At 60.3% G+C, this 56,559-nt stretch carries 53 protein-coding genes and 2 pseudogenes (1 of these 55 only partly in view); 21 read left to right on the top strand and 34 right to left on the bottom strand.

Annotated elements, in window-relative coordinates:
- The 9 genes from HX812_RS11985 to hmpA all read right to left on the bottom strand — a co-directional run.
- Positions 1-157, bottom strand: the 5' portion of a protein-coding gene (locus tag HX812_RS11985; RefSeq protein ID WP_038846724.1) for a LuxR family transcriptional regulator. 536 nt of this gene lie to the left of the window's left edge; 157 of the gene's 693 nt are visible here — the first part of the coding sequence; the start codon lies at positions 155-157; its stop codon lies off the left edge, out of view.
- Positions 158-299: 142 nt separating this feature from the next.
- Complete coding sequence (locus tag HX812_RS11980) at positions 300-1,391, bottom strand: pyridoxal phosphate-dependent aminotransferase (RefSeq protein ID WP_038846726.1); 1,092 nt, start codon at positions 1,389-1,391, stop codon at positions 300-302.
- 145 nt (positions 1,392-1,536) lie between these two features.
- Positions 1,537-2,424 (bottom strand): heme o synthase, encoded by an 888-nt coding sequence (gene cyoE, locus HX812_RS11975; RefSeq protein WP_003194050.1) that lies wholly within the window; start codon positions 2,422-2,424, stop codon positions 1,537-1,539.
- Between the two features lie 11 nt (positions 2,425-2,435).
- Positions 2,436-2,777: a cytochrome o ubiquinol oxidase subunit IV gene (cyoD, locus tag HX812_RS11970; RefSeq protein WP_010206434.1), complete on the bottom strand. Its 342-nt coding sequence runs from the start codon at positions 2,775-2,777 to the stop codon at positions 2,436-2,438.
- Positions 2,777-3,403, bottom strand: a complete 627-nt coding sequence (locus HX812_RS11965) for a cytochrome o ubiquinol oxidase subunit III (protein ID WP_010206435.1) — start codon at positions 3,401-3,403, stop codon at positions 2,777-2,779. The genes cyoD and HX812_RS11965 overlap by 1 nt, the downstream gene beginning before the upstream one ends.
- Before the next feature lie 3 nt (positions 3,404-3,406).
- Complete coding sequence (gene cyoB, locus HX812_RS11960; RefSeq protein WP_033896216.1) at positions 3,407-5,425, bottom strand: cytochrome o ubiquinol oxidase subunit I; 2,019 nt, start codon at positions 5,423-5,425, stop codon at positions 3,407-3,409.
- 3 nt (positions 5,426-5,428) lie between these two features.
- Positions 5,429-6,370, bottom strand: coding sequence for a ubiquinol oxidase subunit II (gene cyoA, locus HX812_RS11955; protein ID WP_028617882.1), 942 nt, complete (start codon positions 6,368-6,370; stop codon positions 5,429-5,431).
- 791 nt (positions 6,371-7,161) lie between these two features.
- Entirely contained in the window at positions 7,162-7,668 is a 507-nt protein-coding gene (locus tag HX812_RS11950; RefSeq protein WP_010206438.1) for a disulfide bond formation protein B, read from the bottom strand.
- A 211-nt stretch (positions 7,669-7,879) separates the two neighbouring features.
- A complete protein-coding gene (hmpA, locus tag HX812_RS11945) occupies positions 7,880-9,061 on the bottom strand; it encodes an NO-inducible flavohemoprotein (protein WP_038842236.1) in 1,182 nt (393 codons plus the stop codon).
- Positions 9,062-9,208: 147 nt separating this feature from the next.
- On the opposite strand from hmpA, the gene norR reads away from it, so the two are divergent.
- Positions 9,209-10,732: a nitric oxide reductase transcriptional regulator NorR gene (gene norR, locus HX812_RS11940; RefSeq protein WP_038842234.1), complete on the top strand. Its 1,524-nt coding sequence runs from the start codon at positions 9,209-9,211 to the stop codon at positions 10,730-10,732.
- Here norR and HX812_RS11935 read toward each other — a convergent pair.
- On the bottom strand, positions 10,718-11,626 hold the full coding sequence (locus HX812_RS11935) for a DMT family transporter (RefSeq protein ID WP_038842232.1): 909 nt from the start codon (positions 11,624-11,626) through the stop codon (positions 10,718-10,720). The genes norR and HX812_RS11935 overlap by 15 nt on opposite strands.
- A 138-nt stretch (positions 11,627-11,764) precedes the next feature.
- Between HX812_RS11935 and HX812_RS11930 the strand changes: the two genes are divergently transcribed.
- Complete coding sequence (locus tag HX812_RS11930; protein WP_038842230.1) at positions 11,765-12,640, top strand: helix-turn-helix domain-containing protein; 876 nt, start codon at positions 11,765-11,767, stop codon at positions 12,638-12,640.
- Here HX812_RS11930 and HX812_RS11925 read toward each other — a convergent pair.
- The 8 genes from HX812_RS11925 to HX812_RS11890 all read right to left on the bottom strand — a co-directional run bounded on the left by HX812_RS11925 (position 12,637) and on the right by HX812_RS11890 (position 22,856).
- Positions 12,637-15,138 (bottom strand): LuxR C-terminal-related transcriptional regulator, encoded by a 2,502-nt coding sequence (locus HX812_RS11925; RefSeq protein ID WP_038842229.1) that lies wholly within the window; start codon positions 15,136-15,138, stop codon positions 12,637-12,639. The genes HX812_RS11930 and HX812_RS11925 overlap by 4 nt on opposite strands.
- Before the next feature lie 146 nt (positions 15,139-15,284).
- The gene (locus HX812_RS11920) at positions 15,285-16,643 is read right to left on the bottom strand and encodes a DUF1329 domain-containing protein (protein ID WP_038842226.1); all 1,359 of its coding nucleotides are present in this window, start codon (positions 16,641-16,643) and stop codon (positions 15,285-15,287) included.
- A gap of 26 nt (positions 16,644-16,669) precedes the next feature.
- On the bottom strand, positions 16,670-18,460 hold the full coding sequence (locus HX812_RS11915) for a DUF1302 domain-containing protein (protein ID WP_038842224.1): 1,791 nt from the start codon (positions 18,458-18,460) through the stop codon (positions 16,670-16,672).
- Positions 18,461-18,944: 484 nt separating this feature from the next.
- On the bottom strand, positions 18,945-19,856 hold the full coding sequence (locus HX812_RS11910) for an SDR family oxidoreductase (RefSeq protein ID WP_038842221.1): 912 nt from the start codon (positions 19,854-19,856) through the stop codon (positions 18,945-18,947).
- Positions 19,857-19,973: 117 nt separating this feature from the next.
- On the bottom strand, positions 19,974-20,876 hold the full coding sequence (locus HX812_RS11905; RefSeq protein ID WP_038842219.1) for an alpha/beta fold hydrolase: 903 nt from the start codon (positions 20,874-20,876) through the stop codon (positions 19,974-19,976).
- Positions 20,876-21,658 (bottom strand): class II aldolase/adducin family protein, encoded by a 783-nt coding sequence (locus HX812_RS11900; RefSeq protein ID WP_038842216.1) that lies wholly within the window; start codon positions 21,656-21,658, stop codon positions 20,876-20,878. The genes HX812_RS11905 and HX812_RS11900 overlap by 1 nt, the downstream gene beginning before the upstream one ends.
- A gap of 150 nt (positions 21,659-21,808) precedes the next feature.
- A complete protein-coding gene (locus HX812_RS11895; RefSeq protein WP_038842213.1) occupies positions 21,809-22,495 on the bottom strand; it encodes an LrgB family protein in 687 nt (228 codons plus the stop codon).
- Positions 22,485-22,856, bottom strand: coding sequence for a CidA/LrgA family protein (locus HX812_RS11890; RefSeq protein ID WP_038842210.1), 372 nt, complete (start codon positions 22,854-22,856; stop codon positions 22,485-22,487). The genes HX812_RS11895 and HX812_RS11890 overlap by 11 nt, the downstream gene beginning before the upstream one ends.
- Before the next feature lie 98 nt (positions 22,857-22,954).
- Between HX812_RS11890 and HX812_RS11885 the strand changes: the two genes are divergently transcribed.
- Positions 22,955-23,851, top strand: coding sequence for a LysR family transcriptional regulator (locus HX812_RS11885; RefSeq protein ID WP_038842208.1), 897 nt, complete (start codon positions 22,955-22,957; stop codon positions 23,849-23,851).
- Here HX812_RS11885 and HX812_RS11880 read toward each other — a convergent pair.
- Positions 23,832-24,287, bottom strand: coding sequence for a flavodoxin (locus HX812_RS11880; RefSeq protein WP_038842206.1), 456 nt, complete (start codon positions 24,285-24,287; stop codon positions 23,832-23,834). The two genes, HX812_RS11885 and HX812_RS11880, sit on opposite strands and share 20 nt — an antisense overlap.
- A 138-nt stretch (positions 24,288-24,425) precedes the next feature.
- On the opposite strand from HX812_RS11880, the gene HX812_RS11875 reads away from it, so the two are divergent.
- Positions 24,426-24,893 carry a PAS domain-containing protein gene (locus tag HX812_RS11875; protein ID WP_038842203.1) on the top strand — a complete coding sequence of 156 codons (468 nt, stop codon included), beginning with the start codon at positions 24,426-24,428 and terminating at the stop codon, positions 24,891-24,893.
- A 58-nt stretch (positions 24,894-24,951) separates the two neighbouring features.
- Positions 24,952-25,557, top strand: coding sequence for a hypothetical protein (locus tag HX812_RS11870; protein ID WP_038842201.1), 606 nt, complete (start codon positions 24,952-24,954; stop codon positions 25,555-25,557).
- A 2-nt stretch (positions 25,558-25,559) separates the two neighbouring features.
- Here the strand turns inward: HX812_RS11870 and HX812_RS11865 are convergent, their stop codons facing one another.
- A complete protein-coding gene (locus tag HX812_RS11865) occupies positions 25,560-26,504 on the bottom strand; it encodes a MerR family transcriptional regulator (RefSeq protein WP_038842199.1) in 945 nt (314 codons plus the stop codon).
- A gap of 215 nt (positions 26,505-26,719) precedes the next feature.
- Here HX812_RS11865 and HX812_RS11860 point away from each other — a divergent pair, with 215 nt between their 5' ends.
- The 6 genes from HX812_RS11860 to HX812_RS11835 are packed head-to-tail and all read left to right on the top strand — an operon-like array spanning position 26,720 to position 29,648.
- Entirely contained in the window at positions 26,720-27,280 is a 561-nt protein-coding gene (locus tag HX812_RS11860; protein WP_038842197.1) for an antibiotic biosynthesis monooxygenase, read from the top strand.
- Between the two features lie 57 nt (positions 27,281-27,337).
- Positions 27,338-28,048 carry a dihydromonapterin reductase gene (gene folM / locus HX812_RS11855; protein WP_038842195.1) on the top strand — a complete coding sequence of 237 codons (711 nt, stop codon included), beginning with the start codon at positions 27,338-27,340 and terminating at the stop codon, positions 28,046-28,048.
- 20 nt (positions 28,049-28,068) lie between these two features.
- Entirely contained in the window at positions 28,069-28,623 is a 555-nt protein-coding gene (gene folE, locus HX812_RS11850) for a GTP cyclohydrolase I FolE (RefSeq protein WP_033896195.1), read from the top strand.
- Positions 28,624-28,625: 2 nt separating this feature from the next.
- Positions 28,626-28,997, top strand: a complete 372-nt coding sequence (folX, locus tag HX812_RS11845) for a dihydroneopterin triphosphate 2'-epimerase (RefSeq protein WP_026140129.1) — start codon at positions 28,626-28,628, stop codon at positions 28,995-28,997.
- Between the two features lie 23 nt (positions 28,998-29,020).
- Entirely contained in the window at positions 29,021-29,317 is a 297-nt protein-coding gene (locus tag HX812_RS11840) for a DUF1244 domain-containing protein (protein WP_038842191.1), read from the top strand.
- The gene (locus tag HX812_RS11835) at positions 29,310-29,648 is read left to right on the top strand and encodes a HopJ type III effector protein (RefSeq protein ID WP_016971057.1); all 339 of its coding nucleotides are present in this window, start codon (positions 29,310-29,312) and stop codon (positions 29,646-29,648) included. Before HX812_RS11840 ends, HX812_RS11835 begins: the two co-directional genes overlap by 8 nt.
- Positions 29,649-29,703: 55 nt before the next feature.
- Here HX812_RS11835 and trxB read toward each other — a convergent pair whose 3' ends face one another.
- On the bottom strand, positions 29,704-30,666 hold the full coding sequence (gene trxB / locus HX812_RS11830) for a thioredoxin-disulfide reductase (protein WP_010206474.1): 963 nt from the start codon (positions 30,664-30,666) through the stop codon (positions 29,704-29,706).
- Between the two features lie 283 nt (positions 30,667-30,949).
- Between trxB and cysZ the strand changes: the two genes are divergently transcribed.
- Together cysZ and HX812_RS11820 are read left to right on the top strand one after the other, a co-directional pair.
- Positions 30,950-31,717 carry a sulfate transporter CysZ gene (gene cysZ, locus HX812_RS11825; RefSeq protein WP_038842186.1) on the top strand — a complete coding sequence of 256 codons (768 nt, stop codon included), beginning with the start codon at positions 30,950-30,952 and terminating at the stop codon, positions 31,715-31,717.
- Positions 31,718-31,771: 54 nt separating this feature from the next.
- Complete coding sequence (locus tag HX812_RS11820) at positions 31,772-32,974, top strand: glycosyltransferase family 1 protein (protein WP_038842183.1); 1,203 nt, start codon at positions 31,772-31,774, stop codon at positions 32,972-32,974.
- Here the strand turns inward: HX812_RS11820 and HX812_RS11815 are convergent.
- The 7 genes from HX812_RS11815 to rplU form a co-directional block, all read right to left on the bottom strand.
- A complete protein-coding gene (locus HX812_RS11815; protein ID WP_038842181.1) occupies positions 32,943-34,046 on the bottom strand; it encodes an NADH:flavin oxidoreductase in 1,104 nt (367 codons plus the stop codon). The genes HX812_RS11820 and HX812_RS11815 overlap by 32 nt on opposite strands.
- Before the next feature lie 132 nt (positions 34,047-34,178).
- The gene (locus HX812_RS11810) at positions 34,179-34,661 is read right to left on the bottom strand and encodes a glutathione peroxidase (protein WP_017735027.1); all 483 of its coding nucleotides are present in this window, start codon (positions 34,659-34,661) and stop codon (positions 34,179-34,181) included.
- A gap of 101 nt (positions 34,662-34,762) precedes the next feature.
- Positions 34,763-35,227, bottom strand: a complete 465-nt coding sequence (locus tag HX812_RS11805; protein WP_015885841.1) for a CreA family protein — start codon at positions 35,225-35,227, stop codon at positions 34,763-34,765.
- Between the two features lie 15 nt (positions 35,228-35,242).
- Positions 35,243-36,361 (bottom strand): glutamate 5-kinase, encoded by a 1,119-nt coding sequence (gene proB / locus HX812_RS11800; RefSeq protein WP_038842176.1) that lies wholly within the window; start codon positions 36,359-36,361, stop codon positions 35,243-35,245.
- A 111-nt stretch (positions 36,362-36,472) separates the two neighbouring features.
- Complete coding sequence (cgtA, locus tag HX812_RS11795; protein WP_016976186.1) at positions 36,473-37,696, bottom strand: Obg family GTPase CgtA; 1,224 nt, start codon at positions 37,694-37,696, stop codon at positions 36,473-36,475.
- Between the two features lie 193 nt (positions 37,697-37,889).
- Complete coding sequence (gene rpmA / locus HX812_RS11790; RefSeq protein ID WP_003176049.1) at positions 37,890-38,147, bottom strand: 50S ribosomal protein L27; 258 nt, start codon at positions 38,145-38,147, stop codon at positions 37,890-37,892.
- 34 nt (positions 38,148-38,181) lie between these two features.
- Entirely contained in the window at positions 38,182-38,496 is a 315-nt protein-coding gene (rplU, locus tag HX812_RS11785; protein ID WP_007950961.1) for a 50S ribosomal protein L21, read from the bottom strand.
- Positions 38,497-38,735: 239 nt separating this feature from the next.
- On the opposite strand from rplU, the gene HX812_RS11780 reads away from it, so the two are divergent.
- From HX812_RS11780 to HX812_RS11770, 3 genes are all read left to right on the top strand, one after another.
- Positions 38,736-39,704 carry a polyprenyl synthetase family protein gene (locus tag HX812_RS11780; protein WP_005791318.1) on the top strand — a complete coding sequence of 323 codons (969 nt, stop codon included), beginning with the start codon at positions 38,736-38,738 and terminating at the stop codon, positions 39,702-39,704.
- A 116-nt stretch (positions 39,705-39,820) separates the two neighbouring features.
- Positions 39,821-40,162 (top strand): zinc ribbon domain-containing protein YjdM, encoded by a 342-nt coding sequence (locus HX812_RS11775; protein WP_008022504.1) that lies wholly within the window; start codon positions 39,821-39,823, stop codon positions 40,160-40,162.
- Positions 40,163-40,324: 162 nt separating this feature from the next.
- Positions 40,325-40,582 carry a hypothetical protein gene (locus tag HX812_RS11770; protein ID WP_003194088.1) on the top strand — a complete coding sequence of 86 codons (258 nt, stop codon included), beginning with the start codon at positions 40,325-40,327 and terminating at the stop codon, positions 40,580-40,582.
- 60 nt (positions 40,583-40,642) lie between these two features.
- Here HX812_RS11770 and HX812_RS11765 read toward each other — a convergent pair whose 3' ends face one another.
- Complete coding sequence (locus HX812_RS11765) at positions 40,643-41,260, bottom strand: FKBP-type peptidyl-prolyl cis-trans isomerase (protein ID WP_016976188.1); 618 nt, start codon at positions 41,258-41,260, stop codon at positions 40,643-40,645.
- Positions 41,261-41,438: 178 nt separating this feature from the next.
- Here HX812_RS11765 and HX812_RS11760 point away from each other — a divergent pair, with 178 nt between their 5' ends.
- From HX812_RS11760 to HX812_RS32375, 3 genes and pseudogenes are all read left to right on the top strand, one after another.
- Complete coding sequence (locus tag HX812_RS11760; RefSeq protein WP_050572365.1) at positions 41,439-47,162, top strand: membrane-targeted effector domain-containing toxin; 5,724 nt, start codon at positions 41,439-41,441, stop codon at positions 47,160-47,162.
- A gap of 170 nt (positions 47,163-47,332) precedes the next feature.
- Positions 47,333-48,349, top strand: a pseudogene (locus tag HX812_RS32380) (methyl-accepting chemotaxis protein); the annotation flags it as partial.
- Between the two features lie 39 nt (positions 48,350-48,388).
- Positions 48,389-49,252: a methyl-accepting chemotaxis protein gene (locus HX812_RS32375; RefSeq protein WP_370636473.1), complete on the top strand. Its 864-nt coding sequence runs from the start codon at positions 48,389-48,391 to the stop codon at positions 49,250-49,252.
- Between the two features lie 641 nt (positions 49,253-49,893).
- Here the strand turns inward: HX812_RS32375 and HX812_RS11750 are convergent.
- Genes HX812_RS11750 through HX812_RS11735 form a run of 4 tightly spaced genes read right to left on the bottom strand, consistent with a single transcriptional unit; the run spans position 49,894 to position 53,979 of the window.
- On the bottom strand, positions 49,894-50,262 hold the full coding sequence (locus HX812_RS11750) for a glyoxalase superfamily protein (RefSeq protein ID WP_038842165.1): 369 nt from the start codon (positions 50,260-50,262) through the stop codon (positions 49,894-49,896).
- 29 nt (positions 50,263-50,291) lie between these two features.
- Positions 50,292-51,755: an amidohydrolase family protein gene (locus tag HX812_RS11745; protein ID WP_038842163.1), complete on the bottom strand. Its 1,464-nt coding sequence runs from the start codon at positions 51,753-51,755 to the stop codon at positions 50,292-50,294.
- A gap of 1 nt (position 51,756) precedes the next feature.
- The gene (locus tag HX812_RS11740; protein WP_038842160.1) at positions 51,757-52,617 is read right to left on the bottom strand and encodes a MurR/RpiR family transcriptional regulator; all 861 of its coding nucleotides are present in this window, start codon (positions 52,615-52,617) and stop codon (positions 51,757-51,759) included.
- Between the two features lie 12 nt (positions 52,618-52,629).
- Positions 52,630-53,979 carry a gluconate:H+ symporter gene (locus tag HX812_RS11735; protein ID WP_038842258.1) on the bottom strand — a complete coding sequence of 450 codons (1,350 nt, stop codon included), beginning with the start codon at positions 53,977-53,979 and terminating at the stop codon, positions 52,630-52,632.
- A gap of 248 nt (positions 53,980-54,227) precedes the next feature.
- Here HX812_RS11735 and HX812_RS11730 point away from each other — a divergent pair, with 248 nt between their 5' ends.
- Entirely contained in the window at positions 54,228-54,608 is a 381-nt protein-coding gene (locus tag HX812_RS11730) for a lysozyme inhibitor LprI family protein (protein WP_038842158.1), read from the top strand.
- Between the two features lie 4 nt (positions 54,609-54,612).
- Here the strand turns inward: HX812_RS11730 and HX812_RS11725 are convergent, their stop codons facing one another.
- Positions 54,613-56,058, bottom strand: a complete 1,446-nt coding sequence (locus HX812_RS11725) for a SulP family inorganic anion transporter (RefSeq protein ID WP_038842156.1) — start codon at positions 56,056-56,058, stop codon at positions 54,613-54,615.
- 307 nt (positions 56,059-56,365) lie between these two features.
- Here HX812_RS11725 and HX812_RS11720 point away from each other — a divergent pair.
- A pseudogene (locus HX812_RS11720) lies at positions 56,366-56,559 on the top strand (IS110 family transposase); the annotation flags it as partial.

Below are 56,559 nucleotides of genomic sequence, written 5' to 3'. Positions count from 1 at the left end.
CCAAGGCTTCGGGGTAGTTGGAAATGATCTCGGCTTCATCCAGCGTCGGCCCGCACTGGTAGACCTCGAAATGTCCCAGCCCGCGCCGGCTCAGTTCAACGTCGAGTAATTGCCGCACGGATTCGGGCGCATCGTTGGGTTGGGCATCGCGTCGCATAGGTATCGTCCTTGATCGTTGACTACGGAATGAGCCCGGCGACCTGAGCTGAAGGCTTCTATCCCGAAGCGCTTGAGACAACGTCGACTCATCGCGTAAAAAATACGCCGTAAAGGACGAGAATGAAACAGGTCTCAGGGGCTTAAATACTCACGATCTGCTGCGCGAACACCTCGCGAAAACGCTGCATTTCCTGCTTGTTACCCACCGTCACCCGCACCCACTGCGGCCAGCCTTTAAACACTCGTCCGATCAGCACGCCCTGCGCCGCCAGCTTTTCGATCACCTGCTCCGCCGGCTGCTTCACGTCGATCATGAAGCAATTGGCCTGGGAGGCGGTGCAGGTGAATCCGCGTCCCTTCAACCAGGCTACGGTTTCATCACGCAGTTGATTGTTGAGCGCCTTGCGTTGTGGCAACAGCTTCACGTCCTCCAGGCTGGCCAGGCCACCGAGCAGGGTGGTGCCGGCCGGTACGTTGTCGCCACCAAACACGGCCAGTCGCTCCAGCAACGCTGGATGCCCGATGGCCAAGCCCAGGCGGGCGCCGGCCATGCCGTAGATTTTCGAGAAGGTGCGCAGTACCAGCAGGTCGTCGTGGTCCTTGGTCCAACTGACGACACTGGGCACGTCAGCGAAGTCGATGTAAGCCTCGTCCACCACCAACACGCTGCCTTTGGGCTTGTTCGCCAACGCGTGGCGGATGGCCTCGGTCGGTGTAATAGTGCCAGTGGGGTTGTTGGGGTTGCACAGGTAGAGCATGCCGGCCTGCGGATCGGCGGCGAGCATGGCCGGAATGTCGTGGGCATGGTCGGCATCCAGGCTGACTTCCTTCACCGGCGCCTTGTTCGACTCGGCGGCCTGGCGCGGCACTTCATAAGACGGTGTGGCCATCACCAGGCCGCGGGTTTCGGTGGTGAATGCGAGTACGGCATAACGCAACGCGGCCATGGAGCCTGCAAACACTGCCACCTGTTCTTCGGCAATACCCTGCTGCTGGGCAAACAGCCCGGCCAACCTGTACATATGTCCGTAAGGATAGCGTCCGGAGGTGGCGATGCCTCGCTGCATCGCTTCACGCGCAGCACCTGAGGGGCCGTAGGGGCTTTCGTTGTAGTTGAGGCGTACCTTGTCAGACTTTGCCGGCGGCGGCGCTGCCATCGCCCAATCCAGCCGCCCCAGCAATGGCAGGGCAGCACTTACAGCGAGAAGGGACCGACGACTAACGCTGACCATGTGGCAACTCCTTGTTGGCGAGGGATGGATTCGCACAGCTCGTACTCAAGGGTATGACGATAAAAATACCCAGGGATTTAAACCACCGCCCAAGAAAAAGCCCCGCGCTTCTCTCGAAGGCGGGGCTTTTTCACTGCGGGACCACTCAGTGAGCGTAGGTCAGCAACAGCTCTTTCGGCACTTGGAAATCCAGGGACATCATCACGCTGAGCGCGGTGATGGTGAAGATCGAGAACACGAACAGCTTGCGTGCCCAGACGGTGTCATCCACCGCCTTGTAGCCGGTCCAGGCCATGTACAACCAGTACATGCCCATGGCGGCGGCGACGGCAAGGTAGCTCATGCCGGCGTAGCCACTGAAGGTCAACATCAAGGTCGCCACGAGGAAGGCCAGGATGTACAGCAGGATGTGTTTCTTGGCGACCTGGATGCCACGCTTAACCGGAAGAACCGGAATTGACGCGGCCAGGTAGTCATTGAAGCGGAAAATCGCGATGGCGTAGGAATGCGGCATCTGCCACAGGCTGAACATCACCAGTAGCGTCAGCGCGGCCATGTCGAAGCTATTGGTTACAGCCACATAACCAATCACCGGCGGCATCGCCCCCGACAGACTGCCCACCAGCGTGCCGTGAACCGACTTGCGCTTGAGGTACAGGCTGTAGAGGCCGACGTAGATGACAAAACCGATCACGGCAAACAGCGCCGCCAGCGGGTTGGCCACCTTGTACAACAACGCCACACCGGCAACACCCAGGACGGTCGCGTAGATCAGTGCCAGTTTCAGGGAGATAAGGCCCTGCACCAGCACGCGATTCTTGGTGCGCTCCATCTTGATATCGATGTCACGGTCGATGCAGTTGTTGAACACGCATCCGGAAGCTACCACCAGGGAAGTGCCGATCATTGCAGCCAGGAAGATGGCCAGATCGACATGTCCCTTGGAGGCCAGGAAGAAACCGCCCGCCACAGAAAGCACGTTACCGAAAATGATCCCCGGTTTGGTGATTTGGATAAAGTGCTTAAGCGACATCGGGTCTTACCTCACTTCGCCATCATGAACGTATGGATGCTGAACATGATCCATATCGACAGGCCAACCAGCAGCAGGATTACCAACCCTGCGAACACGAACGCAATCACGTTATCGCGTTGCTCTTTGGAGCGGTCCAGGTGCAGGAAGTACACCAGGTGAACCAGAACCTGAATCACCGCGAACGCCAGCACGATCATCAAGGTGATCGACTTAGGCAGGGTCGGGTACATCACCAGACCGAACGGGATGAGCGTCAGGATTACCGACAGGATGAAGCCGATGGCGTACGACTTGACGCTGCCGTGGCTTGCATCATGGCTGTCATGGTCATGGGAGTGTGCATTAGCCATTACAGAGTCCCCATCAGGTAAACAACGGTGAAGACGCAGATCCAGACCACGTCCAGGAAGTGCCAGAACAGGCTCAGGCAGCTCAGGCGAGTCTTGTTGGTGTTGGTCAGGCCGTGTTTATTGACCTGATACATCATCACCGCCATCCACAGCAGGCCAGCCGTTACGTGCAGACCGTGGGTACCTACCAGCGTGAAGAACGCGGACAGGAAGCCGGAACGGTGCGGGCCGTAGCCTTCGGAGATCAGCAGGTGGAACTCGTTGATCTCCATGCCGATGAAGCCCAGGCCGAACAGGAAGGTCAGTGCCAACCAGCTCAGTACGCCTTTCTTGTTGCCCTTGTAGAAGGCCAACATGGCGAAGCCGTAGGTGATCGAACTGAACAACAGCAAGGCGGTTTCGCCGAGCACGTAAGGCAGTTCGAAGATGTCGTGGCCCGACGGGCCACCCGCTACGTTGTTTACCAGTACCGCGTACACCGCGAAGATCGACGCAAACAAGATGCAGTCGGTCATCAGGTAGAGCCAGAAACCGAAAACGGTCATCGGCCCCGAGTCGTGGTGATGGTCATCGTGCCCATGGTCATCGACATGGGCGTGTCCAGCATTGGTCACTAAGTTCGACATGGTTTAAGCCTGTTCCAACGAGGTTTCTACACGGTTGGCCGGGATCTTCTTCTCGGCTACCAGGCGAGCGTGTTGCTCGGCTTCGATGCGTTCGATCGTCTCGACCGGCACCATGTAGCCTTGATCGTCACGCGCGGCGTGAACGATGAAGTAACCGATAGTGCCAACCAGGCCCACGATTGCCAGCCACCAGATGTGCCAGATCATCGCGAAACCGAACACGGTCAACAGCGCACCCATCACCACGCCAGTGGCGGTGTTGTTTGGCATGTGGATCGGCTCGTAGTGCTTAGGACGCTGGTACGCAGTACCGTCTTCCTTGGCTTCGGTGAACGCATCAATGGTGTTCGCAGTAGGGATCACGGCGAAGTTGTAGAACGGCGGTGGCGACGAAGTCGACCATTCCAGGGTGTGGCCATTCCATGGGTCGCCGGAGTCGCAAGCGTTCTGCTTACGGTCACGGATGCTCACGTACAGTTGGATCAACTGGCAGGCGATACCTACAGCGATCATGATTGCACCGAACATGGCAACGTACAGGTACGGCACCCACTCAGGGTTGGTGGTGGCGTTCAGACGACGGGTCATGCCCATGAAGCCCAGTGCATAGAGCGGCATGAACGCGACGAAGAAGCCCGAGATCCAGAACCAGAACGCAGCCTTGCCCCAACCTTCGTGCAGCTTGAAGCCGAACGCTTTCGGGAAGTAGAAGCTGAAACCAGCGATGTAACCGAATACCGCACCACCGATGATCACGTTGTGGAAGTGAGCGATCACGAACAGGCTGTTGTGCAGGACGAAGTCAGCACCCGGGATGGCCAGCAGTACGCCGGTCATGCCGCCGATGGCGAAGGTCACCATGAAGCCCAGGGTCCACAGGACCTGGCTGGTCATGCGCAGACGACCGTGGTAGATGGTGAACAGCCAGTTGAATAGCTTCACCCCCGTCGGGATGGAAATCAGCATCGTCGCCAGGCCGAAGAAGGCGTTGACGCTGGCCCCCGAGCCCATGGTGAAGAAGTGGTGCAGCCATACCATGAAGCCCAGTACAGAGATCGCGCCCGATGCGTAAACCATCGAGTGGTGACCGAACAGGCGCTTGCCGGTAAAGGTCGAGATCACTTCGGAGAAGATACCGAACGCTGGCAGGATCAGGATGTACACCTCAGGGTGACCCCATGCCCAGAACAGGTTCACGTACATCATTGGATTGCCACCAAGTTCATTGGTGAAAATGTGGAAATCCAGGTAACGGTCAAGCGACAGCAGCGCCATGGTAGCGGCCAGGATCGGGAACGAAGCCACGATCAGGACGTTGGCCCAGGTGCAGGTCCAGGTGAAGATCGGCATGTCCATCAGTTTCATGCCAGGGGCGCGCATTTTCAGGACGGTGGCCAGGAAGTTGACCCCCGTCAATGTCGTCCCGAGTCCTGATAACTGTAGCGCCCAGATGTAGTAGTCCACACCTACGCCAGGGCTGTATTGCAGGCCCGACAATGGCGGATACGCAACCCAACCGGTCTTGGCGAATTCGCCGACGCCCAGGGACAGGTTGATCAGCACAACGCCGGAGACCAGCAGCCAGAAGCTCAGGGAGTTCAGGAACGGGTAGGCAACGTCACGGGCACCGATCTGCAGCGGCAAGGCCAGGTTCATCAGGCCGGTGAAGAATGGCATCGCCATGAAGATGATCATGATCACACCGTGGGCGGTGAAGATCTGGTCATAGTGTTCAGGCGGCAGGTAGCCAGGCGACCCCTCGGTGGCCATGGCCAACTGGGTACGCATCATGATGGCGTCGGCAAAACCACGCAGCAGCATGACCATGGCAACGATGACGTACATGACACCGATTTTCTTGTGGTCGACAGACGTCAACCACTCGGTCCACAGGTAGGTCCACTTCTTGTAATACGTAATTGCTGCAAACAGTGCCAGACCACCCAGCGCGATCATGGCGATGGTCACCATTACGATCGGCTCGTGGAACGGGACCGCATCCCAACTTAATTTACCAAACATCGTTTACTCCTCTGCCCCAGCAGTTGAATGCGAGCCCGTGTCAGAACCTTCAACCGCGGCCACTTCTTTCTTCTCGTGCTTGACCGGCTTGCCTGGCTTCATACCTTCGTACTTGTCGACGATTTTCTGAAACAGGTCCGGCTCATACGCGGAGTACAGAGCGACTGGGTTGTTCTGGCTTGGTTTGGTCAGGGCGTCGTATTCAGCTTGATCAAGCTGTTTAGGTGCGGCCTTGACTTCGGCTACCCAGGCGTTGAAACCTTCCTGGCTCGTCGAGATCGCTTTGAATTTCATGCCGGTGAAGCCAGCGCCGCTGTAGTTTGCGGAGATGCCTTCCATTTCAGCTTTTTCGTTGGCGATCAGGTGCAGGCGAGTCTGCATGCCTGCCATCGCGTAGATCTGACCGCCCAGGGCTGGGATGAAGAACGAGTTCATCACGGCGTCGGAGGTGATCCGGAAGTTCAGCGGAGTGTTCTCCGGGAACTGGATTTCGTTGACGGTGGCGATACCCAGGTCCGGGTAGATGAACAGCCACTTCCAGTCCAGCGCGACCACTTCGATGTTGATCGGCTTGACGTCGGATTCCAGCGGACGGTACGGGTCCAGCTCGTGGGTCGACTTATAGGTGATGTAACCCAGGGCGATGATGATGAGGATCGGCACCAGCCACACTGCGATTTCAATCTTGGTGGAGTGCGACCACTTCGGCGCGTAGGTGGCGCTGGTGTTCGACGCGCGGTATTTCCAGGCGAAGGCGAAGGTCATGATGATCACAGGCACCACAACCAACAACATCAGCAGGGTGGCGGTGATGATCAGGTTTCGTTGATCCAGACCGATCTGTCCTTTTGGGTCCATCAAGGTCCACTTGCAGCCTCCCAGCATTAACATCATGCCCAGCAGCGGCAAAAAGCCTAGTAATCGGGGGTACCTGTTTTTACTCATCTCACGACCTCTAAAGCAGCTTGCGCAATGCAGTTGGGTTTTGATCGCCAACACTTCACCCTGCCAAGGGTTGGCATTTCTCTTCGATTGAATAAGAGCCTGCCCATCACGCCATCTGTGGCGTTTCACGGACCTGCGGTGAGTTCTTATTCGATTTCGTGGTTAAAGGCCTTGTTACAGACCAATTCCATTTGGTGCGGATAGTTGAAAGGCTGTCGGAACCTTGGGGTCGCACAGAGCCGTCCATCTGCCCCTCGACCGCTCCAGTGCTCAAATATTGAACAGCACCGGACATTCAGTGCGGGCGATTGTAGTTAGCTAGCGATGTATAAACCATGTCTTATAAAGAAATAATTTTTATCGATTACAGCAATAATCCTTCACCAATATTGCAAAGGTTCGCGATCTTATCGCGTTAGATTCTCAACAAAAACCACAAAAATTGCCGTGTTATAGGGCAATCCGCCACAGTCCTTACGCGCTGTAAGGGCATGCCAAACCGATGCAAGCCCCCATAAAACAAGGCATTCGGACATCACCCAATTGCTGGCGCGGCGCGAGGTCCGTGGCCACGTCAGAACCACGAACTGACAGCACATCTTGGCCGTTTTATGCAAATTTAAGCGGCCGTTCGGCGGGTCAGAAACGTCCTGCGGCAGCTTCCGTGTGACAACATGTCGCACACTGCGCACACCCAAAGTTGTCCGGCGTCACGCTCTGTTCACAAATCCCTACACGCAAAAACGCCCCGGCCTTCGCTCAAGAAGGACCGGGGCGTTTCAGGAATGGGCTCAGGCTTTGCGCTGGCGATTCCGGTAAATGCCCAACGGCACCAGGATCACCGTCAGCACGAACGCGACCAGCGCCCACTGCGCCAGGGACAGGCCCAGCACGGGCGGATACGGGGTGCTGCAGAAGCCGTCGACCTGGAAGCCCAGGGGAAACACCTTGGCCAGTGGCAGGTCATCGACGATCGGTTGCAGCACATCGATGCCGCAGCTGACCTGGGGGAAGAACTGGGTGTACACGTGGTGACCGGCTGCGGCCACACCGCCGAGGGCGCTGAGGATCACCAGCCCTTCGAAAAACGTGAGCGCCCCTTTGGTGCGCATGGCTGCGCCGATGAACGCGAAGATCGCGATCAACAGCAAGGCGTAGCGTTGCAGGATGCACAGCGGGCATGGCGCCTCGCCCAATACCACCTGCATATACAGCGCACCGCCGATCAGCGCCAGGCAGATGATGCCCAGCAACACCAGAAAGCGCCGCTCCCTGCCTAAACGCAATTCGTCACTCATTTCCGGTTCCCTTTGTTTGGTTGTGCCAATGGCCGCAAGTTTACACACAGGGAGTGGTTTAAACAGAGGGGGGTTAACGGGGGATTAATCTTGGGAAATGCAAAACAAAATGTGGGAGCGGGCTTGCCCGCGAAAGCGTTGTGTCAGTCACTCATGCATCGACTGACACACTGCATTCGCGAGCAAGCCCGTCCCCACATTTTTGACCGTGTTATTCCAGCGCCGCAGCCGGGCCGAAGAACTCGTAGCGGCTTTGCTTCTCTGGCACGCCCAAGGCCTTGAGGTGGCGCTTGATCGCGCCCATGAAGCCTTTAGGGCCAAGGAAGTAGGCATCGATGTCGCGCTGTTCAGGCAACCACGCCGCAAGCTGTTCCTGGCTGAGCAAACCCACCTTGTCCGCCGCCGGGCTCACGCCATCATCTTCGGAGTAGCAGTAGAAGCGCTTGAGCTGCGGATGCTGTGCTGCCAACGCATCGACCCAATCACGGAACGCATGCACCCCACCGTTACGCGCGCAGTGGATGAAGTGCACCGGGCGCTGGGTAGCCAGGGCGGCTTCGAGCATCGGCAAGGTTGGCGTAATGCCGACCCCGCCGCTGATCAGCACCAGCGGTTTATCGCTGGCTGCCAGGGTGAACTCACCCGAAGGCGTGAACAGATCGATGGTCGCGCCGACATGCAGTTGGTCGTGCAAGTAGTTGGACACCCGCCCGCCGGCTTCGCGCTTGACACTGATGCGGTACAGGCCCGAATCGGTCAGGGCCGACAGCGAATAGTTGCGGCGCACTTCCTCGCCATCGAGCACCAATTTCATGCCGATGTATTGGCCTGGCGCGGCGGCGAGAATCGGGCCGTTATCTACCGGGGCAAAGTAGAAGGAGATGATTTCGTCACTCTCCACCACGCGCTTGACCACGATGAACGGCCGCGCACCGCGCCAGCCACCGGGCGCCTGGGCCTTCTCTTCATAGATCGCCGCTTCGGCGCCAATCAGGATATCCGCCAATTGGCCGTAGGCCGCGCCCCAGGCACTCATCACTTCAGGGGTCGCAATCTCGCTGCCCAGCACTTCGGAGATCGCACGCAGCAGGCAGGCGCCGACGATCGGGTAATGCTCCGGCAGGATCTGCAGGGCCACGTGCTTGTTAATGATCTTGGCCACCAAGTCGCCCAGTTGGTCCAACTGGTCGATATGCCGCGCATACATCAACACGCCATTGGCCAAGGCGCGGGGTTGGTCGCCGCTGGCCTGGTGGGCCTGGTTGAACAGCGGGCGAACTTGCGGGTACTCGGAAAGCATCATGCGGTAGAAATGGGTGATCAGCGCTTCGCCACCGCTTTCCAGCAGGGGCACGGTGGATTTGACGATGGCACGGTCTTGGGCACTAAGCATGGGAGCCTCCTGGGCTTCTTTACTGATTGCCTTTATCTACTCAGTATTCGTGCCAACTAATAAAACGTTAAATTTCAATGACTTATTTAATATGTAGTCAGTATGACTTCCTACAACGTATAGTCATAAGGACTACAAGGAGTCATTATGACTGCGCAATCGCTGCTCACTACCCTGCTGCCCCTGGTCGCTGACCTGTCCCGCGAACTGCCCGAAGGCGAGCGTTACCGCCGCCTGTTACAAGCCATGCGCGCCCTGCTGCCCTGTGACGCCGCCGCGCTGTTGCGCCTGGACGGCGAATGGCTGGTGCCGCTGGCCGTCGACGGCCTGAGCGCCGACACCCTGGGCCGGCGCTTCAAGGTCAGCGATCACCCACGCTTCGCCGTGCTGCTGAGCAGCCCCGGCCCAACGCGTTTCGACAGTGACAGCGAATTGCCCGACCCTTATGACGGATTGGTGGATGGGTTGCACGGGCATCTGGAAGTGCACGATTGCATGGGCTGCCCGCTGTTCGTCGACGATCAGCCCTGGGGCCTGCTGACCCTGGACGCCCTCGACACCGAGCGCTTCGAGCGCGTGGAACTGGATGCCCTGCAAGCCTTCGCCAGCCTCGCCGCGGCTACCGTCAACGTGGCCGAACGCATTGAACGCCTGACCCTGCGCGCCGAAATCTACCGCGAGGCCAGCGGCCAGCAGCACAAGGAGATGATCGGCCAGAGCAAACCCCACAAGCGCCTGGTAGAAGAGATCAAGCTGGTGGGCGGCAGTGACCTCACTGTGCTGATCACCGGCGAAACCGGAGTTGGCAAAGAACTGGTGGCCCAGGCCATCCATGCCGCTTCGACGCGCGCGGATAAACCGCTGATCAGCCTCAACTGCGCCGCCCTGCCGGAAACCCTGGTGGAGAGCGAGCTGTTCGGTCATGTGCGCGGCGCCTTTACCGGCGCGCTGAACGAGCGTCGCGGCAGGTTCGAACTGGCCAACGGCGGCACGCTGTTCCTCGACGAAGTGGGCGAACTGTCACTGACCGTGCAAGCCAAGCTGCTGCGGGTGCTGCAAAGCGGTCAATTGCAACGCCTGGGCTCGGACAAGGAACACCAAGTGGATGTGCGCCTGATCGCCGCCACCAACCGCGACCTCGCTGACGAAGTACGCAATGGCCGCTACCGCGCCGACTTCTATCACCGCCTCAGCGTCTATCCGCTGCAAGTGCCGGCGCTGCGCGAACGCGGGCGCGATGTGTTGCTGCTGGCCGGTTTCTTCCTGGAACAGAACCGCTCACGCATGGGCCTGGGCAGCCTGCGCCTGACCAGCGACGCCCAGGCGGCGCTGCTGGCCTATAACTGGCCGGGGAATGTACGAGAGCTGGAGCATCTGATCGGACGCAGCGCGCTGAAAGCCTTGGGAAACTGTCGCGAGCGTCCGAAGATTCTCAGCTTGAATGCCCAGGACCTGGACCTGCCCGACGTCAGCGCACCCGTGATCGAAGCACACACCGACGTGATACCCGTCGTGACCGGCGACCTGCGTCAAGCCACCGAGCACTACCAACGCCAGGTCATCAGTGCCTGCCTGGAGCGCCACCAGCACAACTGGGCCAGCGCCGCCCGCGAACTCGGCCTGGACCGCGCCAACCTCGGCCGGATGGCCAAGCGCCTAGGGCTGAAGTAAGGCTTTCTCGGTGGGGACAGGGGCTGGCTTGGGCTTACGAAACACCAACACATTGCCCAGCATCACCAGCACCAACCCCGCCAACGCCGGCGCGGTCCACTGGTAGCCCTCGGCAAACGCCGAGACATTCAGCGCCACCACCGGGAACAACACGGTGCAATACGCCGCGCGCTCCGGCCCCATGCGCCCGACCAGGGTCAGGTACGCGGTAAAGCCGATTACCGAACCTGGGATCACCAGGTACCACAGGGCTCCGACATACCGCGCGCTCCAGTCCATCTCAAACGGAATCCCGCGCACCAAGCAATAGGTCGCCAGCATCAACGAACCATACAACATGCCCCAGGCATTGGTCGTCAGCGGCCTCAGACCGGCCTTCTGTTGCAGACTCGACAGCATATTGCCCGCCGAGAAACACATCGTCCCCAGCAACGCCAACCCCAATCCGAGCAAGGTCTGCGGGCTGGCGGTATGCCCTACCAGTTCCGGCCAGAACAACAGGCCCAAGCCCAGCAAGCCCAAGCCGCCGCCCATCAACACATTGCGCGCCACCCGCTGGCCGAAAAACACCCGGGCATTCAGCGCGTTCCACAGCGTCGCAGTGGAGAACACCACCGCCACCAACCCGCTGGGGATCCATTGGCTGGCCGTCAGGAAGCACATGAAGTTCACGCAAAACAGACACAGCCCCTGGGCCAGGCAGATCAAATGCCCGCGCCGGTTCATCACCTGCAACTTGCGGCTGACCAGCAACAGCGCAAACAACACCAGCGCCGCCAGGCCGAAGCGATAGACGATGGACACGGGAATCGCCACCACGCCCAGTTGCCATTTGAGGGCGATCCAGGTGGTGCCCCAGATCAGCACGGTGAGTAAATACAGGGAAAGGTTCATAGCGGGCTCCATCGATTGAGCCACAGTGTGGCCCGCGATCCATGCCGCGCTCTTGCACAATCTTGCGCTTTTGTCGGGCGGTGGGCGCACAGCACGCGCCGCGCGGAGTAGGATGCAAGGCGTCGGAGAGTACGAACCATGCCTGATCTGGAATCCCTGCAAGTCTTTCAAGCCCTTAACCGCTCGCCCAATGCACGCCTCGAAGCCTGCGCCGAGCTCGGTGACGGCTTGTCTGCAGCCTTGTGGAGCAACCATCACGATGCCCAGGATTACCAGGCGCCCAGCCATCACACCTTGTCCTGCTACATCGGCGGCGGCACCGGCACCTTTCGGCGCGACCAGCCCGGCACCAAGGGCGGGCCCGACAAGCTGTGCATCCTGCCCGCCGAGCATCAGTCGGCCTGGGTGATCAACGGCGAAATCCGCCTGGCCCACGTGTACTTCAGCCCGGAGCAATTCGCCCTCGGCTGCGTCACCCTGCTCGACCGCGAACCGCGCACCCTGCAATTGCGCGAAAGCACTTTTCTGGAAGACGCCAGCCAGGCCCGGCGCTTTCACCAGTTGATCGCGCTGAACTGGCACGAACCCGCCGAGCGCCTGCTGACCAGCAGCCTGGCCCACGAAATGCTCAGCCACACCTTGCTCAGCCAGGTCGGCGCCCGCGAGGGGCTGCGGTTGAAAGGCGGGCTGGCGGCGTATCAGCGACGGCTGTTGGTTGAGTACATCGACCAGCACCTGGAAGACCCGATCAGCCTGGGCCAACTGGCCGGGATGTGCGCGCTGTCGGAATACCACTTCGCGCGGATGTTCCGACAAAGCTTCGGCCTGCCGCCCCATCAGTACGTGTTGGCACGCCGACTGACCCGCGCCCAGGCCCTCTTGCGCAGTGGCGCCCTGCCCTTGAGTGAAATCGCCTTGATGTGCGGTTTTTCCAGCGCCAGCCACTTCACCCATCGCTTCCGCCAAGCCATGGGCGCCACCCCCGGCGAATACCGCCAGGCGTTCTGCGCCTAGGTCATCAACCCCAACGTCTTGGCCTTGGCCACCGCTTGCGTGCGCCGCTCCACGCCGAGCTTGCTGTGGATACGCCGCGCGTGAGTCTTGACCGTATGCAGGGAGATAAACAGCCGGTCGGCGATTTCCAGGTTGGAATTGCCCAGGGCGATCAACTGCAGCACTTCCAGTTCGCGCTGGCTGAGTGGGCTTTCTACTGCACCCGCCCCTGGCGTTTGCGGCTCCATGCCCAGCTCGCTCAATAACCCCGGCGAGCGCAAGCGCAGCTCGCGAATCGCCTGCTGCACCTGGCAACGTGCCGCCAGCGCCAGCCCGGTTTGCAGCGAGCGGCGCGCCAGCGTGGAATCACCGATTTGCCAGGCCACTTCGCCCAGCACCAGGTGCAGCTCGGTTTCCAGGCAAAGCATGCCGCGTTGGCGGGTGGTGTCCAGCAAGGCCGTGAGCCGCGCCACTGGCTGATCGGCGCAACCCAGCTTCACTTCCGCCAGCACCAGCAGGTACTCCAGGCGTGGCACCAGCTCCAAGGTGGCGGGTGGCGCCTGCCTGGCCTGGGGGCCACGGAAGTGGCGAAGGACACGGCGCACCGCTTCCACCGTCAATTCGGCACGCCCCTGCTGCAACCAGAAATGCCCGCTGACCAGCAGCAACACCGCGCGGTACACCGTGTCGGGCACCTGACGCTGCTGCATCAGCCGCTCGGCATCGCGTAGTTGCACAAAGGCCTGGGCGTAATCGCCACGGTTGGCGGCCAGCAGGGCCAGGCCGAGGAATCCGTAGAGCACGCGTTTGTCCTGGCTGTGCAGGCACATCTTCAAGCCCGCCTCGAAACACTCGGCGGCCAGGCTGTCTTGCCCCTGACGCAACGCCAGGTGCCCGCGCCGCAGGGCAATGCGCCCGACCAAGGGCCCGGCCTTGAGGCGCTGCTTGAGCAACATCGCCTGCACATTTTCCAGCAGGCTTTGCGCCCGATAAGGGGCGCCACGCTGCTCCAGCAGTTGCGCGTGGTCCAGCTCCAACAAGGCTTCGAGCAGCAACGAGCCGTGGGCACGGGCCAGGCACAAGGCTTCGCGACTCAGGGCTTGGGCGACATCCAGCTCACCACGCAGCAAGGCTTGCTGGGTCAGGCCCGAAAGGCACATCAACCGCGACGTCCAGGCGCTGTCGGGCAAAGCTTGCAGCGCTTCGAGGAAGTGTTCGCGAGAACGTTCGGCATCGCCGCCCAGATGCAGCAGCCAGCCCCATTGCGCCTGCCAACGCGCCAGCAGGTAGCGCTGCTGCGCCGCCGTTGGTTGCGGCGCAAAGCGTGCCAGTTGATGGATGCATTGCGCGGCCTGCTCGAAGCGCCCGGCGAACAGCAACGCCGCCGTCAGCAACCCGACCAATTGCGCCGAGCCGAGCATCAGCTCATCACCCTGCTGTTCATGCAGGCGCAACAGCAGCATCGCGTTCTGCTGGCGGAACAGGTCTTCAAAACTGAAGTGCTGCAACAGGCTCACCGCCACTTCATATTCTTCGGCGAGCAAGGCTTGTTCAAACGCGGCCTGCCAGTCCTGTTTGGCGGTGAACCATTGGCAGGCGCGGCGGTGCCATGAACGCTTGGCTGGCCAGGGCTCGTCACGCAGCAAATCGGCGAGGGGTGGAAAGACCTGCAGCCACTCGGTGTCTTCCCAAGGCTGGATAAACGCGCCGAGGGCCTGCAAATCATGCAGGTACTGATCACCGTCGCCAAAGCCGAACAGGTGCTCGCACAACCCTGCGTTGAAGCGCGGCAGATGAGCCAACACGCGCCAGGCTTCGGCCAGTTCGAGCGGCAATGTGCTGAACAGCTCGTGTTGCAGGTAATCGAGCAAGGTCTTTTCCGGGTGGCCGTCCCCCAGCAAAGCGATGCGCGTACCGGCACACCAGCCGGCACTGAACTGCAACACGCTGTCGACAGACTGCCCTGGGGCATGAATGAGCAATTGCTGGACCTCGGCAGGGCTGAACGCCAAGTCTGCGCCAAACTCCAGCAGCTCATCGTCCAGCAGCAACCTCGGCCAATTGCACAGCGGGCGACGCCGCGCGCCCAGCCACCAGGTCAGGGCCGGGCTGCTGGCAGTGAGCAGGCGATCCAGCAAGGCGTCGGTGTCCGGCGCGGGCAAGCGGCAGAAGTCATCGAGGAACAGCCAGGCCGGAGCCTGCCAACGCGCAAGGTCCGACAGCAGTGTCACCTCATCGGTGAACGGCAAACCCAGGTTCTGCGCCAAGCGCTGGCAAAGATCGACGGGGCTCAGGGCAACACCATTGAGCGGCAACCAGTACACCGGGCAATCCTTGGGTGCCTGCAACGCGCACTCGGCGAGCAGCGCGCTCTTGCCACTGCCGCCGGGCGCGCACAGCAACTTGACCCTGACCTGCGCCGCCAGCAAGGGCTCGGCCAGGCGTGGGCGCAACAAATGATGGGCGGACAGCCGAGGCATGAATCCAGGACGGTCCAGGCAGCGTGTCATGGCGGTCATTGCTGCATCCTGCTTTTTTATTGTTATGCAACGTGGCGCCTACCCTAGTCCTGTGGTCGGCGGTTGTTGAAGAAGTATTCAGCGGGGTGATTGGCGGGCATAAAAAAGCCGGGAGCCTGAAGGGTCCCGGCCAGATCAAAGGGTGATCAGCGAACCCCTTCGGCCCTCAACGCTGCCGGGGTGTAATCGGCCGCCTTGGCCGCGAAACCGAACACAAAGCTGCTCTTCTCCTCGTTCTTCATGCCCAGCGCGATGTAGCGTCCGGCGATGATGTCGTAGAGGGTTTCCACGGTGTAGGCCGGGGTCTGGTGGTCGTAATAGAACTGCGCATGACCTTCGGCGACACGCCACAGTTGGCCACGGCCGTCGTAGTGATCCACCAGTGCCACCTGCCAGCTGTCCTCGTCGATGTACATGTGGCGCTTGGCGTAGATGTGCCGCTCACTCGGCTTGACCGTGCCGACCACTTCCCACACACGGTGCAGCTCATAGCGGGTCAGGTCCTGGTTAATGTGGCCGGCCTTGATGATGTCGTCGTACTTGAGTGTCGGCTGGTCGAGCTTGTAGCTGTTGTAGGGGATGTACATCTCTTTCTTGCCCACCAGCTTCCAGTCGTAGCGGTCCGGGGCGCCGGAGAACATGTCGAAGTTGTCCGAGGTGCGCAGGCCGTCGGAGGCAGTGCCCGGCCCGTCATACGCTACTTGCGGCGCGCGGCGCACGCGACGCTGGCCGGCGTTGTAGATCCACGCCAGGCGCGGCTCCTTCACTTGGTCGAGGGTTTCATGCACCAGCAGCACGTTGCCCGCCAGGCGCGCCGGTGCCGTCACCGACTGCTTGAAGAAGGTCAGCACGTTGGCCGCCTTGGCCGGGTCCATGTCCGGGATCAATTGCGGCACCGCCACTTCCTCCTCGAAGCGGATCGGCGTGTAGCTGCCGTTGGTCTGCGGCGTGGCCTGGGTGATGATGCGGCGCAAATTGCCACCGTGGTAGCGGGTGATGTGGTTCCACAGCACTTCCACGCCATTCTTCGGAATCGGGAACGCGTAGTAGCGGTTACCGGTGAAACCTTCCAGTCCATTGCCGTCGTTGATCGGCTTGACGTTCAGCGCGCTGCGCTTGATCGACTCGTAGATCTCCGGCGGCAGGTTGACCGTACGGTGGGTTGGGTACACCGGGATCTTGTAGGTCTCGGGGTAACGCTTGAACATCGCCACCTGGCCGTCGGAGAGTTTGTCCTTGTATTTGTCGACGGTGGCCGCGGTGATCACGAACAGTGGTTTCTCACTGGCGAACGGGTCGGCCAGGAAGCCCTTGCTGTCCACGGCGCCGGCATTTTTCGGGATGCCACCGGTCCAGGCTGGGATCGAGCCGTCGGCGTTGCCGGCTTTTTCGGCGCCCACCGGGGTCAGGGTGGTGCCGAGCTTGGCCGCCTCTTCCGGCGATACCGCTGCCATCACGTGGGTGGCCAACAGGCTGAGGGCCAACACTGCAATTGTCTTACGCATGGATGCTTGTCCTTCTTTAAGCCAGGTCAGAAGTTCGCGCCGAAGCTGAGGGCGAGGAAGTCGCGGTCGGTCAGGGTGTTGTAGTCGCCGCCGAAGAAGTCGGTGTAGCTCAGGCTGGCGGTGTAGGTGCTGCGGTAGTCCGCATCCACGCCGATGCTGATGGCCTTGGCGCCTTTGTTGAACAGGCCATTGGGGCCGTAGCCGGCCACGTCATGGGACCAGGACAGGTTGGGCTTGAGGTTCACCCCGAAAATCGCGTTGTTGTAGTCAAGGATCGCCCGCGCGCGGTAGCCCCAGGAATTGGCGGTGACGAAACCATCGGTGTCACCTTGGAAACCATAGGCACCGTAGACCGAATCGCGGCCGTAGCGCAGTTTGGATTTGTCTTCCAGCCCACCGACATGCACGTACGCAGCCTCGCCTACCAGCGTCAGGCGTTCGGCGCCCAGCACCTGATCGAAGAACTGGGTCATGGTGCTTTGAATCTGGGTGATTTCCTTGCGGCGATAGCCTTTGTTGTCGTCACCGAAGTTGCTGCGGATTGGCGAAGCGGTCTGGCCGGCGACGGGGTTGATCAAGGCCAGGGTCAGGTCGGTGGTGTTGAGTTGCACCGGCGCATTCGGCCGGTAGCTGATCTCACCGGTCCACGCCGTGCCCGTGGGCAAGGTGGTGGAGAAGCTGGCACCGAACAGGCGGATATCTTCCGGGTAATCCAAATAATACTGGCCACGGCCGAGCATGAGGCTCTGGACCAACCCCGCACCGGAGCCGGGTGCGATGCCGTTGGCGGTACCGGAGACGGCGCCCAGGGTGGCCAGGCTGGTGTTGTTGGTGATGGTCCCCACCGTTGGCGTACGGCTGTGATAATTCATGAAGTACAGACCGTACTCGGTGTCATCTCCCAGCCAGCGCAACGCCGTACCGAACTGACCACTGTCACGGGCATCACGATCCCGTGCACGCTGCACGATCACACCCTCGCGGGTCACTTGAAAGCCTTGCCCAAACGCGGCGGCCACCGGCTGCAACGGCGCAATCGCCGGGTTACCCACCGTGTAGTTGTCATTACAGCCGTGGGCCGCCACATCCCCACCAAAGAATGTGCCGCAATTATCCAGTACGGTATTTTCCCAGTTCAGTTGGTAAAAACCTTCCACTGTCAGCTGGTTGGTCAAGCTCTGGGAGGCGAACAGCATGTTCACCGGAATCAGCCCTTCCTTGATTTCCGCACCGGGGCGGCGGAAGGCTGAGACGTCGATGGGGTTGATGCTGTTGATGGAGTTACCGATAAAGGTACTTTCACCCCAGCTGACCACTTGCTTGCCGAGGCGCACGTTGCCCGGTTGGTCGCCAATCGAATAGTTGTGATAGACGAAGGCATCGAGCAATTCGTAGCCGGAGGAACGTGCGCCCTCATCGCGGTGGTGATTGCTGATCTGTTTGAATTCGCGATCTTCATCCTGCAACTCGAAGTCATACCAGTACTTGCCACGCACGAATACGCCGCTGTCGCCGTACTTCAACTCAAGATCGTGCAGGCCCTTGAAGATCTTGGAGAAGGTCTCGCCCTTCTTGAAGTTCAAGCGCCCATCATCCCCGGTAGACGCCTGGCCAGTGCCGCCGTTGACCGTGCCCACCAGCTTTTTATCGGCGTCGCGCATGCCCCAGCTCGCGCCCACCGACAGCGAGGAATCGAATTGCCCTTCGATCTCGCCAATGTTGAATGAAACAGCCTGTGCCTGGGCACAGCACCCCAACGCAACCGCAGCGGCCAGCGCCTGTGGCCTGAAGATGGCGCGCATTGTTGTTCTTGTCATGCGTCTTCCCCGGTGAGTGACAGAAGGCCCCACCCTACTGCCGCCCATCAGGAGCGATAAGCGCACCAAGGAGGGATTCGTGTTGTCGCTCGAAAGGATGACAGGGCGCTCTGGCCTGGGCTTCGGGCACAGGCATGCATTGGGTGGATGGTGGGTTATCAGGGGAATGTATGGAGGACCGCGCAACTGTTGCTGATTACGCAACAGTCCTTGTCACGAATCGGCATTACTCATTTTGTTACAAGCGGCTATTCTTGCCGGGCTTTCAGGGCAAACGGCCCGCTTCCACAACCGGAAGAAAAGCCAGATTCAAATGGATTGATGCCTGTTTTCAGTCTTTTACCGGTGTTCACTGACGTTGATTTGTCGCTCCTTGATCCAACGTCTTACTTCGGCCGCTGCCTATGCAGCGGCCTTTTTTATGCCTGGAATAAAACGGGGCGCCCTCAGCGCCCCGTAGCATTCAAGCTTTTTCAAGCAACGATCACAGGCTGAATTTCTGCAAATTGGCCATCATCTCCTTCAACGCCTCGATATTGTCCTTGGGGTGAGCCGCCCCCTCGAAGTCGCAGATCTGCTGCCAATGCGCCGCCACGTCATCGGGCGAGAAGCCTGCTTGCGGATCAAAGCCCACGCCCAGGCTACGCTCCCAGCGGGTCTTGCCGATCCAGCCGCCGCCCACTTCAAACAGCCCCGAGGTTTCCTCGCAGGCCTCGCTGCCCAGGTACACCACCAATGGGCTGACCAACTCCGGCTTGAGGCGCTCGAACACCTGCGGCGGGATCAAGCCTTCGGTCATGCGCGTGCCACCGGTTGGGGCGATGGCGTTGACCAGGATGTTGTTCTTGCGGCCCTCCAGCGCCAGGGTGCGCGTCAATCCATACAGGCCGAGCTTGGCCATGCCATAGTTGGACTGGCCGAAGTTGCCATAGATGCCCGAGGTGGATGCAGTGAAGATCACCCGCCCGTAACCTTGCTCGCGCAGATGGGGCCAGGCGGCGCGGGTGACTTTGTAGGCGCCCTCGACATGCACCCGGTAAACCAGGTCCCAGTCGCTGTCGTCCATTTTGTGGAAGGTCTTGTCGCGCAAGATGCCGGCGTTGTTGACCACCACGTCGATACGGCCAAAGGCGTCGAGGGCGTTCTGCACGATCTTGTCACCGTCGGTGACAGAGTCATGGTTGGCTTCGGCGATGCCACCGGCCTCGCGGATCTGCGCCACCACACGGTCAGCAGCCGAAGCATTGGCGCCTTCGCCCTGGGTGGAACCGCCCAGGTCGTTGACCAGCACCTTGGCGCCATGTTTGGCGAACAGCAGCGCATGGGCCCGGCCCAACCCGCCGCCGGCACCGGTGACGATCACGACCTTATCCTGGAACTGCACTGACTGACTCATACCGAACTCCAAAGGCGACAATGGGAATGGGTCGAGTGTCAGGCACGGGGGCTTTGGTCACAATAAAGCCGGCCAGGGCTGAATGGTGCTCGATAAGGCTGGGGGATAATCGTCAGCTCAGGAATAGGCCAATCGTGGTGCCGGTTGCCCAATCCGATCACGGAACGCCAGGTAGTGCTTGAGCACCTGAACCGGCGCCTCGATCTGCGGGTAGTGGCCGATATTGGCCAGCAGTACCGTGTCGGCGTGGGGCACCAATTCGCGATAACGCTCCACCATATGAGTGCCGGAGATCGGGTCGATCTCGCCATCGATCACCCGCAGCGGCACTTCATCCTGTTGCATCGCCGCCACCCAACGCTCACGCATGCGCCGGCGTTGAGGGATGTAGGCAATGAGTTTGTGCAGGATGCGCGTGCCGTCATGGCAGTCGATCAGGCTCCAGAAATCATCCAGCGCACTTTCGCTGGGGCGGGTGTTGGGGCCAAAGATCTGGCTGAAACTGTTTGCCAGGGCATTGCGCCCAAAAGCACGGCCGATCATCCAGCCCAGCGGGCTGAGCAAGAGTTTTTGCACCAATGCCGGTCGATGGGTTTCGGGAAACAGCCCGCCGTTGAGAAACACGCAGCTGGCCATCTGAAAGCGACCCTCGTAGTGCCGGGCCAGCAGTTCCTGGGCGACACTGTCACCGTAGTCGTGGGCCAGCACATGCACCGGCTGCTCCACGCGCAGATGTTCCAGCAGTGCCTGTTGCAAATCCGCCTGTTCCAGCAGGCAATAACCGTGGTCCACCGGCTTGGCCGAGTCGCCGAAACCGAGCATGTCGCAGGCAATCACCAGGTTGCGCTGGGCCAGGGGCTGCCACAGGTAGTGCCAGTCCCAGCTGGCCGTGGGAAAGCCATGGATCAGCAGCAACGGTTCGCCCTGCCCCGCCACCCAATAACGGATGGCGCGGCCGTGGAAGTCGAACGTCTGGCTGCGTTTGCGCCAGGCTCTCAGCGGGATCTCGGCGAGTGGCATCAGCTTCTATACCCAGGGTCTTGAGTGTCCAGCTTACGCAGCAACGCCGGCCAGGCCAGCGCGCCCCCCATACCTTGTGCGCTCTTTGTGACAGCCGCCACCATCGCCTTGGCGCCAGCGAGAATCTGGGGGCCGATGTTGATCAATTCAGCACCACCGTTTTGCGCCAGCACCTGGATATCGCAGGCGCGCTGGAAGGTGAACATCATCAGGAAGGTGTCGGCGATGGTACTGCCGCAGGTCAGCAGGCCGTGGTTGTGCAGCATCAGGAAATTGTTGTCGCCCAGATCGGCCTGCAGGCGGGCCTTTTCTTCGTGATTCAGCGCCACACCTTCGTAGGCGTGATAGGCCAGGCTCGACAGCACGAATATCGATTGCTGGCTGATCGGCAACACGCCTTGCTTCTGCGCCGCCACCGCAACACCGGCAGCGGTGTGGGTGTGCAGCACGCAGGCTACGTCGTGGCGCACTTCGTGGATGGCGCTGTGGATGGTGTAGCCCGCCGGATTGATCTCGTAGGGGCTGTCCATCAGCTTGTTGCCGGCTTGGTCGACCTTGACCAGGCTCGACGCAGTGATCTCGTGGAACATGAGGCCGTAGGGGTTGATCAGGAAATCATCAGTGCCCGGCACCTTGGCCGAGATGTGGGTGAAGATCAGGTCATCCCAACCGTGCATCGCCACCAGGCGGTAGCAGGCAGCCAGGTCGACACGGGTCTGCCATTCGGCAGCGCTGACCTGATCTTTGACATTCTGTGGCGATGGAACGGGGGCTAGGCTCACGGCAACGACCTCCTTGGCGCATTTTCTTATTGTTTTTTTGAGTGATGGGCCAGTCTAGTCAGACGCCGTCGCCGCCGTAGTTGCCTTGGCAGCCAGCTTGATGACCGTACGAGTCAGTGTTGAGAATAGTTTAAATGCGTACACGCGACGTCAGAGAAGTGCCGCCAATAAAGGCGCGGCGAACAGGTTGAGCAGCCCCGTCAGCACCATCACCAGGCCCGCGACGGAGCCCTCTTCACCGCCCACTTCGTGTGCTCGGCTCACGCCCGCACCATGGGCGCCCACGCCGAACAACGCGCCGCGCGCCAAGGGTGTGCGCAATGGCAACCACTTGAGCAGCACGCCGCCGAGCATGGCGCCGAACACGCCGGTGAACATCACGAACACGGCCGTCAGTTCCGGCACGCCACCCAAGTCGGACGACACGGGCATGGCGAACGGTGTGGTGATGGAGCGTGGCACCAGGGACATCGTCACCGAGGTGTCCAACGCCAGCGCTTTGGCCAAGCCGAATGAGGTGGCGATGGAGGCCACGCTGCCGGCGATCATGCCCAGCAACAAGGCCGACCAGTAACGCGCCAGCAACGTGCGCTGCTGCCAGATCGGCACCGCGAAGGCCACGGTCACCGGGCCCAGCACCAGCATCAACCAATGGGTGTCGGCGGAGTATTCGGCGTAGGCGGTGTTCATCGGCACCGCCACGGCCAGCAAGAGTACCGGCACCAGAATCAGCGGCGACAACAGGTAACGCCCGGTGCGACGGTAGATCCAGCGGCTGAAAATGTACGCACCCAAGGTCAAGGCGAGCCAGAACACCGGCATCAGCTCAAGCTTCATGGCGCAGCCTCCAGCGGCACACCAGTTCGACGGTGAACGCGGTCACCAGCATCACCGCCAAGGTGCTGAAGCCAATCACCAGCAGGATGCGCCAGCCGTCATTGCGCAACAGGCCGCCGTAGTCCAGCAGGCTCATCAACGCAGGAATGAAGAACAGCAACATTTCAGCCATCAACACACCGGCGCCCAATTGCAGGGCCGCCGGTTTCACCAGCCCGCTAGCGAAGCTTGCCAACAACAGGCCCAGGCCCACTACGCCGCCAGGAATCGGCCACGCGAGCCATACGGCTAGTTGGCAACCGAGCAGATAAATAGCCAACAGCACGATCAATTCAATCAACAGACGGGTGAAACGCTTCATGGGCTTTGGTTCCTCGCAGGCCTCCATTTTAGAGACGCGCACCCCATCCCCACAGCGAATTGTTAGACTGCCGACTATTCCAAATGGGAATCCTGATCATGGAATTCAAACAGCTGCGCAGCTTTGTCGAAGTGATTCACCGAGGCGGTTTTACCCAAGCGGGAAAAACCCTGCACATCAGTCAATCTGCCGTCAGTAAACAGGTGGCGCAACTGCAACAAAGCCTGGGCACACCGCTGTTGGAGCGCACCGGCTCACACATCCGCCTGACCGCTGCCGGCGAGGTGGTGCTGCAACGGGCTGAAGCCATGCTGCGCTTGCAGACGGAATTGCTGAGTGAGCTGGATGACATGCAGCAACTGGCCCGCGGCGAGTTGCGCCTGGGCCTGCCGCTATTGGCGGGGGATACCTTGTTTGCGGGACTGTTTGCCGAGTACCGCAGACGCTACCCAAAGGTCACCATTCAACTGCTGGAAGGCGGCAGCCGCACGATCGAACAGGCAATTCTCAATGGTGAGCTGGATGTGGGCGGCTGCCTGAATTCCAGTGATCCGGCCTTTGCCCGGCAAGCCTTCTGCGATGAGCCGCTCGACGCCCTGCTGCCGATGGATCACCCGCTGGCGCAGAACGCCCAGGTACGCCTGGAGGAACTGGCGGACACGCCGTTCCTGATGTACCAGCGCAGCTTTGTGCTCAATGATCGGCTGATCCAGGCCTGCCAGCAGGTGGGTTTCACTCCGAGGGAAATCGGCCGTAGCGGCCAGGCAGACTTCCTCGCCGCCCTGGTCGCGGCCGGCCAGGGCGTGGTGCTGTTGCCCAGCGTGGTTGCCCGTGGGTTGGTGCGACCGGGCGTGGTGCGCCTGACGCTCAAGGCGCCCGACGACCTGCGCTGGGACATTGCGTTTACCTGGCGTGCGGGCGCCTATCTGTCGAAAGCCGCCCAGGCCTGGCTGGCGTTGCTGCGGGAATTTCCGGTCAGCCGCGCAGTGCAGTGACCAACTCGGCCAGCCAGGGTTCGGCGTCAGCTTCGGGGGTCACGCTTTCGCTGGCGTCCAGGCGCAGCATCGGCAGCACTTCACGCACACCCAACTCTCCAAACAGCTCGCGCATTTGCTCGCCACCGCCGCAGAAGGTATCGCCATAGCTGGCGTCGCCCAGGCCGATCACCGCACCGGGCAGGCCACGCCAGGCGGCGGGCAGTTGGTCACGGATCATCGAATACAGGGGCTGCAGGTTATCGGGCAACTCGCCCATGCCGGTTGTGGACGTTACCGCCAAAAATGCCTCGGGGCCGAACGCCTGCACATCCGCTAGCGTCGCGCGAGGGTTGTGCCAGGCCTCGAAGCCGGCAGCCTTGAGGATACCGGCAGCGTGACGGGCGACTTCTTCAGCGGTGCCGTAGACCGAGCCGGAAAGGATGGCGACTTTCATCAATCTGATCCTGTAGTTGAGCGAAAGCGTGGGATATTAGCAGCTCAACCCGCCCCTTCAAAAAAACGTCGCGACCCACTGGAAAGATGGCTGCGCTGCCTTAGACTTGCGACACCTCAAATGGATGGATTCCCCTGCATGATTAATGCTCAATTGATGCAAATGGTCATCGACGCTTCGAATGACGGCATCGTAATCGCTGAACGGGAAGGCAAGGACCTGCCGCTGATCTACGTCAACCCGGCTTTCGAGCGGATGACCGGCTACACCCGCGACGAGATCCTTTATCAGGATTGCCGTTTCCTGCAATCCGGTGACCGTGACCAATCGGGCCTGATCGCCATTCGTGAAGCGCTCAGGGCCGGCGTCAACTGCCGAGAGACCCTGCGTAACTACCGCAAGGACGGCACGCCTTTCTGGAATGAATTGTCGTTATCCACCACTTACAACCCCGCGGACAAACAGACGTATTTCGTCGGCGTGCAAAAGGACGTGACGGTTCAGGTCAAGACCCAACAGCGCGTGGCTCAATTGGAAGCCCAGGTGGCCGAACTCAAGGCCGAACTGGCCACACTCAAAACGACGAGTGGAGCTAACAATAATTAGAAAAAACGGTCATTAAGAGGATAATGGCAATTTAACACCTACCCACCGAGCAAGCCTCATGCAACGCGACGCACTCCTGACACAGGACGAGCTGGACTTTATCCAGACCATGCAACACAACCCGCAGTTGAATCTGCGGGATGCGTCGTCGAGCTTGACGGTCAACGGCGGTGCGCAAATTCGCGATTTGCTCACGCGACTGGCCGCTCACGACCACGTCACCATCCAGGCGCAGTTCGACAACCAGCAACTGACCTTCCCACTGCACCTGGTGGAAGATGAGTTTCACGCCGTTCATCTGCGTCTGGGCGTACCGAGTATTTTCGAAGACGGTCCGATGATCCGGCCGTGGCGCCTGGCACTTGAAACGCCGGTGGCGCTGGAGAATGTCAGGGGCACCCCAGGTGCCCTGTGGGTGCATGAGGTGTCATTCAAGGGGGTGCTGGTCGAAATTAGGGGACGGATCAAGCCGCCGAAGACCTTTTCCCTGTGGTTCAGCCCTTCGGGTTACGAACGCATTGCGTTGCGCGGAGCGTTCGAACGGGAAACCGCACGCGGGCTGTTCGCCTACCGTCTGAGCCAGAGCGACGCCGATGAAACCGAGCGCCTGCGCCAGTTCATCCTGCAACAGCACCGACTGGCCCATCCTGAAGTTCACGCCTGAAATCAGGTATCCAGGCCACCGCCCAGAAATTGCTGCAAGCGGCGCTGCATCAACCGGCCTTCATTACCCAGGCAGCCGATGGATGAACCGGCGAGGCTTTCCTGCGCCAAGTCCGCTGCATCGCCGGCCAACAGCAGCGGGCAATTGAGGGTCAGCGCCAGACGCCTGAGCCGCAACGCCAACTCACTGCCGGGGGCGCGATTGGAAAACAGCACCAAGGCTTGGGGCTGGGTCTTTTCACAGATCAGGGTCAACTCATCGAATGGCTGGCCCACGCCCAAGACCTTGACCGCCTGTTTCTCCCCCGACATCAGCAAGCCCGCGACCAGCAACTCCAGCTCGCGGCATTCCCCCGCAACGGCCGCGAGCAACACTCGAGGCAGCGGTGCGGCGGCGGCCATCTGCAAACGTTGTGCGGTACGCGAGCGCAGGAAATTATCGAAGAATAGCCACTCGCTGGCCTGGCCGAAGCGTCCCTGGTGCCGTAACAACACCTGCCAGAGCGGCATGAGGATGTCCTGGAACACCACGGCGAGGGGGTAGGCGGCAAAGATCTGCCCGTACAGTCGGTCCAACTGGCGGTCATCGAATGCGCTGATGGCGTGGCGCAGTTGCCTTTGCCACTGCTCCCACTCCACGCCAGGGCCGGCGCCAGGTTCGCTGAGCAGCTCGTCGCGCGCGAGAATCCTGCCCACCTTGCTCACGGCGACGCCACGTTCGATCCAATCGAGAATCTGGTGCACGGTGTCAATATCGTCACGCGAGTACAACCGATGCCCACTTTCGGTGCGAGTGGGCTGGATAAGACCATAGCGTCGTTCCCAGGCACGTAAGGTGACTGGGTTGACGCCGGTCAGCCGAGCGACTTCGCGGATAGGGAAAAGATCGCCGCAAACGCTGCCGTTGTCGGAAGTCGTTTCGCGTTGAGGAGCAATAGTTTCGGGCATCAGAGGTCAAAAACATCCGTGTCGATTTGGATCCCATTTAACGCTTTTTCAGCGGATCGACACAAGCTGAACGACGAACCGACCAAAGTATCTGGTGTATTTGGCTAAAACAGGAATAATCCTTGCCTGTTTTTTCTACGTCGCTGCAACACCCCGCAGCCTCGTTTGTGTGCCGCCTACCCGGCCCAGCGCACTCGCTTATTTGGAGATACACAATGTCTACCTCTCCCGTCACCCTGATGGTTGCGCGCCGCGTGGCCAAGGGTCGCTACGAAGAACTGATGGCCTGGCTGCGCGAAGGCGAGCAATTGGCCACGGACTTTCCCGGCTACCTGGGTTCAGGTGTCCTCGCGCCGCCGCCCAACGATGATGAATTCCAGATCATTTTCCGCTTCGCCGATGAAAAGACCCTGCATGCCTGGGAATTTTCGGCCTCGCGCAGTACCTGGTTGAGCCGTGGCAGCGAGCTGTTTGCCAACCCGTCCGAGCACCGCGTACGCGGTATCGATGGCTGGTTCGGTGCGGTCGGCGCGCGCCCTCCGCGTTGGAAGCAGGCGGTGGCGATCTGGCTGGCGTTTTTCCCGGTGTCGCTGCTGTTCAATTTTGTCCTGGGGCCCCTGCTCAGCGATCTCGACCTGGCGCCGCGAGTACTGGTCAGCACCATGGCCCTTACACCTCTGATGGTGTATTGGTTCATCCCGCTGTCGACCCATCTGTTGGCCAATTGGCTGCATCCTGTTCCGACCCCACGCAAGGCCAGCGAAGCCGCTGCTTGAGTACAGGGGCGCTCGGTCGCTGGTATAGTTTCAATCTGCCAGCGACTCGAGCCTCCCATGACTGCGACAAACGCCCCGATCCTGATCACCGGCGCCGGCCAGAGGGTCGGCCTGCATTGCGCCCAGCGCCTGCTGGACGACGGCCACCCGGTGATTTTCAGCTACCGCAGCGAACGGCCCGGCGTGCAGGCCCTGCGCGAACGCGGGGCGATCGGGGTGTTTGCCGACTTCTCCAGCGAGGCCGGCATCCTGGCGTTTATCGCTGAACTGAACAACCATACCCAACGCCTGCGCGCGATCATCCACAACGCCTCGGCCTGGATCGTGGAAACGCCCGACGACGAAAGCCGCGCCTTTACCGACATGTTCAGCGTGCACATGCTTGCGCCGTACCTGATCAACCTGCATTGTTCACCCTTGCTGCAACGCTCGACGCCGGCCGACATCGTGCACATCAGCGATGACGTGGTGCGCAAGGGCAGCCGCCAGCACATCGCCTATTGCGCCACCAAGGCCGGCCTCGACAGCCTCACGTTGTCGTTTGCCGCGCAGTTCGCGCCGCAGATCAAGGTCAATGGCATTGCTCCGGCGATGGTGATGTTCAATGACGGCGACGACGCCGCCTACCGCGCCAAGGTACTGGCCAAGTCGGCACTGGGCATCGAGCCTGGGCCCGAGGTGATCTACCAGAGCGTGCGTTACCTGCTGGATAACCCCTATGTCACCGGTACCACCCTGACCGTCAACGGCGGGCGGCATATCAAGTAAGCCGTTTGTGAGGATGTTGTATGACCCTGCCCCATCACTACCGCGAGATCCTCAAAGGCCTGGGCGAAGACCCGGAGCGCGAAGGCTTGCTCGACACCCCAAAGCGCGCCGCCAAGGCCATGCAGTACCTGTGTCACGGCTACGAGCAGAGCCTGGAAACGATCGTCAACGGTGCGCTGTTCACCTCCGACAATGACGAGATGGTGATCCTCAAGGACATCGAGTTGTACTCGTTGTGCGAGCACCACCTGCTGCCCTTCATCGGCAAGGCCCATGTGGCCTATATCCCCACCGGCAAGGTGCTGGGCCTGTCCAAGCTGGCGCGCATCGTCGACATGTTCGCCCGGCGCCTGCAGATCCAGGAAAACCTCACGCGGCAGATCGCCGACGCGATCCAGGACGTGACCCAGGCTGCCGGCGTGGCCGTGGTGATCGAAGCCCAGCACATGTGCATGATGATGCGCGGCGTGGAAAAACAGAATTCAACCATGAACACCTCGGTGATGCTCGGCGCGTTCCGCGAGTCGAACACCACGCGCATGGAGTTCCTGCAACTGATCGGACGGAGCAAGTAGCAATGCCACAACTTCAACCAGGCATGGCGCGCATCCGGGTCAAGGACCTGTGCCTGCGCACCTACATCGGCATCAACGAGGACGAAATCCTCAACAAGCAGGATGTGCTGATCAACCTGACCATCCTGTATGCCGCCCAGGACGCCGTGCGCGACAATGACATTGACCATGCGCTGAACTACCGCACCATCACCAAGGCGATCATCGCCCACGTCGAGGGCAACCGCTTTGCCCTGCTGGAGCGCCTGACCCAGGAGCTGCTGGACCTGGTGATGAGCAATGAATCGGTGCTGTACGCCGAAGTCGAAGTGGACAAGCCCCACGCGCTGCGCTTTGCCGAGTCGGTTTCGATTACCCTGGCGGCCAGCCGTTAACCCCTGAATTGTCAGTGAGCCCTATGAACGATCAACAACGCCTCGAACTCGAAGCCGCCGCCTTCCGTCGGCTGGTGGCGCACCTGGACAGCCGCAAGGATGTGCAGAACATCGACCTGATGAACCTCTCGGGCTTTTGCCGCAACTGCTTGTCCAAGTGGTACAAGGCCGAGGCCGACGAGCGCCAGATCGAGCTGAGCCTCGATGACGCCCGTGAAGTGGTGTACGGCATGCCGTACGCGGAGTGGAAAGCCCAATACCAGAAAGAAGCCAACGCCGACCAACAGGCCGCGTTCGCCAAAGGAAAAACCCATGACTGATCTGAACACTCTGCGCGCCAGCCTCAACAGTGGCGAACATGTTTTTGCCGACACCCTGGCATTTGTCGCTGCCGGTTATGACTACCAGCCGCAAGCCTTTACCAATGGCGACGTGGAAAATGCCGCTGGGCAGAACGAAGGATCGTGCAAGACCCTGGGCCTGGCGCTGCTGGAAGGTCTGAGCGATCAGGAAGCACTGCTGGCGTTTGGCGAGCATTACCGCTCGGTAGTGGCGACGCCTGAGGGCAGCGATCACGGCAACATTCGTGCGCTGATTGCCCATGGTTTGGCCGGGGTGAAGTTCAGCGCACAGCCACTGACCCGTCGCTGATCAAATCCTGCTCATAAAAAAACCGGCCTCTCAGCCGGTTTTTTGTTTCAACGATTTAGAACGAAGCGTCCTTCAAACCATCGAGGTAACGCTCGGCATCCAGTGCCGCCATGCAACCAGCGCCGGCCGAGGTAATGGCCTGGCGGTAGACGTGGTCTGCCACGTCACCGGCAGCGAAGATACCTTCGATGTTGGTAGCAGTTGCGTTGCCTTCACGGCCGCCCTGCACCACCAGGTAACCGTCTTTGGCTTCCAGCACGCCTTCGAACAACGAAGTGTTCGGGGTGTGGCCGATAGCGATGAACACACCGTCGACTTTCAGCTCGTCGAAGCTGCCGTCGTTGTTCTTCAGGCGGGCACCGGTCACGCCCATGTTGTCGCCCAGCACTTCGTCCAGGGTGGCGTTGAGCTTGAGGATGATCTTGCCTTCAGCGACACGGGCATGCAGTTTGTCGATCAGGATCTTCTCGGCGCGGAAGGTCTCGCGGCGGTGAACCAGAGTCACGGTGCTGGCGATGTTGGCCAGGTACAGTGCTTCTTCCACGGCGGTGTTGCCGCCACCGACTACGGCGACTGGCTTGTTGCGGTAGAAGAAACCATCGCAGGTCGCGCAGGCGGAAACGCCCTTGCCCATGAACGCTTCTTCCGACGGCAGGCCCAGGTAGCGGGCGCTGGCGCCGGTAGCGATGATCAGCGCGTCACAGGTGTACACGCCGCTGTCGCCGGTCAGGCTGTAAGGCTTTTTGGAGAAGTCGACCTGATTGATGTGGTCAAACACGATTTCGGTTTCGAAACGTTCAGCGTGTTCTTTCATGCGTTCCATCAGCACCGGGCCGGTCAGGCCGTGGACGTCGCCCGGCCAGTTGTCGACTTCGGTGGTGGTGGTCAGTTGACCACCCGCCTGCATGCCAGTGATCAGCAGCGGCTTGAGGTTGGCCCGGGCAGCGTAGACCGCAGCGCTGTAACCGGCAGGGCCGGAACCCAGGATAATCACTCGCGAATGACGGGTATCAGACATGACTCACTCCTATCGACCACCCGGACTACAGGGCGGCTGGAATAAAAAAGGGACCACGAAGCACTTGGGGAAGGCTTCAACTCGCAGACCCTGAAAAATAATGGGTGCAGCGTATCGAGGGGGGCAAGATTAAGGAAATACGGAATAACAATCCAGCTCATAGGTGGTCTCTATGCAGTCACCGCTGTTGATCAACACCTTTGTTACCACTGATGTCGCCGCTTTCGCCTGTTAAACAAAGCCGGTAAGGTCGGCGCGTTCGTCACTTTGTTCGGAGTTCTCCATGCCCGCCCCTGCTCTTTCCGGCCCGCAATACCTGCGTGAAGGCCTCAAACTGGTGTTGAGCCCCGGCCTGCGCCTGTTTGTGCTGCTGCCGCTGGTGATCAACATTGTGCTGTTCGTAGGCTTGATCTATTTCGCCGGTCATCAGTTCAGCCTGTGGGTCGATCATTTGATGCCGACGCTCCCGAGCTGGCTGAGCTTCCTGAACTACCTGCTCTGGCCCCTGTTTGTCGTGCTGGTGGTGTTGATGGTGTTTTTCACTTTCACCATGCTCGCCAACATCATCGCCGCGCCCTTCAACGGCTTCCTCTCGGAGAAAGTGGAAGTGGTGGTACGCGGCACCGATGATTTCCCGGCCTTCAGCTGGGGCGAGTTGATCGCTATGGTCCCGCGCACCCTGGCCCGCGAGATGCGCAAGCTGGGCTACTTCCTGCCACGGGCCATCGGCCTGTTTATCCTGTCGTTCATACCCGTGGTCAACCTGATCGCTGCCCCGCTGTGGCTGCTGTTCGGCGTGTGGATGATGGCGATCCAGTACATCGACTACCCGGCGGATAACCACAAGCTGGGCTGGAACGAGATGCTCGCCTGGCTGCGCCAGAAACGCTGGCAGAGCATGAGCTTCGGTGGGATTGTCTACCTGGTGCTGCTGGTGCCGGTGGTCAACCTGTTGATGATGCCGGCAGCGGTGGCCGGCGCCACGTTGTTCTGGGTGCGTGAACAAGGTGCCGAGGCAATGGCACAGCAGCAAAAAGTGACCCAGTCATAAATCCATCATCTCGATGACACAATGACGACATGGCCCACGGCGACACTGTGGGTCATGACGACAGCCTCGCTTCACATCACCCTCATTACCGAAACCTTCCCGCCAGAGATCAACGGGGTGGCCAATACCCTTGGTCGCCTGTGCGAGGGTTTGCGTGCCCGTGGCCATCAAGTCGAGCTGGTGCGTCCGCGCCAAGGTGTCGACCAGAGCCGCCCCAGCGACGACGCCTTGCTGCTGTGCCGTGGCTGGCCGCTGCCGGGTTATCCGGGCCTGCAATGGGGACAGTCGTCGATGCACAAATTGCTGCGGCGATGGACCCGTCAGCGCCCGGACGTGCTGTACATCGCCACGGAAGGGCCGCTAGGTTTGTCCGCGCTGCGCGCCGCACGTCGCCTGGGGATCAGCGTGGTCAGCGGCTTTCACACCAACTTCCAGCAGTACTCGAACCAATACGGCTTGAGCCTGCTGAGCCGGATGGTCACTCACTACCTGCGCTGGTTCCATAACCGCTCGACCCTAACCCTGGTGCCCAGCGCCAGCCAGCGCCTGGAGCTGGAGCGCAAGCATTTCGAGCGTCTGGGGATGTTGGCGCGCGGAGTGGACAGCCAGTTGTTCCACCCAGCCAAACGCGACAATGCATTGCGGGAAAATTGGGCGCTGAACAGTGAGCAAACCGCCGTGCTCTATGTGGGACGGCTGGCCCATGAGAAAAACCTGGGGTTGCTCAAGCGCTGCTTCGAGACCTTGCAGGACACCTATCCTCTGCGTCAGATGAAACTGATCATCGTCGGTGACGGTCCGCAACGCGCGACGATGGAGAAAGAGCTGCCGGAGGCGATCTTCTGCGGCACCTTGCGCGGTGAGGAACTGGCGCGGCACTACGCGTCAGGCGATGTGTTCCTGTTCCCCAGCCTGACCGAAACCTTCGGCAATGTGGTGCTGGAGGCGATGGCGTCGGGGTTGGGTGTGGTGGCCTACGATCAGGCAGCGGCGAGCCAGCATATTCGCCATGGCTACAACGGCGTATCAGCGATGCCGGGGGATGAGAACGCGTTTTGCGAGGCGGCCAACTGGCTGCTGGAGGATGCCGAAAGCCTGCGTCGCATGCGCCTGAATGCACGCCAGCATGCGAGTCGCCAGGGTTGGCCGGCGATCATCGAGCAATTCGAACGCCAGTTGCGCGGGGTCTGCAAGGACGGGCACCCGGTGCCCGCCCTGTCGCCGCTTACACCAGGGTCGTCAACGCCTCACGACTGAAGGGCAGGATGTCGCCCTCGCGGCCTTCGCGCACCTTCAACGCCCAATCCGGGTCGACCAGCAGCGCACGACCTACCGCCACCAAGTCGAACTCGTCATTATTCAGGCGCTCCAGCAGCTTCTCCAGGCTGGCCGGTTGCGCGACCTTGTCGGTGTTGACCATGAACTGCAGGAACTCGCCATCCAGGCCGACGCTGCCCACGGTGATGGTCGGCTTGCCGGTGAGCTGACGGGTCCAGCCGGCCAAGTTGAGGTCGGACCCTTCGAATTCGGGCTCCCAGAAACGGCGCGTGGAGCAGTGGAAAATATCCACACCCGCGTCAGATAACGGCTTGAGGAATTCGCCCAGCGCCTCGGGGGTCTGCACCAGACGCGCGGTGTAATCCTGCTGCTTCCATTGGGAGAACCGGAAAATGATCGGAAAGTCCGGGCCGACTGCGGCGCGGGTGGCCTGGATCAACTCGATGGCAAAACGCGAGCGGTTGGCCAGGCTGCCGCCGTATTCGTCAGTGCGCTGGTTACTGCCTTCCCAGAAGAACTGGTCGACCAGATAGCCGTGGGCGCCGTGGATTTCAACGCCGTCCATGCCGATGCGCTGGGCATCCTTGGCCGCTTGGGCGAAGGCGTTGATTACCTCCTTGATGTCTTGATGGGTCATGCCGTGCACGACCACGTTGCCATCCTTGAGTTTTTCCATCGGACCGTAGGCTGGCACGCTGGCATCCGGCTCGGTGCCGATGCGACGCACGCTACCCACATGCCACAGCTGCGGGACGATCTTGCCGCCCTCGGCGTGTACCGCGTCGACGACTTTCTTCCAGCCAGCCAAAGCGGCCTCACCGTAAAAGTGCGGGACGTTGGGGTAGCCATTGGAGGCTTGGTGGCCGACCACGGTGCCTTCGGTGATGATCAGGCCCACACCGGCAGCGGCGCGGCGGCGGTAGTACTCGATGACTTTCGAATTGGGTACGCCACCCGGGGAGAACGAGCGCGTCATCGGTGCCATGACGACGCGGGTCGACAGCTGCAACGCACCGAGCTGGAAGGGTTTGAACAAGGCTTGGACGGGCATGGGGCACTCCACGGAAGACGGGGTTTATGATGTGGATAATATGGGGAGCGCAGCGTGCTGGGTAGCACTATTGATCTGGGTGATTAAGGGGTAAAAGTGCAGGAGCCCGCCGGGCTCCTGCAGAAGGGTTGCTCAGCTCAAGGCTTTTTCGATGGCCTGGACGATCGTCGGATCATCCGGCGCCGTGCGAGGAGAGAAACGTGCAAGCACTCGCCCATCCTTGCCCAGCAGGAACTTCTCGAAATTCCAGGTGATGTCCCCAGGAAACTCCGCACCCTCCCCCGCCAGCAAGCGGTAGAGCTGATGACGATCCGGGCCGTTCACGTCAAGCTTGCTGCCCAAAGGAAAGGTCACGCCGTAGTTAAGGCTGCAGAACTCGCGGATCTCTTCTTCAGAGCCCGGCTCCTGCCCGGCAAACTGGTTGCACGGCAGGCCAAGCACGGTAAATCCCTGGTCCTTGTACTGCTGGTAGAGGTTCTCCAGCGCGGCATACTGCGGGGTCAAGCCACATTTGGAGGCCACGTTGACCACCAGCACCACTTGCCCCTTGAAGGGCGCCAGCGGCAGCTCTTGTCCGTCCAAAGCTTTGAGTTTCAGGTCGTGGAAAGCACTCATGACGAACTCCAGATATCCCATGTTCTTCGCATTGCGGCCGTTCGAGATTACAGCCCACAAGCCTGCAATCATAGACGCCGATTACAAAACCCGCCTGCAGGTTACTGAGCGGTAGGCCAGGGCAAAATCGGAATGGCGGTCACGGCGTTTTGCGGGCTGCCTTCGATCAGGCGGTCGCTGTACACCAGGTAAACCAGGGTGTTGCGCTTCTTGTCGAGGAAGCGCACCACCTGCATGGTCTTGAACACCAGGGAGGTGCGTTCCTTGAACACTTCATCGCCGTCCTTGAGCTCGCCCTTGAAGCGGATCGGGCCGACCTGACGGCAGGCAATCGAGGCTTCGGCGCGGTCTTCGGCCAGGCCCAGGCCGCCTTTGACGCCGCCAGTCTTGGCACGGGACAGGTAGCAGGTCACGCCGTCGACCTTGGGGTCATCGAAGGCTTCAACCACGATCCGGTCGTTGGGGCCGACAAACTTGAACACCGTCGACACCTGGCCGATTTCTTCAGCAGAGGCCAACAGTGGCATGGCCAACAGCAGGCCGAGCAATCCCTTCATGACACGCATGGTGTATTCCTTTGGTTAGACCAGGATCAGGTTATCGCGGTGAACCAGTTCCGGTTCGGCCATGTAACCCAATAGTCCGACAATCGCATCGGAGGATTGTCCAATGATTTTCTGCGCTTCGAGCGCGCTGTAGTTGGCCAGGCCACGAGCGATCTCACGACCGTCTGGCGCCACGCACACCACCATCTCGCCCCGGCGGAAACTGCCCTGCACCAACTTGACGCCCACCGGCAGCAAGCTCTTGTTGCCTTGGGACAGCGCCGACACCGCGCCATCGTCCAGCACCAGGGTGCCACGGGTTTGCAGATGACCGGCCAGCCATTGTTTGCGCGCTGCCAGCATGCCGCGTTCCGGCGACAACAGCGTACCGATGCGCTCGCCGGCCTTGAGACGGTCCAACACGCGCTCGATGCGCCCGCCGACGATGATGGTATGGGCACCGGAACGCGCCGCCAGACGCGCCGCACGCAATTTGGTCTGCATGCCACCACGGCCCAGGGCGCCGCCGACACTGCCGGCCACGGCGTCCAACGCCGGGTCATCGGCGCGGGCTTCGTAGATCAGCTGGGCTTCGGGGTTGTTGCGCGGGTCGGCGTCGAACATGCCGTCGCGGTCAGTGAGGATCACCAGCAGATCGGCTTCCACCAGGTTGGCCACCAGGGCGGCCAAGGTGTCGTTGTCGCCAAAGCGGATTTCGTCGGTGACCACGGTGTCGTTTTCGTTGATCACCGGGATGACTTTCAGCTCCACCAGCGCGCGCAGAGTGCTGCGGGCGTTGAGGTAGCGCTTGCGGTCGGACAGGTCGTCGTGGGTCAGCAGGATCTGCGCAGTGTGCCGGCCGTGCTCGGCGAAGCTGGATTCCCAGGCTTGCACCAGGCCCATCTGGCCGATGGCGGCGGCGGCTTGCAGTTCGTGCATCGCGCTGGGTCGCGCGGTCCAGCCGAGGCGGCTCATCCCGGCGGCAACCGCCCCGGACGACACCAGCACCAACTCCACACCGGCCTCATGCAAGGCCACCATCTGCTCGACCCAGACGCTCATGGCTGCGCGATCGAGCCCCTTGCCATCCGCCGTCAGCAACGCACTGCCGATCTTCACGACCCAGCGCTGCGCACCTGTCACTTTGCTCCGCATCATCTTCAACCTTAGATTGAGGGCTGCGCGACCCAGCGCGGCCCATAACGTTAAACCCGGATACTAAAACGCCGCTCCAACAGGAGCGGCGTTCAAGTTTATCGCAACGAATCAGTCGCGCACGTAAATGATTTCAGGACCGTCTTCATCATCCACATCTTCTTCGTCCCAATCATCGTCACCGATGTCATGGACCGACTTCACGCCGCTGCGGCGCAGGGCACGCTGGTCGTCCAGCGCTTGCAGCTGGGCGCGGGCTTCGTCTTCGATCTGTTGATCGAGTTCAGCCAGTTCGGCCTTGAACACCGGGTCGGCCGCCAGGCGGTCGGCGCGGTCTTCGAGGTAGCGCATGATGTCGCGGGTCAGGCGCTCGGTGCCTTCTTTGGCGATGGCCGAGATCACGTAGACCGGACCTTCCCACTCCAGGCGGTCAACGATTTCCTTGACGCGCTCTTCGTGCTCTTCTTCCAGGATCTGGTCGCACTTGTTCAGCACCAACCAGCGATCACGCTCGGCCAGGGCAGGGCTGAACTTGGTCAGTTCGCTGACGATCACTTCGGCGGCGTCCGGTGCGCTGGTGTCATCCAGCGGCGCCATGTCGACGAGGTGCAGCAGCAAACGGGTACGCGACAGGTGCTTGAGGAAGCGAATCCCCAGGCCTGCGCCATCGGAAGCCCCTTCGATCAGGCCGGGAATGTCGGCGATCACGAAGCTTTTCCAACGGTCGACGCTGACCACACCGAGGTTTGGTACCAGGGTGGTGAACGGGTAGTCGGCGACTTTCGGCTTGGCGGCCGAAACCGAGCGGATGAAGGTACTTTTGCCAGCGTTTGGCAGACCCAGCAGGCCCACGTCAGCCAGTACTTTCATTTCCAGCTTGAGGTCACGCTGCTCGCCCGGCTTGCCAGGCGTGGTCTGGCGTGGCGCACGGTTGGTACTGGACTTGAATCGGGTGTTACCCAGACCGTGCCAGCCGCCCTGCACAACCATCAGCTTCTGGCCGGCCTTGGTCAGGTCGCCGATCACTTCCTGGGTCGCAGAATCGATAATCGTGGTGCCAACCGGTACGCGCAGTACCAGGTCTTCACCTTTTTTACCGGTGCAGTCGGTGCTGCCGCCGTTGGAGCCACGCTCGGCATCGAAGTGCCGGGTGTAACGGTAGTCGACCAGGGTGTTGAGGTTTTCGTCGGCCATCATGTAGATGGAACCGCCGTCACCGCCGTCACCGCCGTTGGGGCCACCGTTTTCGATGAATTTTTCGCGACGGAAACTCATGCAACCGTTACCGCCGTCGCCTGCTTTTACTCGGATGGAAACTTCATCAACGAACTTCATAACAAAACGCCTCTCGCCGCACGGACGAGCTTAAGAAACCAAGACATAAGACTCTTGCAAAAATGAGCGCAGCGACCTCAATCAGCGACCGCAAAACCAGCGCCTGAGCCCATTACAAACAGCTTTGCAAGAGACTCACCCCACAAACGAAAAAGCCCCGTCGCAAGACAGGGCTTTTCCAGCGATCTCGCAATTAAGCTGCGACAACGCTCACGTAACGGCGGTTGAACGCGCCTTTTACTTCAAACTTGATCACGCCTTCGATTTTCGCGAAGAGGGTGTGATCTTTACCCATGCCTACACCGTAACCGGCGTGGAATTGGGTGCCGCGCTGACGCACGATGATGTTGCCCGGAATGATTTTCTGGCCGCCATACATCTTCACGCCAAGGCGTTTGGCTTCTGAGTCGCGACCGTTACGGGTACTACCACCAGCTTTTTTGTGTGCCATGAGTCAATTCTCCTAGTGAGGAATTAGGCTGAAATTAAGCCTGAATACCGGTGATTTTGATCTCGGTGTACCACTGGCGGTGGCCCATACGCTTCATGTGGTGCTTACGACGACGGAACTTGATGATGCGGACTTTATCGTGACGACCTTGGGAGATCACTTCAGCCACAACGGTAGCGCCAGCAACAACTGGAGCGCCGATGTTCACGTCATCGCCATTGGCGACCAACAGAACGCGATCAAAAGTAACGGATTCGCCGGTAGCGACTTCCAGTTTTTCGATCTTCAGGTATTCACCTGGGGCGACTTTGTATTGCTTGCCACCAGTAACAATTACTGCGTACGACATGGTATTTCTCCGATAATCCTGCTCACCCAGCGCTTTATAAGAAGAGGTATTGGCTGGCATGGCTGCATGGGATGGACGTCCCTAATGCAATTGCGTAAGGCAGGTGCTGCCCAGGAAGTTCAGGGTGCGCGATTGTACGCAAGGTAAATGGGTGTTGCAAGGGGCCGTCTATCGCGCCTTGACACTGGGGGGCCTGGGTCCTAGCATGCCGCGCAACCCTTCTGGAGCGACTGTCGCTGATGCAACCCCAAGCTTTCTACCGCGCGGTCGCGGACGATTTTAGCGCCGTCGACGGCATCATCAAGCAGCAGCTGACGTCTAAAGTGCCGCTGGTCTCCAAAATTGGCGACTATATTACGTCGGCGGGCGGTAAGCGCCTGCGTCCTTTATTGGTGCTGCTGTGCGGCAAGGCCCTGGGTCGCGAAGGCGATGACCTGCGCCTGCTGGCAGCCACGATCGAATTCCTGCACACCGCGACCCTGCTGCATGACGACGTGGTCGACATGTCCGGCATGCGCCGTGGCCGCGAGACCGCCAACGCCATGTGGGGCAATGCCCCAAGCGTGCTGGTGGGCGACTTCCTGTACTCGCGCTCGTTCGAAATGATGGTTGAACTCGGCTCGATGCCGGTGATGAAGATTCTTTCACAGGCCACCCGCATCATCGCCGAAGGCGAAGTGTTGCAGCTGTCGAAGGTCCGTGACGCCAGCACCACCGAAGAAACCTACATGGAAGTGATCCGCGGCAAAACCGCGATGCTCTTCGAAGCCTCCACCCACAGCGCCGCTGCGCTGTGCGGTGCAACGGCCGAGCAGGCCGAGGCCTTGCGCACCTTTGGTGATCACCTGGGCGTAGCGTTCCAACTGGTCGACGACCTGCTCGACTACAAGGGCGACGCTGAAACCCTGGGCAAGAACGTCGGTGATGACCTGGCTGAAGGCAAGCCAACCCTGCCGCTGATCTACACCATGCGCGAAGGCACGCCGGAACAGGCCGCCCTGGTGCGCAAGGCGATCCAGAAAGGCGGGATCGAAGACCTGGAGGCCATCCGCGCCGCCGTGGAAGCCTCGGGTTCCCTGGAGTACACCGCACAATTGGCGCGTGACTATGTGGCCCGAGCCATCCAGTGCCTGGAAGCCCTTCCCGCCAGCGAATACCGGGATGCCCTGGTTGAGCTGAGTGAGTTTGCAGTCGCGCGCACTCACTAAAGCGCGGAGCTATGTGGGAGGGCCCCCTCCCACATTTAGATTTCATACAACCTGTAAGACCGCAAAACCCTATATAATGTGCGCCCTTTAGCCATCCTGACTCTCAAGGAGCCTTAGTGAGCACGTTGCCACCCTGCCCGAAATGCAATTCCGAATACACCTACGAAGACGGCGCCCAGCTGATCTGCCCGGAATGCGCCCATGAGTGGTCCGCCAATGGCGAGGCCGAAGCGGCCAGCGATGACGCCGTGAAAAAAGACTCCGTCGGCAATGTGCTGCAGGACGGCGACACCATCACCGTGATCAAGGATCTCAAGGTCAAGGGCACCTCCCTGGTGGTCAAGGTCGGCACCAAGGTCAAGAACATCCGGTTGTGCGACGGCGACCACGATATCGACTGCAAGATCGACGGTATCGGCCCGATGAAGCTCAAGTCCGAGTTCGTGCGCAAAGTCTGAATGTGCTGCCCTCCATCCCGCGCCCGCCGCGGGATGGCGTTTCGCCCTCTTGTTTGATCCCGCGCAATATCCACACAGAAAAAACCAGAAACCGCCAATAGGCACTTGCTATTCTACGAATAAGAATTATTCTCATTGAAATCCATCAAGGAGATGAGACCCATGACTTATTTGATAGACGCCTGGCTGGACCGCCCACACCCTTACCTGCGGATCCTGCATCGGGAAACCGGTGAAGTCTGTGCGGTGTTGGAGGAAGAAGCGCTGAATGAACTGCAGGACCAGGGCGACCTCGACGTCAACGGGCTGAGTTCGAGCGAACCCGGCGTGTTGAAGGAAGTGGTGCGCAATCTGTTTCTGTTCTGCTATGCCCGAGCGTTGCGCCCGGCGACTGAGCTGAATGGCAAGTTCCATCCATGAAAAAACCAGTAAAACACTGTGGGAGCGAGCAGGCTCGTTCCCACAGGTAATCAGCAGGTCTTACAGAACGTCGAGCAGCTCGACGTCGAACACCAGAACGCTGTGCGGCGGGATGCTGCCAACACCTTGAGCGCCGTAAGCCAGTTCGCTCGGCACATACAGGCGCCATTTGCTGCCGGCATTCATCAGTTGCAGGGCTTCGGTCCAGCCGGCGATCACGCCGCCTACCGGGAATTCTGCAGGCTGGCCGCGCTCGTAGGAGCTGTCGAACACAGTGCCGTCGATCAGGGTGCCGTGGTAGTGAGTGCGTACCTGGTCTTCACGGGTCGGCTTGGCGCCGTCACCTGCGGTCAGCACTTCGAATTGCAGGCCGGAAGCCAGAGTGGTGATGCCATCGCGCTTGGCGTTTTCAGCCAGGAAGGCCAGGCCAGCGCCAGCAGCCGCTTCAGCCTTGGCAGCCGCTTCGGCTTGCATGACTTCGCGGATCACTTTGAAGCTGGCGGCCATTTGCTCTTGGTCCACACGGCTTGGCTGGCCGGCGAACGCGTCGGTCAGGCCAGCCAGGATCGCGTCCAGGCTCACGCCCGGTGGTGGGTTGTCGCGCAGTTGGTCGCCCAGTTGACGGCCAATGCCGTAGCTGACGCGGGTTTCGTCGGTGGACAGATTAACTTCGGACATGAAGGTGCTCCGCTGTAGGACGGCACGATTCCCCGTGCCCTCCAGATCTAAAAGGGCCCGCAGACTAGCACACAACACAGGGCCTTGATGAGCGTGCCGGCGCATACGTATCTACAGCCGGGCACGCTGCGCCGCTCGCCATGCTGATGATTCCATTCATCACTCTGGGGCCGTGCCAATGAGTACGCCGAATCACCCTCACGCCATACCCACCCTGCAACAGATTCAAAGCCATCTGCTGGAGATTGACCCTACGTTGCGCACACGCAGCAAACGCCCTTTCGTATTGCCCGCCGAGCTCATTACCCTGGAAGCCACCAGTGCGGTTCTCAAACGCGTCAACGCGGCCTACGAACAACAGGCTCATGCGTTGTACGCAGGGCTGGAACAGGCTGATCTCGCACAATCTGCCGGCCAGCAGCTGTTGGTTCGTTTAAAGGCCCAGTTGGCCTCGCAACTTCAGGACCTTGATGAAACCAGCATCATCGAGAACCAAAGTCGCAAAACCTACGTGACCGTCACCGCCGGCATCAGCGCCTTGGAACAGGAGGCCCGCCTCAACGTCAACGACTACCTGCTTTCTCCCACCGACTTGAGCATGCTTGAAGACTGTTCACGCGGGCCAACCTTACGCCCGGGGATGTATGCACTGACCTTCAGCTATCAGGAGCAGACCGTGACGTTCGCCGGTGCGTTCGTACTGACACGCAAGGCCAGCCCCGTGGTCGACAGCTTCAACACCTCTGATTCCGTTGGCCCGGTCTTGTTGTTCACGCCATCACGCGGCCTGGAAGCCTTCGACTCCCTGTCCGATCTTGGCCAGCGCTTGCAGTCAGCGATCACCACGCGCGCCGGACAGGCAGAGCTCAACCGCCACCTGCCGGTGCAGTACCAACACTTTGATGCCGTCGATATGTTTTCGCTGAGCTTGCAGCCCATCGAAGGCAAGCCGCTGTTTGAACACACCTATCAAGCCGTGCTCGACAAACGCAAACAGGACATCCATTTCGCGCTGAGCCTTGCAGAAGGCGGGCAGCTCAACGCAGCAGGGCTCAAAGTACACCTGGACAACGCCATCAAGGCCGCTCTGCCGGACCTGACAATGCGCCTGGACTTCAGGGCCCAGCTATTGCTGGAACGCAATCTGTTCAACACCCTTCCCGACTGGTATCGCAGCGCGACCGACGACCAACGCAAAACCCTCGACCAGCACCTGCTCAGTTACAACCAAGCACGCCAGCAGTTCCTGGATTTGTTCGGCCCGGCATCGACGCCACACGCCCTGGCCCGCTATCAGTGGGCGGCGTATCTGGGCAACCGCTGGGATATGCACGATCTGGACCCTGACCAACTGCAGATCACCACCCGACGTAAAGTGGCCCAGGTTGGAACCTACGATCAGCAGCGCTCACTGGTTGAACTGGCCCTGCGCGGCCTGCATCCCGATGACAACAAGCCCGGCTCGGACTTCCTCAAACACAGCACCCTGAGCTACGTCGGTACACCGCTTGGCGAAGAGCATGCCTACCTGACCCCGCAACACCTGATCACCCCGCTACAGAGCCTGCAACCACGTCTGGATTTCGCCAACGTGCAGAAATCCGTGCTAGGCACTCCGGCAATCAAAAAGGCCGCGCGCAGTTTTTTTGACCAGCGCCTGGTGGTTATGGCGCATCTGGCCACGCGACAAGGCCATCTCAACCAGGCTGATTTTCAGCTGTTTGAAGACCTGCGGGAAAAACCACGCCCGCAGCTCTGCGCACAAACCGTGATGTTCCACGGCGCTCAGCTCAAGGACCTGTGGCTGCTGCGCGAAGAAGATGCCAGTGGCCAACTCCAACGTTTACTGCTGTGTACGCCCGATGCACCTCGTACACAGCAATTCTTCGGGTTCAGTACCTTACGCGAATGCCAGACCCACATCCTTGCCTGGCTGGACAACACATCCAAGGTCAAAGGCCGAGGAATGACCGACTACCTGCTGGAGCAAGTGCCCTTGCGCTTTCGCCCCACAATGAGCACGGTTATCCAGCGGATCGGCTTCAAACCTGACGGGCAGGAACACCTGAAAGTGACGTTTGGCATACCGTGCAGCCACTCCGACTGCCTGGACGCGATGGCCGAGCACCGCCTGACCCAATTGCTGGACGACTATGAGTTGGCGACCCCTGCCTGGTATCGCGCAGCTTCAGCAGCAGACCGCCAACGGTTGACCCAGCTGGGAGATGACGCGGCGGGAGCGTTGCGTACCTACAACGCGCGCGCAGACTCGGAAGCCAACTTCCAGGACTTCAACAGCTACCTGCATGAAAAGGCCAGACTCAGCCTGAACCAACTGCTGGGTCGCCGCCAGAACGACATCGATCCGGACACGATATTCGCCTACGCCTCCAAACCGTTGATCGGTGCTGGGTCGCCGCCCATGTCCTACACCCAACTGTTCCGCGATGGATATGACGACGGTATCGGTTTTCTCAACGAGAAATTCTCAAGGTCGGCCACCTTCCGTGGCCCACCGGAGGTCAATCTCAGCGTGCTGACCGCGCAAAATGTTGCACGTTCGGTGACCGGCGTGTGGATCGGCGAACGCTACATCGATGAAGTACGCCAACGCTTCCAGAGCAGCCAAAGCGCAGGCTACACCGAGCGGCGCAATGCCGTGCTGGCGATTCAACAACTGCAAATGAAAAGCGCCGCGCTGGAGTCGCGGTTGAAAGGCCATATTGCCAGCGTCGACCTTGAATGGCTGGAGAAGGCAATCGACAGCCTGGCGGATACCGCTACCACTACTCGCGACACCTATAAGATCCACCGGCTGTATATCGAGGGTGAGTGGATCATCGGCAACTACCTGTTCAGCCACGCCAATGACCCGGTCTTGCTGTATACCCCCGACGCCCCGGACGGCATCGCGTTTCGCGAGGCCAGGCTGTTCAATTACCTGCTCAAACAGGTCGACGGCATGCTCACCTATTGGTTCAAGCGGGCGTCGCAGCCCTCTATGGCACGGGTCAAACTGTTTTTGGAAACCGCCAGAAAAGGCCTGCCAGAAGATATCAATCGCACCACACCAAGCCCGGCCCGGTACGACGCAATCGCGCGTCTATCGCCGCTTACCGATTTGCGCCATGAGTTCTACAACATGAACCTGCAGCGCAAGATCGACGACGTACACGGCACCACCGCCAACCGCACCCAGATGATCCTTGGCACTCTGTGGACCTGCATCGAATGGGTGACAGCGGTGGCCACCATGCCATTTCCGGTACTCAGCCTGACCCTCGGCGGGTTGCTGGCGGTCAAGGACGCCATGCTCGCCCTGAACGCCTATTACCAGAATGACAAAACCACGGCCCTGGATCACTACATCGGTTACATGGGTAACTTTTTCGGTGCCGTATTGTTCGACGTCCGCCCTGCTCTGACTGGCGCATTGAAGCCGCTGCGCGTCTTGCGCCCGGTCCTAAAGCCCGGGCAACAAGCAACGCAAAGCGCGTTGATCGGAAAACTCGACACCCTAGCCCCCGAAAACATGCAGCCTGTGCTGTTTGAGGGGCGAGCGCTGTGGGCATCAAATACCCCAACCTCCGAGGGCCTCTACGTGCTTTACCGCCTCGACCCGCAAACCCGCGAGCTCCATTCGACCGCGCGCCTGGCCAAACGCGATCCCGACGGGCAATGGACGCGCCCAACGGTGCGCGGCGGCGGTAACGAATATGAAGCGTTGCAACCGGGGTATAGCAGCCCGCTGGAGGTTTTCGACATGACGGGCGAACAGGCCACGACCTTTCGCCACATGCTCGACGCGAACTTCAAGCAAAGGCTTCCGGGCATCGGCGATGACCTGGACGAGGCCGTCCTGCAAAGGTTTCACGAGCAAACATCTCCGCTGCGCGAGGCCTATGCCCTCAAAGTGACAAATTTGGCACAGCGCGCCGATACCTTCTTTCAAGCGCCGCGCCCTACCGTAACAAAAAGAACCGTGCCGACGCTGGCCGGCGATGCGACTCACACCGATATCGTCAAGACCCTGTTCGTTCGCGATAGCCGTTTAATCATAGGCTGCGCCAAAAGCCCGGCCACCAGCCTGCAACTGCTGATAGAACAGCTGCCCACACTGGTCGAACAAGGGCTCAAACGCGTCTACATCGAGTACCTGCCCCGCGACCTGTTCTATCACAAGCTGAAAATCCTCAGTAACAAGCTCCCTGGAGACAAGGCCAAAGCCCTGGGCCAGATCAAGCAGCAACTGGCCGCCGTTGACGATGTCCTGGGCCTCTCGGGCGCAGACTTCAACTACAGCAAATTGTTGGATGAAACCCGTCGGCTCAACGTCGAGATCGATGGCCTGGACGGCTCAGCGTCGTACCATCTTGACCAAGTCCTGGCCTTGGGCGACGAATCACGCTTTACCCCACGCAGCAGTAAACTGCGCAACTTCTATTCCCACACCGCGATTGAAAACAACCTGAGCGACAACCCGGGCGAAGGCTGGGTTGCCCTGGTGGCGTCGGATCGCCTGGGCACCTATGAACGCGTGGCCGGGCTGGCGGAGCTGGAAAACACGCTGGCGCTGCGCATCGAGGATGTAGCCTCCGGACAGCCCACGGGCGTAACTCCCGACACCACTGCGCTCGCCCAGTCCCGCGGGGATTACACCTTGTCGATGACAATGACCGCTGCGGCACCCAGCACCTCGGGAACCGTTTCGCCGCCTTCTACTGCGGCGACTCATTTCGCTGAGTTCGACCTGCCGCGCGACATTCACCCGCGCATTTGGGAGATGCAAACGAGCCGTCATGGGCTGGACACGCAATACGTATATGTCGAGCCCACCAAAGCCGAAGCCTTGCGCATATTTCGCACTACGCGCAGCCGCTTGGCCCGCGCCGCTGAAAGCGCTTTCGCCAACTACACGCCCACCCCGCGCGCGCCTCTGACGCAGATTTCTACGGCAAGCGAGAAGATGTTTATCGAACAGGTATACCAACACAAACTCGGCTTGGTGATCGGCGAAAGCCACATCCAGAGGTCCGCCAAAAAACTATTGAACGAGCACATGCAGTTGCTGAAAAAGCAGGGCGTCAAAACCCTGTACATAGAACACTTGCTCAGCGACTTGCACCAGGAGGCACTGGATACCTACCACCGCACCTCGAAAATGCCGGCGGTCTTGAAAAACTACCTGAAGTACCTCGATAGCGGCCATATGCCTAGGTACAGCGGCCCTGACAACTTCACGAATATCGTCAAAACGGCAAATAAGTACGGGCTGCGCGTGCGTGCGCTGGATTGCACCGTCAGCTATAACGTCAAAGGCCTCTCAGGCAATGCCGGCCGGGGCGAATTGTTCAGTTATTTCGCCAACGAGGTGATCAAGGCCGATCAACTCGCCCAGGGCGCCCATAAGTGGGTGGGTTTTGTAGGCGCCACCCATACCAATATGCACCAGGGTGTTCCGGGCCTCGTCGAGTTGCAGGAAGCAATCAGTGTACATGTGTTCGATACCTATCCAAGCCGTGCAAAATCGCTACGCAGCGGCGGCTGGCACACCGTATCGGAACAGAACCCGATCGTAGCCGTGCGCAGTGACTTCCGGCTTGATGTGAGCAACATTAAAGACCCCGAGCCTCGGCACCCAACGCTGCCCGACCGCACCAGGCTCAAGCAGGTTGGGCAGTTCTTCATCGAATACCCAAGCGATTTTGAAGTTAACCTGGTTCACCGCTCACGCAGTGGGCAAATCGTCACGACGCCGTTTCAGATCGATGATAGAGGCCGGTACTTCATCGAGTATTGGGAAGACATCAGGGATCGTCGTTTTTATAGTCTTTCGCTCTTGATCGACCTGCTCAAGACCCCCGGTAGGGCAGGTGGTATAGGGCTAACCCAAATAACCTGACAGGTACAGCGTTCAGCCTCGCCAGGTCATCGGGCGGGGCTCGCCTTTCATCGCCCCACTGAAAAAACATTTCAGATTCGCACCCTGCCGCCGATAGACACCTACACACTTTGGCTGGCTCAAACAACAACACCGTCCAGCAGACAGACATCAACTTTGCGGAGCATTCGATGAATAGCTGGTTCGGCAACATCAGCGTCAATCTCAAACTGGGCCTGGGCTTCGGCCTGGTGCTGGTCCTTACCTCGATCCTGGCACTGACCGGCTGGACCAGCCTGGGCGGCCTGATTGACCGCAGCAACTGGATGAGCGACATCACTCAGCTCAACGCCTCGCTGACCAAACTACGTATCGTGCGCCTGCAGTACATGCTGGCCAACGGCGACGAAGCCGTAGCCCAGAACGTACAGACCAACCTGGATGCCTTCGCTGCCCAGCAACAGAAACTGCTCGACAGCTTCAAGAGCCCGGAAAACCTCAAGCTGCTCAACGAGCAGAAATCCATCATCACCGCTTACCAGCAGTCACTGAATAAAATGCGCGAGGCCTACCGCAACGGCAACGCCTCTCGCCAGGTGATGGGCGACAAGGCGGATATCGCCAATGCGCAGATCAACGCATTGGAAACCAGCGTGAAGCAAATGCCCGACAGTTCGGAGCACCTGGCTCAGTTCCAGGCGGTGGCCGACGCCAAGATGCAATTCCAGTTGGCTCGCTACGAAGTGCGTGGCTACACCGGCAACGTCAGCCCGGAAACCGAAGCCCGCGCTGCCGCTCAGATTGAAAAAGCCATCGCCGGTTTGAAAGACCTCAGCGCAGCCTTTGGCGCCAGCCAGCAAAGCGCGCTGACTGCATTGGAAACCGCCTTGGGTGCCTACCGCAGCGCCGTGCAGAACTACAAGGCCGCCAACGCAAACATCGTCACCGCCCGCGCGGAAATGACCACCCAAGGCGCTGATATCGTCACGATCAGCGACAAACTGTACGACATCCAGCTGACCCGCCGTGACGCAGAGAGCGCCCAAGCCCGCAGCCTGCAATTGATCAGCACCTTGCTGGCACTGCTGGTTGGCGTGATCGCCGCATGGGTCATCACCCGCCAGATCACCCGCCCGATCCAGGAAACCCTGGCCGTGGTGGAGCGCATTGCCTCCGGCGACTTGAGCCACAACATCCAGGTCACCCGCCGCGATGAACTGGGCGTGCTGCAACAAGGCATTCAGCGCATGGGCACGACCTTGCGCGAATTGATCAGCGGTATTCGCGACGGCGTGACTCAGATCGCCAGCGCCGCCGAAGAACTGTCGGCCGTGACCGAGCAGACCAGCGCCGGTGTGAACAGCCAGAAGATCGAGACCGACCAGGTCGCCACGGCGATGCACGAAATGACTGCCACCGTGCAGGAAGTGGCGCGCAACGCCGAGCAGGCTTCCCTGGCCGCCGCCGATGCGGATGGCCAAGCCCGCGCAGGCGACAAGGTGGTGGCCGAGGCCATCGCCCAGATCGAACGCCTGGCTGCTGAAGTGGCGCGCTCCACCGACGCAATGACCCACCTGCAACAAGAGAGCAACAAGATCGGCAGCGTGATGGACGTGATCAAGGCTGTCGCGGAACAGACCAACCTGCTGGCCCTCAACGCGGCGATCGAAGCCGCACGGGCGGGTGAAGCCGGCCGAGGGTTTGCCGTAGTGGCTGACGAAGTGCGCGGCCTGGCCCAGCGCACGCAAAAATCCACCGAGGAAATCGAAGGCCTGGTCGCCGGGTTGCAGAACGGCACCCAGCAAGTCGCCAACGTGATGAACAACAGCCGCAGCCTCACTGACAGCAGTGTCGAGCTGACGCGCAAGGCCGGTGTGTCACTGGAGAACATCACCCGTACGGTGTCGAATATCCAGTCGATGAACCAGCAGATTGCCGCCGCCGCCGAGCAGCAGAGCGCCGTGGCTGAAGAGATCAGCCGCAGCATTGTGAATGTGCGGGATGTGTCGGAGCAGACCGCTACGGCAAGTGACGAGACCGCCAAGTCGAGTGTTGAACTGGCACGGTTGGGTAGCCAGTTGCAGCAGATGGTCAGCCATTTCCGGGTGTAAGAAACACAATCACTGTGGCGAGGGAGCTTGCTCCCGTTGGGCCGCGAAGCGGCCCTAATCAACTTGATGCCGATTTGAAGTTGAGAACACGGTGAATGCTTCGGGGCTGCTACGCAGCCCAACGGGAGCAAGCTCCCTCGCCACAGGCAAACTTAGACATACTCGGCCCTCCTTAAGTTGGGCCTTACCTCCAGCACACTTACCGGAACACGTGAGCCTTCGGACGCGGGTCAATGCGTCCTTTGAGGTGGCCGGGCTTATGGTCCTTCCGCATCAATCCGGCACGGATTACTAGCCCGTGGCAGTCGGTCCAAAATTTGCGCGCGAACCCAGCCAACCTACCTCACGATGAACGTAGAACGAGGGCGATACTAGCTCAGTACCCCACGCCAAGGTGTGACAGACACAGTCTGCTCGGCCTTAATAGTTGTTGCTGTTCTTTGCAGACTTCAACCAAAAGAAACCGAGCATTAGCGTGGTGAAAAACCATTTACCGTGAGGTCTTGCTTAAAGCGCCAACGCAGCAGTAGTATCTCCAACACGTCAGTGCTTCCTGTGAAATCGCAACCCCAGCCACTAACTGGGTTTGCAAAAAAAAACCGCCCTACTAAGGCGGTTTTTTATTGCCTGCGATTTACCCCTCAACCCTCGCCTTCGTCAACAAACACCACACGGTTCCCAAACGGATCCTTGATGCTCATCTCCCGCGAGCCCCATGGCGTTTCCTCTACCTCTGGCTTGGCATATCGGTAATCCTTGCCCAGCAACTGCTGCTGGTAAGCGTCCACACCCTGAGCCTGAATCCGCACCGCTGCGCCTGGCGATGCGTCACCATGATGCTCGGTCAGGTGCAACACACACTCGCCCAGCGAAACCTGCAAATACAGCGGGAAATTCGCCTCGAAACGATGCTGCCAATCCACCTTGAACCCCAAAAAATCGACGTAGAATTCCAACGCTTTAGCCTCGTCGAAAATCCGCAGAATGGGGATGACTTTTCCTAAGTGCATGGCAACCGCTCCGTTTAATTGAGCGACCACTATAGAGACGAAAAACCCCGACGCAAATCCCCACTGCGCGCCAGGAACCGACCCGGCCGCTGACCGTTCGCCTGCCCGTCGCTGTAGCTCAACACGCCGTTGACCCACACCCCGTCAATGCCTTCCGCCGCGCGCTGCGGCTCCTTGAAGTCCGCCACATCGCGTACGCGCAACGGGTCGAACAGCACCAGGTCTGCCCAGTGCCCTTCACGGATTTCACCCCGTTCAGCCAAACCAAACCGCGCCGCCGACAACCCGGTCATCTTGTGCACGGCGGTGTGCAGTGGGAACAACCCCACATCCCGGCTGAAGTGCCCCAACACCCTTGGAAATGCCCCCCACAAGCGCGGATGCGGGAACGGATCCTCCGGCAACCCGTCCGACCCGACCATCGACAACGGATGCGCCAGGATCCGTCGCACATCCGCCTCATCCATCCCGTAATACACCGCCCCTGCCGGTTGTAGCCGACGGGCTGCGTCCATCAACGCAACATCCCACTCAGCGGCGATGTCCTGCAAATCACGCCCGCCCACTTCGGGATGCGGCGTCGACCAGGTAATGGTGATCCGAAACGCGTCGGTCACCTGCTTGAGGTCCAGGGTCGAAGAACTCGCCGCATAGGGATAGCAATCACAGCCCACCGGGTGGGTTTTCGCCGCCAGCTCCAGCGACGCCAGCAGCTGCGGACTACGCCCCCAGTTACCGGCGCCAGCACATTTGAGGTGGGAAATGATCACCGGCGCCTTGGCATGCCGGCCGATCAGGAACGCCTCGTCCATCGCCTCCAGCACCGGTTCGAACTCACTGCGCAAATGGGTGGTGTACACCGCACCGAACGCGGTGAGTTCTTCAGTGAGTTGTAGCACCTCGTCGGTCGAGGCATTGAACGCACTGGCGTAGGCCAGGCCTGTGGATAAACCGAGGGCACCGGCTTCGAGGCTCTCTTGCAGCTGCACGCGCATGGCGGTGATTTCATCCACTGAAGCGGTTCGATGCAGGTCGTCCATATGGTTGCTGCGCAGCGCCGTATGGCCGATCAACGCGGCGACGTTGACCGCCGGATGAGCCTCTTCGACCGCTACTCGGTAGTCGCTGAAACGCGGATAAACAAACGCCGAAGCGCTGCCCAACAGGTTCATCGGGTCCGGTGGATCACCGCGCAACGTCACCGGCGACGCGCTGATGCCACAGTTGCCGACAATCACCGTGGTCACGCCCTGGCTGAGCTTGGGCAGCATCTGCGGCTGGCGGATCACCACGGTGTCATCGTGGGTGTGCACGTCGATAAAACCCGGCGCCAACACGCGTCCGTTCGCATCGATTTCATGCTCGGCCGTCGCGGCAGACAGGTCACCGATCGTCTCGATGCGCCCGTCGCGCAGTCCCACATCGGCGACGTAGCCGGGGGTGTTGCTGCCATCAATGATCAGCGCCTGGCGGATCAGCGTGTCGTACTTCATATCAGTCTCCAAGCGGCAGGCTGTCGGGGCCGCCGCGATAATCGTCCAGGGCCAGCTTGATCCGGCGCAGGCGTTCCTGGTTGTCGTCCGGCAGGGCCAAGGCCAACTCGGTGGCGAGCAAGTCGATGGCCAGCAGCATTCCGTAGCGCGCCGCGGTGGGCTTGTAGATAAAACTGGTTTCGGCCGGTTGCAGTGGTAGCAGTACATCGGCCAACTGCGCCAAGGGCGAATCCGCCAGGGTGATGGCGACGATGCGCGCGTCGTAGTTGCGCGCCAGGGTCACTACGTCGAGCAACTCGGGGGTGAGGCCGGTCAGGGAGCACACAATCAGCGCATGCTCGGGTCCCAGCGTCGCCGCCGTGACGCGCATCATCACCGGGTCGTGGCAAGCGGCAATCGGATAACCCAAGCGCACCAGGCGCACCTGCAACTCATCGCTGCACAGGCTCGACGGGCCGCCCATGCCGAACGCATGGATCATCCGCGCCTTGCCCAGCAGGCTCACTGCATCAACGAAACCCGCCTGGTTGAACCCCGACAAGTGCTGACGCAAGGTCCCTTCGATATCCCCCAGGATCTGCCGATGAAACGCCGACTGCTCCGGCAACCCCGCAGGGTCGAGGAAGCGGCTGCCGACGCCACTGGCCTGGGCTAATTGCAGGCGCAAGTCACGCAGATCTCGGCAACCTACGCTGCGTGCAAAGCGTGACAAGGTGGCCGTGCTGACCTCGGCCCGTTGGGACAACGCTTCCAGACTGGCCGACGCGGCAAAGCCCACGTCATCGAGCATCAGCTTGGCGATACGCCCTTCGCCGGCGCTAAAAGAGTCCTGGCGGGCGCGGATCTGGTAGAGGATGTCCATGGGGGCTCCGGGTTACAGAATGCAGGACAGACCATACGTAAGACCGAAGGCGACCACAGAAATCAGAGTCTCCAGTACGGTCCAGGTCTTGAAGGTCTGGATCACCGTCATATTGAAGTATTCCTTGATCAGCCAGAAGCCGCCGTCGTTCACGTGGGAAAAGATCACCGAACCCGCGCCGGTGGCCAACACCAGCAATTCAGGGTGTGGATAACCCAGGCCCATCGCAACCGGCGCCACCACGCCGGACGCGGTGGTCATGGCGACGGTGGCCGAGCCCGTGGCAATACGCATCAGCGCAGCAAACAGCCAGCCCATCACCAACGGCGACAGATGGAAAGCATGGGCCAGGCCGAGAATTTCGTTGGTCACCCCCGCATCCACCAGAATGCGATTCAAACCGCCGCCCGCGCCCACCAGCAAGGTGATGCTCGCGGTCGGCGCCAGGCATTCGTTGGTGAACTTGAGGATCGACTCGCGGTTGAAGCCCTGGGCGATACCCAAGGTCCAGAAGCTCACCAAGGTCGCCACCAGCAGCGCGATCACCGAGTTACCGATAAACAACAGGAACTGATTGAAACCGGTGCCCGGCGTGGAAATCACATTGGCCCAACCGCCGATCATCATCAACACCACCGGCAACAGGATGGTGCCCATGGTCAGCGCAAAGCTCGGCAAGCGGGTACGCGGTTCGCGGTCGATGAACTGGCGTTCCAGCGGATTCTCCGCCGGCAGATGAATACGCGGCACGATGAATTTGGCGTAGACGGGACCTGCGATGATTGCCGTGGGGATACCGATCAGAATCGCGTAGAGCACGGTCTGCCCCACCGACGCGTTGTACGCCAGCACGGCCATCATCGCCGCCGGGTGCGGCGGCACCAGCGCATGCACCACCGACAGGCCGGCGACCATCGGCAAACCGACCATCAGGATCGACACGCCCACACGCCGCGCCACGGTAAAGGCAATCGGCACCAGCAACACAAAACCGACCTCGAAAAACAGCGGCAGCCCCACCAGGAAGGCGATGCACACCATGGCCCAGTGCGCGTTACGCTCGCCAAAACGGTTGATCAACGTGCGCGCCACCTGCTCGGCACCGCCGGACTCAGCCATCATCTTGCCGAGCATGGTGCCCAGCGCCACCACCAGGGCGATATGCCCCAAGGTCTTGCCGACGCCGGCTTCATACGAGCCCATAATGGTGTCCGCCGGCATCCCGGCCATCAGCGCCAGGCCAATGGACACCAGGGTGATGACGATAAACGGGTTGAGCCGGTAACGTGCAATTAGCACGATCAATGCAATGATGGCGATGGCAGCGTATGCCAATAGCCCGAAGCCCGGTGATGCGGCCATGCGGTACTCCTCGGAAAGGGTCACGTCGAATTGGTTGTGAAACTCATAAATCATTACCGAAGAGTATTTTCAATTTTTATGAAAGTAATTTTCGCCCACAGATAAGCGCTGTCGCGTTGGGATATGCCCAACGGTCGCCCATGAAAATTCGGGGGGTGTTCTTACATGAAGATCAGAAGATGCTGGAAACTCAAACGCCGCCATCGAGTCATAGAATGCGCCTCCCCTCATGCCCAGGAAAATCGACCATGATTCGCACCTCCCTCGCCGCCAGCGCTTTGTTACTCGCCCTGTGCGGCACTGCGTCGGCCGCCGATAACGCGGCGTTGAAAAAATGCATGGACAGCGCCAACACGACCGCAGACATGGTCAATTGCAACGCCAAGGAAGCCAAGGTGCAGGACACGCGCCTGAACAAAGCCTACAAGACCGCCCTCGCCGCCCAGGAAGGTGCGCGCAAGCAGCAACTGCAAGACGTGCAGCGCCTGTGGATAAAATACCGTGATGCCAATTGCGGCTTCGCCGGCTCCGCGACCGGCGGCACCATCGACCAGGTCAACGGCTCCGCCTGCCTGCTGGAAATGACCCAGACCCGCGCCCAGGAGTTGGAAGACCTAGTCGGGCCGTGATCACTTACTCATGATGGACCCGGGCGCGCTTGAGCAGCTTCTTGCAGCGCTCCGACAAATGCAGCACCCGCAGGTGCTTGCCGGCCTTGGTGTAACGCTCACGCAGGGTCATCAACGCAGCAATGGCTGAATAGTCGACAAAGCTCAGGTGACGGCAATCCAGCGTCACCTGGGCCGGGTCGTTGGCCGGGTCGAACTGGTTGAGGAACGGCGTGGTCGAGGCAAAGAACAAGGTGCCATGCAGACGATAGAGCTTGCTGCCATCGGCCTCCAGGTGTTCATCGGCATACAGCTCGCGCGCCTGTTGCCAGGCGAAGTTCAGCGCCGCAATCACAATCCCGCACAGCACGGCCGTGGCCAGGTCGGTGAACACAGTGATCACCGTCACCGCGATAATCACCAGCACGTCATTGAGCGGCACCTTGTTGATCACCCGCAAGGACGCCCAGGCGAAGGTCTGCTGGGACACCACGAACATCACACCCACCAGCGCCGCCAGCGGGATCCGCTCGATAAACGGCGACAGGAACAGGATGAACAACAGGATCATCACCCCGGCCAACACGCCGGAGAAGCGCCCGCGCCCGCCGGAGCTGAGGTTGATCACGGTTTGCCCGATCATCGCGCAGCCGCCCATGCCGCCAAACAGTCCCGAGACCATATTCGCCGCGCCCAGGGCCACGCTTTCGCGGTCCGGGTAGCCACGGGTTTCGGTGATTTCATCGGTGAGGTTGAGGGTCAGCAAGGTTTCCAGCAGGCCGACCATGGCCATCAGGAACGCATAGGGCGCGATGATGCCCAGGGTTTCCAAGGTCCAGGGGATCTGCGGCAGGGCGAACGTCGGCAGGCCGCCGGCGATGTGGGCCATGTCGCCCAAGGTGCGGGTCGGCAGGCCTAGCAGGTACACCGCCAAGCCCACGCCGAGGATCGCCACCAATGCAGGCGGCACCGCGCGGGTGATGCGCGGCAGCAGGTAGACGATGGCCATGGTCACCAGCACCAGGCCGATCATCACGTACAGCGGCGTGCCGCTGAGCCAGTGTTCACCGCTCTTGAAATGCTCCAACTGCGCCAGGGCAATGATGATCGCCAGGCCATTCACGAACCCCAGCATTACCGGGTGCGGCACCATGCGTACTAGCTTGCCCAGGCGCAGCAGGCCGAAGGCGACCATGATCAACCCGCCTAGCAACACCGTCGCCAGCAGGTATTCCACGCCGTGTTGCACCACCAACGCCACGATCACCACCGCCATCGAGCCCGCCGCACCGGACACCATGCCGGGGCGGCCGCCGAACAATGCGGTCAATGTGCAGATGATAAAGGCGCCATAGAGCCCCATCAGCGGGTTGAGGTGGGCCACCAGGGCAAAGGCGATGCATTCGGGCAGCAACGCAAAAGACGTGGTGAGGCCGGCCAGAGCATCGGCGCGCAGACGGGTGAGGTTCATGAAGTACCAGGGTAATGCGGGGGATAAGGCGGGGAATGGTACGGAATTGAAGGGAATGGGGCTAGTCTCGAAGACCGTATCGTCCCCTTCGCGAGCAAGCCCGCTTGTATGTTTAGACTTGAAGGGGTGGGCGGGACTAAAAGCCCGATTCCGACTCTAGCCAGTACGGACCGTGGGAGACTTCTCGTCCCGCCCCTTCTACCCAAAGCGCCGATAAGGAATGCATCGGTAAAAACCGACGATAGAGGCAAGCCAGCGCTCCGGTAGACCCCAACAAGCATATAAACCCTAGCTTCGAGGATTCGTTATGACAATCCTTAACTCGCCAACGGTCGTAGGTATCGATGTGGCTAAGGCCGAAATCGTCGCTTACCGTGAAGACTTGGAAACCATTCAAATCGTCGCTAACGACCGAGAAACTCTTGGCCGCTGGCTCAAAACGCTGCCTGCGCAAAGCTCAATTGCCCTGGAAGCCACCAGTATTTATCACTTGGACACCGT

Origin of the sequence: Pseudomonas sp. IPO3749 (assembly GCF_013386605.1) — a bacterium.
Lineage (GTDB): Bacteria > Pseudomonadota > Gammaproteobacteria > Pseudomonadales > Pseudomonadaceae > Aquipseudomonas > Aquipseudomonas azotoformans_A.
The sequence above is the reverse complement of the archived record's forward strand: the minus strand, read 5'-3'. Positions and strand labels throughout refer to the sequence as shown.

What these genes read in the sequence shown, in the direction of transcription:
- HX812_RS11925 (WP_038842229.1), bottom strand. Translation starts at nt 15,138, where the DNA reads ATGACCGCCATGACACGCTGCCTGGACCGTCCTGGATTCATGCCTCGG.
- HX812_RS11875 (WP_038842203.1), top strand. Translation starts at nt 24,426, where the DNA reads ATGATTAATGCTCAATTGATGCAAATGGTCATCGACGCTTCGAATGAC.
- HX812_RS11820 (WP_038842183.1), top strand. Translation starts at nt 31,772, where the DNA reads ATGACGACAGCCTCGCTTCACATCACCCTCATTACCGAAACCTTCCCG.
- rplU (WP_007950961.1), bottom strand. Translation starts at nt 38,496, where the DNA reads ATGTCGTACGCAGTAATTGTTACTGGTGGCAAGCAATACAAAGTCGCC.
- HX812_RS11765 (WP_016976188.1), bottom strand. Translation starts at nt 41,260, where the DNA reads ATGTCCGAAGTTAATCTGTCCACCGACGAAACCCGCGTCAGCTACGGC.
- HX812_RS11840 (WP_038842191.1), top strand. Translation starts at nt 29,021, where the DNA reads ATGAACGATCAACAACGCCTCGAACTCGAAGCCGCCGCCTTCCGTCGG.
- hmpA (WP_038842236.1), bottom strand. Translation starts at nt 9,061, where the DNA reads ATGCTTAGTGCCCAAGACCGTGCCATCGTCAAATCCACCGTGCCCCTG.
- cgtA (WP_016976186.1), bottom strand. Translation starts at nt 37,696, where the DNA reads ATGAAGTTCGTTGATGAAGTTTCCATCCGAGTAAAAGCAGGCGACGGC.
- HX812_RS11920 (WP_038842226.1), bottom strand. Translation starts at nt 16,643, where the DNA reads ATGCGTAAGACAATTGCAGTGTTGGCCCTCAGCCTGTTGGCCACCCAC.
- folE (WP_033896195.1), top strand. Translation starts at nt 28,069, where the DNA reads ATGACCCTGCCCCATCACTACCGCGAGATCCTCAAAGGCCTGGGCGAA.
- HX812_RS11890 (WP_038842210.1), bottom strand. Translation starts at nt 22,856, where the DNA reads ATGAAGCGTTTCACCCGTCTGTTGATTGAATTGATCGTGCTGTTGGCT.
- cyoD (WP_010206434.1), bottom strand. Translation starts at nt 2,777, where the DNA reads ATGGCTAATGCACACTCCCATGACCATGACAGCCATGATGCAAGCCAC.
- HX812_RS11750 (WP_038842165.1), bottom strand. Translation starts at nt 50,262, where the DNA reads ATGCACTTAGGAAAAGTCATCCCCATTCTGCGGATTTTCGACGAGGCT.
- cyoB (WP_033896216.1), bottom strand. Translation starts at nt 5,425, where the DNA reads ATGTTTGGTAAATTAAGTTGGGATGCGGTCCCGTTCCACGAGCCGATC.
- HX812_RS11805 (WP_015885841.1), bottom strand. Translation starts at nt 35,227, where the DNA reads ATGCGTGTCATGAAGGGATTGCTCGGCCTGCTGTTGGCCATGCCACTG.
- HX812_RS11865 (WP_038842199.1), bottom strand. Translation starts at nt 26,504, where the DNA reads ATGCCCGAAACTATTGCTCCTCAACGCGAAACGACTTCCGACAACGGC.
- cyoE (WP_003194050.1), bottom strand. Translation starts at nt 2,424, where the DNA reads ATGTCGCTTAAGCACTTTATCCAAATCACCAAACCGGGGATCATTTTC.
- HX812_RS11965 (WP_010206435.1), bottom strand. Translation starts at nt 3,403, where the DNA reads ATGTCGAACTTAGTGACCAATGCTGGACACGCCCATGTCGATGACCAT.
- norR (WP_038842234.1), top strand. Translation starts at nt 9,209, where the DNA reads ATGACTGCGCAATCGCTGCTCACTACCCTGCTGCCCCTGGTCGCTGAC.
- HX812_RS11910 (WP_038842221.1), bottom strand. Translation starts at nt 19,856, where the DNA reads ATGAGTCAGTCAGTGCAGTTCCAGGATAAGGTCGTGATCGTCACCGGT.
- proB (WP_038842176.1), bottom strand. Translation starts at nt 36,361, where the DNA reads ATGCGGAGCAAAGTGACAGGTGCGCAGCGCTGGGTCGTGAAGATCGGC.
- HX812_RS11735 (WP_038842258.1), bottom strand. Translation starts at nt 53,979, where the DNA reads ATGGCCGCATCACCGGGCTTCGGGCTATTGGCATACGCTGCCATCGCC.
- HX812_RS11860 (WP_038842197.1), top strand. Translation starts at nt 26,720, where the DNA reads ATGTCTACCTCTCCCGTCACCCTGATGGTTGCGCGCCGCGTGGCCAAG.
- HX812_RS11835 (WP_016971057.1), top strand. Translation starts at nt 29,310, where the DNA reads ATGACTGATCTGAACACTCTGCGCGCCAGCCTCAACAGTGGCGAACAT.
- HX812_RS11745 (WP_038842163.1), bottom strand. Translation starts at nt 51,755, where the DNA reads ATGAAGTACGACACGCTGATCCGCCAGGCGCTGATCATTGATGGCAGC.
- HX812_RS11760 (WP_050572365.1), top strand. Translation starts at nt 41,439, where the DNA reads ATGAGTACGCCGAATCACCCTCACGCCATACCCACCCTGCAACAGATT.
- HX812_RS11895 (WP_038842213.1), bottom strand. Translation starts at nt 22,495, where the DNA reads ATGAAGCTTGAGCTGATGCCGGTGTTCTGGCTCGCCTTGACCTTGGGT.
- HX812_RS11930 (WP_038842230.1), top strand. Translation starts at nt 11,765, where the DNA reads ATGCCTGATCTGGAATCCCTGCAAGTCTTTCAAGCCCTTAACCGCTCG.
- HX812_RS11730 (WP_038842158.1), top strand. Translation starts at nt 54,228, where the DNA reads ATGATTCGCACCTCCCTCGCCGCCAGCGCTTTGTTACTCGCCCTGTGC.
- HX812_RS11810 (WP_017735027.1), bottom strand. Translation starts at nt 34,661, where the DNA reads ATGAGTGCTTTCCACGACCTGAAACTCAAAGCTTTGGACGGACAAGAG.
- HX812_RS11935 (WP_038842232.1), bottom strand. Translation starts at nt 11,626, where the DNA reads ATGAACCTTTCCCTGTATTTACTCACCGTGCTGATCTGGGGCACCACC.
- rpmA (WP_003176049.1), bottom strand. Translation starts at nt 38,147, where the DNA reads ATGGCACACAAAAAAGCTGGTGGTAGTACCCGTAACGGTCGCGACTCA.
- HX812_RS11725 (WP_038842156.1), bottom strand. Translation starts at nt 56,058, where the DNA reads ATGAACCTCACCCGTCTGCGCGCCGATGCTCTGGCCGGCCTCACCACG.
- folM (WP_038842195.1), top strand. Translation starts at nt 27,338, where the DNA reads ATGACTGCGACAAACGCCCCGATCCTGATCACCGGCGCCGGCCAGAGG.
- HX812_RS11870 (WP_038842201.1), top strand. Translation starts at nt 24,952, where the DNA reads ATGCAACGCGACGCACTCCTGACACAGGACGAGCTGGACTTTATCCAG.
- HX812_RS11905 (WP_038842219.1), bottom strand. Translation starts at nt 20,876, where the DNA reads ATGCCACTCGCCGAGATCCCGCTGAGAGCCTGGCGCAAACGCAGCCAG.
- HX812_RS11740 (WP_038842160.1), bottom strand. Translation starts at nt 52,617, where the DNA reads ATGGACATCCTCTACCAGATCCGCGCCCGCCAGGACTCTTTTAGCGCC.
- cyoA (WP_028617882.1), bottom strand. Translation starts at nt 6,370, where the DNA reads ATGAGTAAAAACAGGTACCCCCGATTACTAGGCTTTTTGCCGCTGCTG.
- HX812_RS11780 (WP_005791318.1), top strand. Translation starts at nt 38,736, where the DNA reads ATGCAACCCCAAGCTTTCTACCGCGCGGTCGCGGACGATTTTAGCGCC.
- HX812_RS11880 (WP_038842206.1), bottom strand. Translation starts at nt 24,287, where the DNA reads ATGAAAGTCGCCATCCTTTCCGGCTCGGTCTACGGCACCGCTGAAGAA.
- HX812_RS11980 (WP_038846726.1), bottom strand. Translation starts at nt 1,391, where the DNA reads ATGGTCAGCGTTAGTCGTCGGTCCCTTCTCGCTGTAAGTGCTGCCCTG.
- HX812_RS11950 (WP_010206438.1), bottom strand. Translation starts at nt 7,668, where the DNA reads ATGAGTGACGAATTGCGTTTAGGCAGGGAGCGGCGCTTTCTGGTGTTG.
- folX (WP_026140129.1), top strand. Translation starts at nt 28,626, where the DNA reads ATGCCACAACTTCAACCAGGCATGGCGCGCATCCGGGTCAAGGACCTG.
- HX812_RS11915 (WP_038842224.1), bottom strand. Translation starts at nt 18,460, where the DNA reads ATGACAAGAACAACAATGCGCGCCATCTTCAGGCCACAGGCGCTGGCC.
- trxB (WP_010206474.1), bottom strand. Translation starts at nt 30,666, where the DNA reads ATGTCTGATACCCGTCATTCGCGAGTGATTATCCTGGGTTCCGGCCCT.
- HX812_RS11815 (WP_038842181.1), bottom strand. Translation starts at nt 34,046, where the DNA reads ATGCCCGTCCAAGCCTTGTTCAAACCCTTCCAGCTCGGTGCGTTGCAG.
- cysZ (WP_038842186.1), top strand. Translation starts at nt 30,950, where the DNA reads ATGCCCGCCCCTGCTCTTTCCGGCCCGCAATACCTGCGTGAAGGCCTC.
- HX812_RS11770 (WP_003194088.1), top strand. Translation starts at nt 40,325, where the DNA reads ATGACTTATTTGATAGACGCCTGGCTGGACCGCCCACACCCTTACCTG.
- HX812_RS11885 (WP_038842208.1), top strand. Translation starts at nt 22,955, where the DNA reads ATGGAATTCAAACAGCTGCGCAGCTTTGTCGAAGTGATTCACCGAGGC.
- HX812_RS32375 (WP_370636473.1), top strand. Translation starts at nt 48,389, where the DNA reads ATGGGCACGACCTTGCGCGAATTGATCAGCGGTATTCGCGACGGCGTG.